Origin of the sequence: Thermohalobaculum sediminis (genome assembly GCF_023487995.1) — a bacterium.
GTDB lineage: Bacteria > Pseudomonadota > Alphaproteobacteria > Rhodobacterales > Rhodobacteraceae > Thermohalobaculum > Thermohalobaculum sediminis.
This window is the reverse complement of sequence record NZ_JAMFKN010000001.1, coordinates 500,994-555,245: the sequence shown is the minus strand read 5'-3', so window position 1 is coordinate 555,245 and position 54,252 is coordinate 500,994. Positions and strand designations below refer to the sequence as shown.

Annotated in this window: 61 protein-coding genes (2 of these 61 running past the window's edge); 35 read left to right on the top strand and 26 right to left on the bottom strand. The window is 69.8% G+C overall.

The annotated features are described in order from the left end of the window. From M1105_RS02745 to M1105_RS02725, 5 genes are all read left to right on the top strand, one after another. Positions 1-3, top strand: the final stretch of a protein-coding gene (locus M1105_RS02745) for an ABC transporter ATP-binding protein (RefSeq protein WP_249578809.1). 1,083 nt of this gene lie to the left of the window's left edge; only the last 3 of its 1,086 coding nucleotides appear in the window; its start codon lies beyond the left edge, outside the window; its stop codon occupies positions 1-3. Beyond that, a complete protein-coding gene (locus tag M1105_RS02740; protein ID WP_249578808.1) occupies positions 3-881 on the top strand; it encodes a carbohydrate ABC transporter permease in 879 nt (292 codons plus the stop codon). The genes M1105_RS02745 and M1105_RS02740 overlap by 1 nt, the downstream gene beginning before the upstream one ends. After that, on the top strand, positions 878-1,726 hold the full coding sequence (locus M1105_RS02735) for a carbohydrate ABC transporter permease (RefSeq protein WP_249578807.1): 849 nt from the start codon (positions 878-880) through the stop codon (positions 1,724-1,726). Before M1105_RS02740 ends, M1105_RS02735 begins: the two co-directional genes overlap by 4 nt. A gap of 143 nt (positions 1,727-1,869) precedes the next feature. Further along, positions 1,870-2,133 carry a DUF2160 domain-containing protein gene (locus tag M1105_RS02730; RefSeq protein WP_249579043.1) on the top strand — a complete coding sequence of 88 codons (264 nt, stop codon included), beginning with the start codon at positions 1,870-1,872 and terminating at the stop codon, positions 2,131-2,133. An 86-nt stretch (positions 2,134-2,219) separates the two neighbouring features. Then, entirely contained in the window at positions 2,220-3,935 is a 1,716-nt protein-coding gene (locus tag M1105_RS02725; protein ID WP_249578806.1) for an ABC transporter substrate-binding protein, read from the top strand. Positions 3,936-4,172: 237 nt separating this feature from the next. Here M1105_RS02725 and M1105_RS02720 read toward each other — a convergent pair whose 3' ends face one another. The 5 genes from M1105_RS02720 to M1105_RS02700 all read right to left on the bottom strand — a co-directional run bounded on the left by M1105_RS02720 (position 4,173) and on the right by M1105_RS02700 (position 9,966). Continuing rightward, complete coding sequence (locus M1105_RS02720) at positions 4,173-5,087, bottom strand: ABC transporter permease (RefSeq protein ID WP_249578805.1); 915 nt, start codon at positions 5,085-5,087, stop codon at positions 4,173-4,175. Beyond that, entirely contained in the window at positions 5,080-6,093 is a 1,014-nt protein-coding gene (locus M1105_RS02715) for an ABC transporter permease (RefSeq protein WP_249578804.1), read from the bottom strand. Before M1105_RS02715 ends, M1105_RS02720 begins: the two co-directional genes overlap by 8 nt. Before the next feature lie 52 nt (positions 6,094-6,145). Beyond that, the gene (locus M1105_RS02710; RefSeq protein WP_249578803.1) at positions 6,146-7,864 is read right to left on the bottom strand and encodes a peptide ABC transporter substrate-binding protein; all 1,719 of its coding nucleotides are present in this window, start codon (positions 7,862-7,864) and stop codon (positions 6,146-6,148) included. A gap of 115 nt (positions 7,865-7,979) precedes the next feature. Further along, on the bottom strand, positions 7,980-8,975 hold the full coding sequence (locus M1105_RS02705; RefSeq protein ID WP_249578802.1) for an ABC transporter ATP-binding protein: 996 nt from the start codon (positions 8,973-8,975) through the stop codon (positions 7,980-7,982). Continuing rightward, the gene (locus M1105_RS02700) at positions 8,965-9,966 is read right to left on the bottom strand and encodes an ABC transporter ATP-binding protein (protein WP_249578801.1); all 1,002 of its coding nucleotides are present in this window, start codon (positions 9,964-9,966) and stop codon (positions 8,965-8,967) included. The genes M1105_RS02705 and M1105_RS02700 overlap by 11 nt, the downstream gene beginning before the upstream one ends. 163 nt (positions 9,967-10,129) lie before the next feature. Here M1105_RS02700 and argE point away from each other — a divergent pair, with 163 nt between their 5' ends. Continuing rightward, complete coding sequence (gene argE, locus M1105_RS02695; protein ID WP_249578800.1) at positions 10,130-11,287, top strand: acetylornithine deacetylase; 1,158 nt, start codon at positions 10,130-10,132, stop codon at positions 11,285-11,287. Between the two features lie 12 nt (positions 11,288-11,299). Continuing rightward, positions 11,300-12,472: a M20 aminoacylase family protein gene (locus M1105_RS02690; RefSeq protein ID WP_249578799.1), complete on the top strand. Its 1,173-nt coding sequence runs from the start codon at positions 11,300-11,302 to the stop codon at positions 12,470-12,472. Positions 12,473-12,682: 210 nt separating this feature from the next. Here M1105_RS02690 and tyrS read toward each other — a convergent pair whose 3' ends face one another. Then, a complete protein-coding gene (tyrS, locus tag M1105_RS02685) occupies positions 12,683-13,936 on the bottom strand; it encodes a tyrosine--tRNA ligase (protein ID WP_249578798.1) in 1,254 nt (417 codons plus the stop codon). Positions 13,937-13,995: 59 nt separating this feature from the next. On the opposite strand from tyrS, the gene M1105_RS02680 reads away from it, so the two are divergent. Beyond that, a complete protein-coding gene (locus tag M1105_RS02680; protein ID WP_249578797.1) occupies positions 13,996-15,132 on the top strand; it encodes an anhydro-N-acetylmuramic acid kinase in 1,137 nt (378 codons plus the stop codon). Positions 15,133-15,150: 18 nt separating this feature from the next. Here M1105_RS02680 and M1105_RS02675 read toward each other — a convergent pair whose 3' ends face one another. Next, on the bottom strand, positions 15,151-15,363 hold the full coding sequence (locus M1105_RS02675; RefSeq protein WP_249578796.1) for a dodecin family protein: 213 nt from the start codon (positions 15,361-15,363) through the stop codon (positions 15,151-15,153). A 79-nt stretch (positions 15,364-15,442) separates the two neighbouring features. Next, positions 15,443-16,093: an alpha/beta hydrolase gene (locus tag M1105_RS02670; RefSeq protein ID WP_249578795.1), complete on the bottom strand. Its 651-nt coding sequence runs from the start codon at positions 16,091-16,093 to the stop codon at positions 15,443-15,445. Between the two features lie 236 nt (positions 16,094-16,329). Here M1105_RS02670 and M1105_RS02665 point away from each other — a divergent pair, with 236 nt between their 5' ends. The 12 genes from M1105_RS02665 (at position 16,330) to M1105_RS02610 (ending at position 26,103) form a co-directional block, all read left to right on the top strand. Beyond that, entirely contained in the window at positions 16,330-16,809 is a 480-nt protein-coding gene (locus tag M1105_RS02665; RefSeq protein ID WP_249578794.1) for an Rrf2 family transcriptional regulator, read from the top strand. Continuing rightward, positions 16,806-17,927 carry a cysteine desulfurase family protein gene (locus M1105_RS02660; RefSeq protein WP_319936758.1) on the top strand — a complete coding sequence of 374 codons (1,122 nt, stop codon included), beginning with the start codon at positions 16,806-16,808 and terminating at the stop codon, positions 17,925-17,927. The genes M1105_RS02665 and M1105_RS02660 overlap by 4 nt, the downstream gene beginning before the upstream one ends. Positions 17,928-18,035: 108 nt before the next feature. Next, positions 18,036-19,553, top strand: a complete 1,518-nt coding sequence (gene sufB, locus M1105_RS02655) for a Fe-S cluster assembly protein SufB (RefSeq protein ID WP_249578793.1) — start codon at positions 18,036-18,038, stop codon at positions 19,551-19,553. 115 nt (positions 19,554-19,668) lie between these two features. Further along, complete coding sequence (locus tag M1105_RS02650; protein ID WP_249578792.1) at positions 19,669-19,962, top strand: hypothetical protein; 294 nt, start codon at positions 19,669-19,671, stop codon at positions 19,960-19,962. 28 nt (positions 19,963-19,990) lie between these two features. Then, entirely contained in the window at positions 19,991-20,314 is a 324-nt protein-coding gene (locus M1105_RS02645) for a hypothetical protein (RefSeq protein ID WP_249578791.1), read from the top strand. 137 nt (positions 20,315-20,451) lie between these two features. Continuing rightward, entirely contained in the window at positions 20,452-21,204 is a 753-nt protein-coding gene (gene sufC, locus M1105_RS02640) for a Fe-S cluster assembly ATPase SufC (protein ID WP_249578790.1), read from the top strand. 11 nt (positions 21,205-21,215) lie between these two features. Further along, a complete protein-coding gene (locus M1105_RS02635) occupies positions 21,216-22,487 on the top strand; it encodes a SufB/SufD family protein (RefSeq protein ID WP_249578789.1) in 1,272 nt (423 codons plus the stop codon). Positions 22,488-22,533: 46 nt separating this feature from the next. Continuing rightward, the gene (locus M1105_RS02630; RefSeq protein WP_249578788.1) at positions 22,534-23,136 is read left to right on the top strand and encodes a hypothetical protein; all 603 of its coding nucleotides are present in this window, start codon (positions 22,534-22,536) and stop codon (positions 23,134-23,136) included. A gap of 71 nt (positions 23,137-23,207) precedes the next feature. Continuing rightward, entirely contained in the window at positions 23,208-23,909 is a 702-nt protein-coding gene (locus tag M1105_RS02625) for a YIP1 family protein (protein WP_249578787.1), read from the top strand. A gap of 18 nt (positions 23,910-23,927) precedes the next feature. Next, on the top strand, positions 23,928-24,503 hold the full coding sequence (locus M1105_RS02620; RefSeq protein WP_249578786.1) for a hypothetical protein: 576 nt from the start codon (positions 23,928-23,930) through the stop codon (positions 24,501-24,503). Between the two features lie 19 nt (positions 24,504-24,522). Then, complete coding sequence (locus M1105_RS02615; RefSeq protein ID WP_249578785.1) at positions 24,523-25,740, top strand: cysteine desulfurase; 1,218 nt, start codon at positions 24,523-24,525, stop codon at positions 25,738-25,740. A gap of 168 nt (positions 25,741-25,908) precedes the next feature. Further along, a complete protein-coding gene (locus tag M1105_RS02610; protein WP_249578784.1) occupies positions 25,909-26,103 on the top strand; it encodes a hypothetical protein in 195 nt (64 codons plus the stop codon). Between the two features lie 103 nt (positions 26,104-26,206). Here the strand turns inward: M1105_RS02610 and M1105_RS02605 are convergent, their stop codons facing one another. Then, positions 26,207-28,702 (bottom strand): penicillin acylase family protein, encoded by a 2,496-nt coding sequence (locus M1105_RS02605; RefSeq protein ID WP_249578783.1) that lies wholly within the window; start codon positions 28,700-28,702, stop codon positions 26,207-26,209. 180 nt (positions 28,703-28,882) lie between these two features. On the opposite strand from M1105_RS02605, the gene M1105_RS02600 reads away from it, so the two are divergent. From M1105_RS02600 to rpe, 3 genes are all read left to right on the top strand, one after another. Next, a complete protein-coding gene (locus M1105_RS02600) occupies positions 28,883-29,749 on the top strand; it encodes an NAD(P)-dependent oxidoreductase (RefSeq protein ID WP_249578782.1) in 867 nt (288 codons plus the stop codon). A gap of 91 nt (positions 29,750-29,840) precedes the next feature. After that, on the top strand, positions 29,841-30,509 hold the full coding sequence (locus M1105_RS02595) for a gamma-glutamyl-gamma-aminobutyrate hydrolase family protein (RefSeq protein WP_249578781.1): 669 nt from the start codon (positions 29,841-29,843) through the stop codon (positions 30,507-30,509). An 81-nt stretch (positions 30,510-30,590) separates the two neighbouring features. Next, entirely contained in the window at positions 30,591-31,289 is a 699-nt protein-coding gene (gene rpe, locus M1105_RS02590; RefSeq protein WP_249578780.1) for a ribulose-phosphate 3-epimerase, read from the top strand. A 43-nt stretch (positions 31,290-31,332) separates the two neighbouring features. Here the strand turns inward: rpe and M1105_RS02585 are convergent, their stop codons facing one another. After that, positions 31,333-31,899, bottom strand: a complete 567-nt coding sequence (locus M1105_RS02585) for a lipid-binding SYLF domain-containing protein (RefSeq protein ID WP_249578779.1) — start codon at positions 31,897-31,899, stop codon at positions 31,333-31,335. 165 nt (positions 31,900-32,064) lie between these two features. Between M1105_RS02585 and M1105_RS02580 the strand changes: the two genes are divergently transcribed. Together M1105_RS02580 and M1105_RS02575 are read left to right on the top strand one after the other, a co-directional pair. Continuing rightward, on the top strand, positions 32,065-32,451 hold the full coding sequence (locus M1105_RS02580) for a DUF2237 family protein (protein WP_249578778.1): 387 nt from the start codon (positions 32,065-32,067) through the stop codon (positions 32,449-32,451). Positions 32,452-32,641: 190 nt separating this feature from the next. After that, positions 32,642-33,469 (top strand): hypothetical protein, encoded by an 828-nt coding sequence (locus tag M1105_RS02575; protein WP_249578777.1) that lies wholly within the window; start codon positions 32,642-32,644, stop codon positions 33,467-33,469. Positions 33,470-33,532: 63 nt separating this feature from the next. On the opposite strand, the gene M1105_RS02570 is transcribed toward M1105_RS02575, so the two are convergent. Next, positions 33,533-33,730 carry a hypothetical protein gene (locus M1105_RS02570; RefSeq protein ID WP_249578776.1) on the bottom strand — a complete coding sequence of 66 codons (198 nt, stop codon included), beginning with the start codon at positions 33,728-33,730 and terminating at the stop codon, positions 33,533-33,535. Positions 33,731-34,009: 279 nt separating this feature from the next. Between M1105_RS02570 and M1105_RS02565 the strand changes: the two genes are divergently transcribed. The 4 genes from M1105_RS02565 to M1105_RS02550 all read left to right on the top strand — a co-directional run bounded on the left by M1105_RS02565 (position 34,010) and on the right by M1105_RS02550 (position 36,141). Further along, positions 34,010-34,567, top strand: coding sequence for an HD domain-containing protein (locus M1105_RS02565; protein WP_249578775.1), 558 nt, complete (start codon positions 34,010-34,012; stop codon positions 34,565-34,567). Further along, positions 34,560-34,841: a hypothetical protein gene (locus M1105_RS02560; RefSeq protein ID WP_249578774.1), complete on the top strand. Its 282-nt coding sequence runs from the start codon at positions 34,560-34,562 to the stop codon at positions 34,839-34,841. Before M1105_RS02565 ends, M1105_RS02560 begins: the two co-directional genes overlap by 8 nt. A 112-nt stretch (positions 34,842-34,953) precedes the next feature. Continuing rightward, positions 34,954-35,166 carry a hypothetical protein gene (locus M1105_RS02555; RefSeq protein WP_249578773.1) on the top strand — a complete coding sequence of 71 codons (213 nt, stop codon included), beginning with the start codon at positions 34,954-34,956 and terminating at the stop codon, positions 35,164-35,166. 267 nt (positions 35,167-35,433) lie between these two features. After that, positions 35,434-36,141 (top strand): hypothetical protein, encoded by a 708-nt coding sequence (locus M1105_RS02550; RefSeq protein ID WP_249578772.1) that lies wholly within the window; start codon positions 35,434-35,436, stop codon positions 36,139-36,141. 76 nt (positions 36,142-36,217) lie between these two features. Here M1105_RS02550 and M1105_RS02545 read toward each other — a convergent pair whose 3' ends face one another. The 8 genes from M1105_RS02545 to M1105_RS02510 all read right to left on the bottom strand — a co-directional run bounded on the left by M1105_RS02545 (position 36,218) and on the right by M1105_RS02510 (position 43,499). Then, positions 36,218-37,861, bottom strand: coding sequence for a CTP synthase (locus M1105_RS02545; RefSeq protein WP_249578771.1), 1,644 nt, complete (start codon positions 37,859-37,861; stop codon positions 36,218-36,220). A 154-nt stretch (positions 37,862-38,015) separates the two neighbouring features. Further along, positions 38,016-38,327, bottom strand: a complete 312-nt coding sequence (locus tag M1105_RS02540; RefSeq protein ID WP_249578770.1) for a lipid-A-disaccharide synthase N-terminal domain-containing protein — start codon at positions 38,325-38,327, stop codon at positions 38,016-38,018. Then, positions 38,327-39,058 carry a glycosyltransferase family 2 protein gene (locus M1105_RS02535; protein ID WP_249578769.1) on the bottom strand — a complete coding sequence of 244 codons (732 nt, stop codon included), beginning with the start codon at positions 39,056-39,058 and terminating at the stop codon, positions 38,327-38,329. Before M1105_RS02535 ends, M1105_RS02540 begins: the two co-directional genes overlap by 1 nt. Positions 39,059-39,128: 70 nt before the next feature. Then, complete coding sequence (locus tag M1105_RS02530; protein WP_249578768.1) at positions 39,129-40,892, bottom strand: ArnT family glycosyltransferase; 1,764 nt, start codon at positions 40,890-40,892, stop codon at positions 39,129-39,131. Next, a complete protein-coding gene (secG, locus tag M1105_RS02525; RefSeq protein ID WP_249578767.1) occupies positions 40,889-41,293 on the bottom strand; it encodes a preprotein translocase subunit SecG in 405 nt (134 codons plus the stop codon). Before secG ends, M1105_RS02530 begins: the two co-directional genes overlap by 4 nt. Before the next feature lie 124 nt (positions 41,294-41,417). After that, positions 41,418-42,188, bottom strand: coding sequence for an SDR family NAD(P)-dependent oxidoreductase (locus M1105_RS02520; protein WP_249578766.1), 771 nt, complete (start codon positions 42,186-42,188; stop codon positions 41,418-41,420). Positions 42,189-42,252: 64 nt separating this feature from the next. Beyond that, positions 42,253-42,843, bottom strand: coding sequence for a GNAT family N-acetyltransferase (locus tag M1105_RS02515; RefSeq protein WP_249578765.1), 591 nt, complete (start codon positions 42,841-42,843; stop codon positions 42,253-42,255). An 86-nt stretch (positions 42,844-42,929) separates the two neighbouring features. Beyond that, on the bottom strand, positions 42,930-43,499 hold the full coding sequence (locus M1105_RS02510) for a hemerythrin domain-containing protein (RefSeq protein ID WP_249578764.1): 570 nt from the start codon (positions 43,497-43,499) through the stop codon (positions 42,930-42,932). Between the two features lie 122 nt (positions 43,500-43,621). Between M1105_RS02510 and M1105_RS02505 the strand changes: the two genes are divergently transcribed. Then, entirely contained in the window at positions 43,622-44,005 is a 384-nt protein-coding gene (locus tag M1105_RS02505; protein ID WP_249578763.1) for a hypothetical protein, read from the top strand. 30 nt (positions 44,006-44,035) lie between these two features. On the opposite strand, the gene M1105_RS02500 is transcribed toward M1105_RS02505, so the two are convergent. The 6 genes from M1105_RS02500 to M1105_RS02475 form a co-directional block, all read right to left on the bottom strand. Beyond that, positions 44,036-44,692 carry a trimeric intracellular cation channel family protein gene (locus tag M1105_RS02500; protein ID WP_249578762.1) on the bottom strand — a complete coding sequence of 219 codons (657 nt, stop codon included), beginning with the start codon at positions 44,690-44,692 and terminating at the stop codon, positions 44,036-44,038. 26 nt (positions 44,693-44,718) lie between these two features. Beyond that, a complete protein-coding gene (ilvC, locus tag M1105_RS02495; protein ID WP_249578761.1) occupies positions 44,719-45,741 on the bottom strand; it encodes a ketol-acid reductoisomerase in 1,023 nt (340 codons plus the stop codon). A 106-nt stretch (positions 45,742-45,847) separates the two neighbouring features. Beyond that, positions 45,848-46,492: a hypothetical protein gene (locus tag M1105_RS02490; RefSeq protein ID WP_249578760.1), complete on the bottom strand. Its 645-nt coding sequence runs from the start codon at positions 46,490-46,492 to the stop codon at positions 45,848-45,850. After that, positions 46,489-47,061, bottom strand: a complete 573-nt coding sequence (gene ilvN, locus M1105_RS02485; RefSeq protein WP_249578759.1) for an acetolactate synthase small subunit — start codon at positions 47,059-47,061, stop codon at positions 46,489-46,491. The genes M1105_RS02490 and ilvN overlap by 4 nt, the downstream gene beginning before the upstream one ends. Before the next feature lie 88 nt (positions 47,062-47,149). Continuing rightward, on the bottom strand, positions 47,150-47,995 hold the full coding sequence (locus tag M1105_RS02480; RefSeq protein WP_249578758.1) for a sulfotransferase domain-containing protein: 846 nt from the start codon (positions 47,993-47,995) through the stop codon (positions 47,150-47,152). Positions 47,996-48,039: 44 nt separating this feature from the next. Continuing rightward, the gene (locus M1105_RS02475; protein ID WP_249578757.1) at positions 48,040-49,788 is read right to left on the bottom strand and encodes an acetolactate synthase 3 large subunit; all 1,749 of its coding nucleotides are present in this window, start codon (positions 49,786-49,788) and stop codon (positions 48,040-48,042) included. A 176-nt stretch (positions 49,789-49,964) separates the two neighbouring features. Between M1105_RS02475 and M1105_RS02470 the strand changes: the two genes are divergently transcribed. Next, on the top strand, positions 49,965-50,111 hold the full coding sequence (locus M1105_RS02470) for a hypothetical protein (protein WP_249578756.1): 147 nt from the start codon (positions 49,965-49,967) through the stop codon (positions 50,109-50,111). A 65-nt stretch (positions 50,112-50,176) separates the two neighbouring features. Further along, on the top strand, positions 50,177-50,749 hold the full coding sequence (locus M1105_RS02465) for a hypothetical protein (protein ID WP_249578755.1): 573 nt from the start codon (positions 50,177-50,179) through the stop codon (positions 50,747-50,749). 49 nt (positions 50,750-50,798) lie between these two features. On the opposite strand, the gene miaA is transcribed toward M1105_RS02465, so the two are convergent. Further along, positions 50,799-51,737: a tRNA (adenosine(37)-N6)-dimethylallyltransferase MiaA gene (gene miaA, locus M1105_RS02460; RefSeq protein ID WP_249578754.1), complete on the bottom strand. Its 939-nt coding sequence runs from the start codon at positions 51,735-51,737 to the stop codon at positions 50,799-50,801. 209 nt (positions 51,738-51,946) lie between these two features. Here miaA and rpsB point away from each other — a divergent pair, with 209 nt between their 5' ends. The 3 genes from rpsB to M1105_RS02445 all read left to right on the top strand — a co-directional run. After that, positions 51,947-52,726: a 30S ribosomal protein S2 gene (gene rpsB, locus M1105_RS02455; protein ID WP_249578753.1), complete on the top strand. Its 780-nt coding sequence runs from the start codon at positions 51,947-51,949 to the stop codon at positions 52,724-52,726. A 138-nt stretch (positions 52,727-52,864) separates the two neighbouring features. After that, positions 52,865-53,758 carry a translation elongation factor Ts gene (gene tsf / locus M1105_RS02450; RefSeq protein ID WP_249578752.1) on the top strand — a complete coding sequence of 298 codons (894 nt, stop codon included), beginning with the start codon at positions 52,865-52,867 and terminating at the stop codon, positions 53,756-53,758. A 186-nt stretch (positions 53,759-53,944) separates the two neighbouring features. Continuing rightward, positions 53,945-54,252, top strand: the 5' portion of a protein-coding gene (locus tag M1105_RS02445; RefSeq protein ID WP_249578751.1) for a mandelate racemase/muconate lactonizing enzyme family protein. 895 nt of this gene lie beyond the right edge of the window; 308 of the gene's 1,203 nt are visible here — the first part of the coding sequence; it begins with the start codon at positions 53,945-53,947; its stop codon lies beyond the right edge, outside the window.

Below are 54,252 nucleotides of genomic sequence, written 5' to 3'. Positions count from 1 at the left end.
TGATGAGCGAGAAGCCCGTCAATCACCGCGCCTGGTTCATGGTGCTGCCGGTGGTGGCGCTGGTGGCCTTCTCGGCCGTGCTGCCGCTGATGACGGTGGTCAACTACTCGGTGCAGGACACCTTCGGGAACAACCAGTTCTTCTGGGCCGGCACCGACTGGTTCGAGCAGATCCTGAGCGACCCGCGCATCCACAATGCATTCCTGCGGCAGATCCTGTTCTCGGGCATCGTGTTGATCATCCAGGTGCCGCTGGGCGTCTATATCGCGCTGCACATGCCCAAGAAGGGCGTCTGGGCGTCGGTCTGCCTGATCCTGATGGCCCTGCCGCTGCTGATCCCGTGGAACGTTGTGGGCACGATCTGGCAGATCTTCGGGCGGGTCGACATCGGGCTTCTGGGCAAGACGCTGGCGTCGCTCGGGATCGACTACAACTACACGCAGAACCCGATCGACGCCTGGGTCACGATCATCGTGATGGATGTCTGGCACTGGACCTCGCTGGTGGCGCTTTTGGCCTATGCGGGGCTGCGCTCGATCCCGGACGCCTATTACCAGGCCGCGAAGATCGATCAGGCGAGCCGCTGGGCGGTGTTCCGCTACATCGAGCTGCCCAAGATGAAGGGCGTGCTGCTGATCGCGATCCTGCTGCGCTTCATGGACAGCTTCATGATCTACACCGAGCCCTTCGTCGTGACCGGCGGCGGTCCCGGCAACTCAACCACGCTTCTGTCGATCGACCTCGTCAAGATGGCGATCGGTCAGTTCGACCTCGGGCCGGCGGCGGCGTTCTCGATCGTCTACTTCCTGATCATCCTGCTGTTGAGCTGGGTCTTCTACACGGTGATGACCGCCGAGGACGCGAAGGAGGCCAAGCAATGACCGAGGCCGTGGCCGCCCGCCCCTCGGTGGCGCTTCCGGGGCTGCGCGTCAGCCGCAGCGCGGTGGTGTGCGCGCTCTACATCCTGTTCCTGATGCTGCCGATCTACTGGCTGGTGAACATGAGCTTCAAGACGAACGAGGAGATCCTGTCCTCGTTCACGCTCTGGCCGGCCGAGCCCACGCTCAGGAACTACGCGGTGATCTTCACCGACCCCAGCTGGTACATGGGCTATGTCAATTCCATCATCTACGTGGTGATGAACACGGTGATCTCGATCACCGTGGCGCTTCCGGCTGCATATGCCTTCTCGCGCTACCGCTTCCTCGGCGACAAGCACCTGTTCTTCTGGCTGCTGACGAACCGGATGGCGCCGCCGGCGGTGTTCGCGCTGCCCTTCTTCCAGCTCTACTCGGCGATCGGCCTCTTCGACACCCACATCGCCATCGCGCTCGCGCATTGCCTGTTCAACGTGCCGCTGGCGGTGTGGATCCTCGAGGGCTTCATGCGCGGCGTGCCGCGCGAGATCGACGAGACGGCGTTCATCGACGGCTATTCCTGGCCGCGCTTCTTCGTGAAGATCTTCATGCCGCTGATCGCGTCGGGCATCGGGGTCGCGGCGTTCTTCTGCTTCATGTTCAGTTGGGTCGAACTTCTCCTGAGCCGCACGCTCGCCTCGGTCGACGCGAAGTCGATCGCGGCGACGATGACGCGCACGGTCTCGGCCTCGGGGCTCGACTGGGGCGTGCTGGCGGCGGCGGGGGTGCTGACGATCATCCCGGGCGCCCTGGTCATCTATTTCGTGCGCAACTACATCGCCAAGGGCTTCGCCCTGGGGAGGGTGTGATGAACCGGATCGCGCGCAACCCCGAGATTTCGGCCGCCCTGGTGGCGCTGGGACTTGCGCTCGGGGCGGCCTATGGCACGGGGCTGCTTGGTGCCGTGTTCGGCGGGGTCGATCTCACGCTGCCGATCGCGCCGGGGCACTGGATGGCGTGGACCCGGGCGGGAGCCACGTTCTTCGGCGTCATCGCCTGCCTCCTGGTCGCGATGACGTTATGGCAGGCATTCCGTCCGCAAGTGCCGCGGACCGGCATCCTCGGCATCGAGACGACACCGGGGGACCGCCTCTTCATCTCGCTTCTGGGCAGCGCCTTCATCAACCTCGGCTGGCTGGGCCTGATGGGGCCGCCGCTGTGGTTCGCGCTCGCCCTTTCGCTCGTCTACGCCGCGGCGGTGTTCCGCTGGGTGTGACGCCACTGCCGGGGGGCGGGATATTCGGCACGCCCCCCGTTTCGTCCACGTCAACGGGTAAGTCCGGCAAGGGAGGACATCACGACATGAGACTGAACATCCTGGGAACGGTTGCGGCCGTCGCCCTCTTCGCGGGGGGGCACGCTCTCGCGCAGGAGGCGGGGGCGATCGACCGCCTGCTTGCGGAGTTCCAGCCCGCGGCGATCTCGGAGGCCGACCAGCGCGCCGAGCTCGAATGGTTCATCAAGGCCGCCGAGCCGTTCCGCGGCATGGAGATCAAGGTGGTCTCGGAGACCATCACGACCCATGAATACGAGTCGAAGGTGCTCGCCCCCGCTTTCACCGCGCTCACCGGCATCAAGGTCACGCATGACCTGATCGGCGAGGGCGACGTGGTCGAGAAGCTGCAGACGCAGATGCAGTCGGGGCAGAACATCTACGACGCCTACATCAACGACTCGGACCTGATCGGCACCCACTGGCGCTACCAGCAGGTGCGCAACCTCACGGACTGGATGGCGAACGAGGGCAAGGACGTCACCCTGCCGACGCTCGACATCGAGGACTTCATCGGCACGAGCTTCACGACGGGGCCCGACGGCAAGCTCTACCAGCTTCCCGACCAGCAGTTCGCGAACCTCTACTGGTTCCGCTACGACTGGTTCAACGACGAGAAGAACAAGGCCGACTTCAAGGCCAAGTACGGCTATGACCTTGGCGTCCCCGACAACTGGTCGGCCTATGAGGACATCGCCGAGTTCTTCACCGGCCGGGATCTCAGCCACATGGGCGTCTCGGGTCCGGTCTATGGCCACATGGATTACGGTAAGAAGGACCCCTCGCTCGGCTGGCGCTTCACCGATGCTTGGATGTCGATGGCCGGCATGGGCGACAAGGGCGAGCCGAACGGCCTGCCGGTCGACGAGTGGGGCATCCGGGTGGACGAGAACTCGCGGCCCACGGGCTCGTGCGTCGCGCGCGGCGGTGCCACCAACTCGCCGGCGGCGGTCTACGCGGTCCAGAAGTATGTCGACTGGCTGAAGCAGTACGCGCCGCCCTCGGCGGCCGGCATGGTGTTCGGCGAGGCCGGCCCGGTCCCTGCGCAGGGCCAGATCGCCCAGCAGATGTTCTGGTACACAGCCTTCACCGCCGACATGGTCAAGGACGGCCTGCCGGTGGTGAACGAGGACGGCACGCCCAAGTGGCGCATGGCCCCCTCGCCGCACGGCGCTTACTGGGAAGAGGGCATGAAGGTCGGCTATCAGGACGCGGGTTCGTGGACCCTGATGAAGTCGACGCCCGAGGACCGCGCCAAGGCCGCGTGGCTCTACGCGCAGTTCACGGTGTCGAAGACCGTGGACCTGAAGAAGGCACACACCGGGCTCACCTTCATCCGCGAGTCGACCATCAACCACGAGAGCTTCAGCGAGCGCGCGCCGAAGCTGGGCGGCCTCGTCGAGTTCTACCGCTCGCCCGCCCGCGTGCGCTGGTCGCCGACGGGTACGAACGTGCCGGACTACCCCAAGCTCGCGCAGCTCTGGTGGCAGAACATCGGCGACGCGTCCTCGGGCGCCAAGTCGGCGCAGGAGGCGCTCGATGCCCTTTGTGCCGCGCAGGAGCAGGTGCTTTCGCGGCTCGAGCGGGCCGGCGTGCAGGGCGATATCGGGCCCAAGCTGAACCCCGAGGAGGACCCGAGCGTCTGGCTGGAACGCCCCGGCGCGCCGAAGCCCAAGCTCGCGGACGAGAAGCCGCAGGCGGTGACGGTGAACTACGACGAGCTGATCAAGAGCTGGCAGAAGTGAGATTGCCGGCGCCGGCCTTCGGGCCGGTGCCGCCACGCACGTGACCGGCAGCGGCCGCCCCTCGGGGCGGCCGTTTTCGTAGCGGCCGCAATTGGGGCCCTCGTGCGTGAGAATGATGTCAAGCACATGTAATTGTTATATTCTTTACCTGTGTTGGAAGCGGCGCCACGAGGCCCCGGGTCGAGCCCGGGGCAGCGGGTCGAAGGATGGCGGCGTGGACGGGGGCGGCGGCCCCTGTCACCGCCCGCGAATGCGCGGGTCAAGGGCGTCGCGCAGCCCGTCGCCGATGAAGTTGACGCTGAGAACGGTGAGCGAGATCGCCAGCCCCGGCCAGATCACCCGCTCGGGCGTGAGCGTCATGAAGTCCTTGCCGTCGAACAGCAGCCGCCCCCAGGTCGGGAAGTCGGGCGGAAAGCCGAGACCGAGGAACGACAGCGCGCTTTCCGTGATGATCGCGTTCGCGATGCCGATGGTGGCCGAGACCATGATCGGCGAGAGCACGTTGGGCAGCAGGTGCCGGGTGATAATGCGATGGCCGCGGGTGCCGATGCTCTTCGCGGCGAGCACGAATTCGCGCTCCTTCAGCGCCAGCACCTCGCCGCGCACGATGCGGGCGGTCTGCATCCAGGACGTGATGCCGATCACGAACACGATCAGCAGGAAGATCCCCGCCTCGGGCCCGAAGAGAGTCCGCAAGGTGTCGCGAAACAGCAGCAGGATCACCAGCAGCAGCGGCAGGATCGGCAGCGCGAGAAAGAGGTCGGTCAGCCGCATCAGCGGCCCGTCGAGCCGCCGGATATAACCCGCAAGAACGCCCACCAGCGCGCCGATCACGATCGAGACGCCCATCGCCGCGAAGCCCACGGCGAGCGACACACGCCCCCCGGCCATGACCTGCGCGAGCATGTCGCGCCCCACATTGTCGGTGCCGAAGGGGTGGTCCCAGCTGATCCCGGCATTTCTCGCCCGCATGTTCAGGTATTGCGGGTCGACCGTGTGGATGTAGGGCCCGACTGTCACGCCGAGCACGATGAACAGGAACACCGCGCTGCCGACCATGGCGCCGCGGTGGGCGCGGAACTGGCGCCACACGTCGCCCCAGAGCGAGCGGTGCGCCGTCATGCCCTGGGCTGCGAGGCTTGCGTCAGTCATAGCGGATCCTCGGGTCGAGCATGCCGTAGATGAGGTCGGCGATCAGGTTGAAGACGACGATCAGGATCGCGAAGATGAAGGTCAGCGTCTGCACCAGCGGGATGTCGGCGCCCTCGATGCCGATGATCAGAAGCTGGCCGATGCCGTTCACCCGGAAGATCTGCTCGGTGATGATGGCGCCGCCGAAGATCGTGGGCACCCCGAGCGCGATCACGGTGACGACGGGAATGAGACTGTTGCGCAGGACGTGGACCAGCACCACAACGCGCTCGCGCAGCCCCTTGGCGCGGGCGGTGCGGACATAGTCCTGGTTGAGGTTGTCGAGCATGGATGCGCGCATGAAGCGGCTGATCTGGCTGGCATTGGCCAGCGCCAGCACCATGGTCGGCATGAGCATCTGCTTGACCTGGAAGACGAAGCTGTCCCAGTCGCGCACCACATGGGTGGTGTCGTAGATCGACGGCAGCCAGCCGAGCCAGACCGAGAAGATGACGATCAGCAGGAGCCCTGTGAAGAAGGTCGGGATCGAGAAGCCCAGCATCGAGATGAAGGTGCCGATCTGGTCGAACAGCGAATACTGCCGGTAGGCCGAGATCACGCCGATCGGCACGGCGATCAGCACGGCGATCACATAGGACATGCCGACAACCCAGAGTGTCTGGGGCAGGCGCTCGACGATCAGGTCGGTCACCGGCGAGCGGGTGGCCCAGGACAGCACGCGCAGCCGGTTCTCGCTGTCGCCGATCGTCCAGCCGGTCCATTGCTCGAGCACGTTGAGCGGCTCGTTGATCATGAACTGCTCGAGCCACTTGAAATAGCGCACCACGAAGGGCTCGCCGAGGCCGAGCGAGAGGCGGATCTTCTCGCGCACCTCGGGCGGGATCGTCAGCGGCAGGTTCGCCGTCGGATCGCTGGGTGCGAGGTCGAGAAGCGCGAAGATGATGAAGCTGATCGCAAGCAGCGTCGGAATCGCGATCAGGAGACGGCGCAGCGCATAACGTGCCATCGGCGGTTCCCGGGATGAGAGTGGCGGCCCCCGCGGGGGCCGCCGGGGATGGTCACTTCGCGCGATGCCAGTCGGCGATGTTCCAGAGCTCGCTGTCCCAGTCGTTCATCTTCACGCCGGCCAGGGTGACGCTGTGCGCCGAGGTGCCCGAGCGGTGGATGAGGGGCAGCAGGACATAGTCCTGCATCAGCATGTCGTTCATCGCCTTGGCGAGTTCCGCCCGGTCCGCGAGCGCGGCCGTGGAGGCCATCTTCTTGCTGAGAGCGTCATAGTCCGGGTTGCAGTAGCGGTTGATGTTCGAGCCCTGCCACTGCGTCGCCGGCCCCGGAATGGCGTCGCAGCGCCAGTCGGCCATGTAGGCCTCGGGGTCCACGCCCGAGAAGTTGTTGGTGTACATCTCGACGTCGGCATAGAACTTCTGGAAGGTGTCGGGGCTCGCCGGATCGCCGCCGAAGAACACGCTGGCCGAGATGTTGCGCAGCTCGGTCTCGACGCCGATCTCGGCCCACCACTGCTTGATCAGCGACTGGAACGACTGGCGCACCGAGTTGGTCGAGGTCTGGTAGAGGAGCGAGAGCCGCCGCCCGTCCTTCACCCGCACGCCGTCCGATCCTGGCGCCCAGCCGGCCTCGTCGAGCAGCGCCTTCGCGGCCTCGATGTCCTGCACCAGGCAGGCGTCATTGGCGGTCGAGGCGTAGATGTCGGGCCCGGGCAGCACGTTGCAGACCGGCCGGCCGGTCTTGCCATAGCCCAGGTCGTTGAGCAGCGGCCGGTCGATGGCGAGCGACAGCGCCTTGCGCACGCGGATGTCGTTCAGGATCGGGTGCGCGTTCGAGCCGTCGTCCTTATAGACCGAGCGCGCGTCCGGCCCCAGCGCAGGGTCGGGGTTCGTGAAGTTGATCAGGATGCGCTCGACCGAGGTGGCGAAGGCGCTCACCAGCTTGCCCTTGCCCGCGCCCTCCATTCGCTCGAGCACCTCGGGCTCGATCTGCAGGTTCCAGGCATAGTCGAACTCGCCGGTCTCGAGCACCGAGCGCGCGGCCGAGGCCGCATCGCCGCCGCCTTTGAACAGCACGGTCTGGAAGCGCGGCTTGTCGGCCTCGCGGTAGTTGGGGTTCGCCTCGAGCGTGATGACGTCGTTCGCCCGGAACTCCTTGACCACGAAAGGCCCGGTGCCGATCGGGTTGAAGTTCTGCTGGGTGCATTCCGGCGCCTTGGCGCCCATGCAGTTCTCGAACTGCTTCTTCTGGATGATCGGCGACTCGGCGCCCACCAGCGCGGTGTAGGGGAAGGGCTTGGGCTCGGCGAAGGTGATCTTCAGGGTCAGCGGATCGACCGCCTCCATGTTGGCGACGCCCTCGAAATAGGACGACTGGGCGCAGCCGCCATCGGGCGCGGTGCAGTATTTCCAGGTGAAGACCGCGTCCTCGGCGGTGAAGTCGCTGCCGTCCGACCACTTCACGCCGGGCTTCAGCTTCCAGGTGATCGAGGTCAGGTCGGCCGAGACGCCACCGTTCTCGACCGTGGGCAGCTCGACCGCGAGGCGCGGCACGATGTTGCCGTCGTTGTCATAGCTCGCGAGCGGCTCGATCACCATCGATGAGGCCTCGACCTCCTTGGTGCCGCCCGAGAGGAACGGGTTCATCGTCGAGGGGGCCTGCCAGTAGATGATGTTGAGCTGGCCGTCCGCGCCGCGCTGGGCCTGGGCTGCGGTCGCAGTCATGGCGGCACAGGCGACGCTGGCCACCAGAAGGCGTCGAAGCGGTGTCATGATCTTTATTCCCTGTTGGTTGTCGTGGTCTTTTCGTGCTCGTAGCCGGCACTTGCGATGATGCTATGCGGCGGTCTTCCTCCCTGTGAAGCGGTTTCTGATGCGGGCCGGGGCGTCACGTCGCGAAATGGCAGGCGACGTGGCGCCCGTCGTCGAGCTTGCGCCAGGCAGGTTCTTCGGCCGCGCAGCGCGCCTCGGCGATGGGGCAGCGGGTGCGGAAGCGGCATCCCGAGGGCGGGTTCGCCGGGCTCGGCACGTCGCCCTTGAGGATGATGTGGCGCCGCGTGGCCTCGACCTTCGGGTTCGGGATCGGCACGGCGGACAACAGCGCCTGCGTGTAGGGGTGCTTCGGCGCGCCGTAGAGCGCCTCGCGGTCGGCCAGCTCGACGATCTTGCCCAGATACATCACCGCTACCCGGTCGGCGATGTGGCGCACCATGCTGAGGTCGTGGCTGATGAAGAGGTAAGTGAGGCCGAGGCGCTCCTGCAGCTCCTCGAGCAGGTTCACCACCTGCGCCTGAATCGAGACGTCGAGTGCCGCGATCGGCTCGTCGCAGACGATGAAGTCGGGGTCGAGCGCGAGCGCCCGGGCGATGCCGATGCGCTGGCGCTGGCCGCCCGAGAACTCGTGCGGGTACCGGTTGGCGAAGCTGGGGTTTAGGCCCACGGCGTCGAGCAGTTCCTCGACCCGGCGCTGGCGGGCGCTGCCCCTCAGCGTGCCGTGCTCGGACAGCGGCTCCGCCACGATCGAGCCCACGGTCATGCGCGGGTTGAGCGAGGCGTGGGGGTCCTGGAAGATCATCTGCATCCGCGGCCGCATCCGGCGCAGCGCCTCGGAGCCGAGGCTGGCGATGTCCGTCCCCGCCATCTCGATGCGGCCCGCGGTGGCATCGACCAGCCGCAGGACCGCGCGGCCGGTGGTGGACTTGCCGCAGCCGGATTCGCCCACCAGCCCCAGCGTCTCGCCGCGCGCGACGTCGAAGCTCACGCCGTCGACCGCCCGCACGGTGCCCACCTGCCGGCGGATCAGGCCCGCATGGATCGGGAAATGCACCTTGAGATCGGCCACGCGGACCAGCGTCTCGCCGGCTTTCGGGCTGTCAAACGCCATTCTGCACACCTTCCCCGGGGGCCGCGAGCCAGCACGCGGCGGCATGGCCGGGCGCGACCTCGATCAGCGGCGGATTTGCCATGCGGCAGCGGTCGTGGACATGGGCGCAGCGCGGCGCGAAGGGGCAGGCGGCGGGCGGCGCGGTCAGCAGCGGCGGCTGTCCCGCGATGGTCATCAGCCGGTCGCGGCGGGTGCCGTCGAGGCTGGGCAACGTCGCCATCAACGCGCGCGTGTAGGGGTGGGTCGGGTTCTCGTAGAGCGCGTCGACGCCTGCGCTCTCGACCACCTGGCCGCCATACATCACCATCACCCGGTCGGCGATGCCCGCGACCACGCCGAGGTCGTGGGTGATCCAAACCACCGCCATGCCCAGCTTGTGGCGAAGGTCCTTCACCAGCTCGAGGATCTGCGCCTGGATGGTCACGTCGAGTGCGGTGGTGGGCTCGTCCGCGATCAGCACCTTTGGGTTGCAGGCCAGCGCGATCGCGATCATCACGCGTTGGCGCATGCCACCCGAGAACTGGTGCGGATAGTCGTCGAGCCGCGCTTCGGGCGAGGGGATGCCGACCAGCGCCAGCAATTCGGCTGCCCGCCTGCGCGCCGCCTTGCGGTCGAAGCCGAGATGGGTGCGCAGGGGCTCCATCAGCTGGAAGCCCACGGTGAACACCGGGTTCAGCGAGGTCATCGGGTCCTGGAAGACGAAGCCGATACCCCGGCCGCGCACCTCGCGCAGGCTGGCGTCGTCGAGCCGCACGAGGTCTTGCCCCTCGAACATCACCCGGCCGGATTCGATCCGGGCCGGCGGGCTGGGCAACAGCCGCAGCAATGACATCATCGTGACCGATTTGCCCGAGCCGCTTTCGCCCACGACCCCGAGAAGCTCGCCCTCGCGGAGCGAGAAGCTCACGTCATTGACGGCGTGAACCGCGAAATCACGGGTGCCGAACACCGTCTTGAGGCCCTGCACCTCGAGAACCGGGGCGGAATTCATCTGCTCGGCCGCTCCTGTCGCCGCTGTCGTCCCGGTGAGAGTTGAGCCGTCGATTCGCCCAAGTGCAACAGTTTCGTTGCGGCAGTCCGCAACCCGCATCTTGACGCGCGCCGCCGCGCCCGCAGGAATAGGCGGCGCATCGGGCATGGCGGCGGGGAGCGGAATGGGCGAGCGGATGACACCGAAGAAGATGCTGGCGCGGCTGGTCGCCTTTCCCACCGTCTCGCGCGACAGCAACCTGCCGCTGATCGACTTCGTGCGCGACTACCTCGCGGGCCACGGGGTCGAGAGCCACATCGTGCCGAGCCCGGACGGCACCAAGGCGAACCTCTACGCGCTGGTCGGCCCCTCGGTGGCCGGGGGCGTCGTGCTGTCAGGGCACACCGATGTCGTTCCCGTCGACGGGCAGGCCTGGTCGACCGACCCCTTTACGCTGACCGAGGCGGATGGCCGGCTTTACGGGCGAGGCGCCGTCGACATGAAGGGGTTCGACGCGCTGGCGCTTGCGCTGGTGCCCGACATGCTGGCGGCGGGGCTGAAGCGCCCCATCCAGATCGCGCTGTCCTATGACGAGGAGGTGGGGTGCCTCGGCGCGCCCCTGATGGTCGAGAGCATGGCGCGCGTGATGCCGCCCGCCGCGGCCGTCCTGGTGGGCGAGCCCACCGAGATGCAGGTCGTGACCCAGCACAAGGGCAGCGTCGGGCTCGACACCACGGTGCATGGCTTCGAGGTGCACTCGAGCCTCGCGCATACCGGCGTCTCGGCGGTGATGTTCGCGGCCCGCCTGATCGCCTGGCATGCCGAGCAGAGCGCCGCCAACGCCGCCGCCGCGGACCCCGAAAGCCTGTTCGTGCCGAACTTCACGACGCTGCATGTCGGCATGGTCGCGGGCGGGACCGCGCGCAACATTACGGCGCGGGAATGCCGCTTCGTCAGCGACTTCCGCGTGCTGCCGGGCGAGAGCGCGGAAGACTGGATGGCGCGCTACGAGGCGTTGGCCGCCGAGGTCTCGGCCGAGATGCGGGCGATCCGCCCGGGTACCGGCGTCGAGATCGTCCGCAAGCACCATGTTCCCGGCTGCCGGCGCGAGGATGGCGGAGCGGCCGAGGCGCTGGCGCGTGCGCTGACCGGTGACAATGCCGAGCATGTCGTCTCCTACGGGACCGAGGCCGGGCAGTTCCAGGAGGGCGGCTATTCGGCCTGCATCGTCGGGCCCGGCTCGATCGCGCAGGCCCACCAGCCGGACGAATACATCACGCTTCAGCAGTTCCACGCCGGCGAGGCCTTCATGCGTCGCCTGATCGACCGCCTCGCCGCCTGACAGGAGAGACCCATGCCCACCATCAACCGCTTCGCCGACCTGCACCCCGAGATCACTGCGTGGCGGCGCGACATCCACGCGCATCCCGAACTGATGTTCGACGTGCAGCGCACGGCCGGAATCGTGGCGGCGAAGCTGCGCGAGTTCGGTTGCGACGAGGTGGTCGAAGGCATCGGGCGTACCGGCGTCGTCGGCCTGATCCGCGGGCGCGAGACCGGCTCGGGCCGTGTCGTGGGCCTGCGCGCCGACATGGACGCGCTGCCGATCCTCGAGGCGACCGGGCTGCCGCATGCCTCGACCGTGCCGGGCAGGATGCATGCCTGCGGCCATGACGGGCACACCGCGATGCTGCTGGGCGCCGCGAAATACCTGGCCGAGACGCGCAATTTCGACGGCGCGGTGGCGGTGATCTTCCAGCCGGCCGAGGAGGGCGGCGGCGGCGGGCGCGAGATGGTCAATGACGGCATGATGGACCGCTTCGGCGTGCAGCAGGTATTCGGAATGCACAACATGCCCGGCCTGCCCGTGGGCCAGTTCGCCATCCGCCCCGGTCCGATGATGGCCGCGGCCGATCATGTCGAGATCGAGATCGAGGGCTTGGGCGGTCATGCCGCGCGGCCGCATTGCTGCATCGACACGACGCTGGTGGCCGCGCACATGATGACGGCGCTGCAGTCGGTGGTGGCGCGGACGGTCGATCCGATCGAGTCGGCGGTGGTCTCGATCTGCTCGCTGCACACCGCGGGCGACGCGTTCAACGTGATCCCGCAGACGGTGACGCTGAAGGGGACGGTGCGCACGCTGTCGCGGCAGGTCCAGGACCTGGTCGAGGGGCGGATCGCCGCCATCGTCGAGCACACCGCGCAGGCCTTCGGGGCCAAGGCGGTGCTGAAGTATCGCCGGAACTACCCTGTCACGGTGAACACCGGCGCCGAGGCGGCCTTCGCCGCCGACGTGGCCGAGAGCATCGCGGGCGCCGGCCGGGTGGACCGCGACGTGGCGCCGCTGATGGGGGCCGAGGATTTCTCGTTCATGCTGGAATCAAGGCCCGGGGCGATGATCTTCACCGGCAATGGCGACACGGCGGGGGTGCATCATCCGGCCTACGACTTCAACGACGAGGTGATTCCGGTGGGGTGCTCCTACTGGGCGAAGCTGGTCGAGACCGCGATGCCGGTCCGCTGAGGCGGCGTGGCGGGGCGCCCGAGGAGGCCGCGGGTCAAGCCCGGGGCAGCGTTTTCAGGCAAAGCGCGCGCGTGATCCGATTGCCGCTGCCCCGGCCAGCGCGCCAGAGTTGAAGGGTTGCGCTGCCCCGGGCTTGACCCGGGGGCTCGCGGGGCTGGGCGCGGGTGGCGGGAGGCCCCCGCCTGCCGGCCGGGGCAGCGGGCGTCCCGCTCAGCCCATCCGGGCGACGGCGTGGCGCTTCTTGCCGGCGCTGAGCTTGACGGGGGCGGCGAAGGCGCCCGGGTCCAGCATCAGGGTCGCGTCGGTCACCGGCCGGTCGTCGATGCGCGCGCCGCCCTCGGCGATCAGGCGCTTGGCGTCCTTGCCCGATTTCGCGAGACCTGCCCGCAGGAAGAGCTGCACGACTGAGAGGCCGCCGTCCGCGAAGTCGGCGGGCGACAGCGCGACTTCGGGCAGATCGGCGCCGAGGCCTCCCGCCTCGAAGGTCTCGCGCGCGGTGCGCTCGGCCGCCTCGGCGGCCTCGCGGCCGTGGCAGAGCGCGGTCACCTCGGTCGCGAGGATCTTCTTCGCGTCGTTGATCTCCTGATCGCGCAGGGCCTCGAGCCGGGCGATCTCGTCGATCGGCAGTTCCGTGAAGCGGCGCAGCAGCTTGCCGACATCGGCGTCCGCGACGTTGCGCCAGTATTGCCAGAAATCCCAGGGGCTGAGCTGGTCGGCGTTGAGCCAGACCGCGCCACCGGCGGTCTTGCCCATCTTCTTGCCGTCGGCGGTGGTCAGGAGCGGCGCGGTCAGGCCGAAAACCTCGACCCCCTCGACGCGGCGGGTGAGGTCGACGCCGTTGACGATGTTGCCCCACTGGTCCGAGCCGCCCATCTGCAGCCGGCAGCCGGTGCGCTTGAAAAGCTCGAGGAAGTCGTAGGCCTGCAGCAGCATGTAGTTGAACTCGAGGAAGGTCAGCGGCTGCTCGCGCTCGAGCCTCAGCTTCACCGAATCAAAGGTCAGCATCCGGTTGATGGTGAAGTGCCGGCCGAAGTCGCGCAGGAAGGGGATGTAGCGCAGCTCGTCGAGCCAGTCGGCATTGTCGATCATCACAGCGCTGCCGCCGGCCTCCCGGAAGTCGAGGTAGCTTGTGAAGACGCGCCGGATCGAGGCCATGTTGGCGCCGATCGCCTCGGCGGTGAGAAGCTGGCGCGCCTCGTCCTTGCCGGAGGGGTCGCCGATCTTGGTGGTGCCGCCACCCATCAGCACGATGGGGTTGTGGCCGGTCCGCTGGAACCAGCGCAGCATCATGATGCCGGTCAGGTGCCCGACATGGAGCGAGGGCGCCGTGCAGTCGAAGCCGATATAGGCGGTGAGCGGCCCCGCCGTCAGCGCCTCGTCGAGGCCCTGGAGGTCGGTCACGTCCTGGATGAACCCGCGTTCGGTCATCGCGCGCAGGAACTCGGATTTCGGCTGGTAGGTCATCGCGGCCACTCCTATTCTCGGCCGCTGTCTATAGCCCAAGGGGCGGGAAAGGGAAGGGGATGGCGCGCGCGGGGGCGGTCTGGGTGCTGGGGCTGATGAGCGGCACCTCGATGGACGGGGTGGACGCGGCCATGGTGCTGACCGACGGCGAGGGGATCGAGGCCTTCGGCCCGTCGCAGGCGCTGCCCTATGGCCCTGGCGAGACGGAGGCCACGGTGGCGGTGTTCCGCGACTGGCGCGCCTTTCGCCCGCCGCGCGATCCGGCGCACGCCGCGCGGCTGGCCGAGGCGGGGGCCGAGGTGGTGGCGAACCACGCGGCCGCCGTGGTGCGGCTTCTGGCGCGCGCCCACGAGGTGCCGGAAGTCATAGGCTTTCACGGGCAGACCGTGGCGCATGCGCCCGCCGAGGGTTGGACATGGCAGCTTGGCGACGGCGAGCGGCTGGCGCGGGTGCTGAACCGCACCGTGGTGTGGGATTTCCGTTCGGACGACATGGCCGCGGGAGGCGAGGGGGCGCCGCTGGCGCCGTTTTTCCACTTCGCGCTGGCGCGCCACATCGGGGCGGAGCGGCCCATCGCCTTCCTCAACATCGGGGGCGTCGCGAACGTGACCTGGGTGAACCCCGCCGCCCCCGCGCCCGAGGCGCCGGGGGCGCTGGTGGCCTTCGACACCGGGCCCGGCAACGCGCTGCTCAACGACTGGATGGAGCGGCGAACGGGCCGGGCGCTGGACGAGGGCGGCAGGGCGGCGGCGACTGGCCGGGTGGATCGCGGCCTCGTGGCAAGCAACGCGGCAGGCGCCTATCTCGCGCGCCGCCCGCCCAAGTCTCTCGACCGCAACGAGTTCGCGCTGGCGCTGGAGCGGCTTGGCGGGGCCTCGGTCGAGGACGGGGCGGCGACGCTGACGGCGCTGACGGTCGAGACGGTGGCTGCGGGGCTCGGGCACATGCCCGCGCCGCCCGCGCGCTGGCTGGTCTGCGGCGGCGGGCGGAAGAACGCGACAATGATGGCATGGCTGGCCGAGCGGCTGGACGCGCCGGTCGACCCCGTGGAGGCCGCGGGGCTCGACGGCGACCTGCTCGAGGCGCAGGCCTTCGCGTGGCTCGCGGTGCGGGTGCTGCGGGGGCTGCCGACCTCGGCGCCCTCGACCACGGGGTGCCGGGCGCCGGTGTCGGGCGGGCGGATCGCGCGGCCCTGAGCGGGGCCGCGCCGGCCGTCAGCTTCCCTCGAACTTGAACGAGACCTTCACCTTGCAGCGATAGGCCTCGACCTTGCCGTCCTTGATGACGAGGTCCTGCTCGCTCACCTCGGCCACGCGCAGGTCGCGCAGGGTGTTGGCGGCGCGTTCGACCGCCGCGCGGGCGGCCTTCTCCCAGGATTCGGTGCTGGTGCCGACGAGTTCGATGATCTTGTAGACGCTCTCGCCCATGGTGGAGCCCTTTCGCGGCGCCACCCTCGCTGCCCCGCGTCAGGCTAACATGGTCGTCGCGGGATGCGAACCGCCGTCCTCAGCGGCCGCCCTCGACGAGGCGGGCGTGGACATAGCCCTTCACGATGTCGATCATCTCCTCCATCCCCTTCTCGAAGAAGTGGTTGGCCTCGGGCACCGTGGTGTGGGTGATGGTGATCCCCTTCTGCGCCTTGAGCTTGGCCGAGAGCTTCTCGACCTCGGGCATCGGCACGATGCGGTCGGCCTCGCCGTTGATGATGAGGCCCGAGGACGGGCAGGGGGCGAGGAAGGAGAAGTCGTACATGTTGGCGGGCGGCGCGACCGACACGAAGCCCGAGATCTCGGGCCGCCGCATCAGGAGCTGCATCCCGATCCATGCGCCGAACGAGAAGCCCGCGACCCAGCAGCCCTTGGAGTTCGGGTTCAGCGCCTGCAGGTAGTCGAGCGCCGAGGCCGCGTCGGAAAGCTCACCCACGCCCTGGTCGAACTCGCCCTGGCTGCGGCCGACGCCCCGGAAGTTGAAGCGCAGGACGGTGAAGCCCAGATCCTTGAAGGCATAATGCAGGTGATAGGTCACCTGGTTGTTCATCGTGCCCCCATACTGCGGGTGGGGGTGAAGGATCAGCGCGATCGGCGCGTCCTTCGCCGCCTGCGGATGGTAGCGTCCCTCGAGACGGCCTTCCGGCCCCGGGAAGATCACCTCTGGCATGCCTGCTCTCAACCTCGCGAGCGAAGTTCCCGATTGCTTGACTTCTTCTGTCGGGAAACCTAGAAACATTCTAAAGACGCCGTGGCACGATGCTCACGGGCGCCACATCGAGTTAGGGATTGGAACGCCCGCGGTCAACCGCCGGATGCATCCGGCGGGCGGTGCGCGGGCATGTCAGCACCGGCCATGCGCCTTGCGGCGTCTCTGGCCGCCGAAGGATCGGGGCGGACGGAAGGATGAAGCTCAGCACCAAGGGGCGCTACGCGGTGACGGCGATGGCGGATATTGCGCTGAATGGCGGCCCGTCTCCGGTGACGCTGGCCGAGATCTCGGAGCGCCAGGACATCAGCCTCGCTTATCTCGAGCAGCTCTTCGTGCGGCTGCGGCGCGCGGGGCTGGTCGAATCGGTTCGCGGTCCCGGCGGGGGCTACCTGCTGGCAAGGGCCCCGAACGAGACGCGGATCTCGGACATCATGGTCGCGGTGGACGAGCGGCTCAACGCCATGGGCTGTGGCGGCAAGTTCGAGGAGGGCATGGGCTGCGGCAAGTCGCGCGAGGCCTGCCTGACCCACAATCTGTGGGAGCAGCTATCGGCGCATGTGCATGTGTTCCTCTCGAAGGTCACGATCGCCGACGTGATCAAGGATCGGCTGACGCCCTGCCCGGCGGTGCCTGATTTCTCGGCGTTCCTGGTGGACGAGGAGGCGCCGGCGTGACAGCGACGGACCACCGCGTCTATCTCGACTGGAACGCCACGGCGCCCCTGAGGCCGGAGGCGAAGGCGGCGATGCTGGCCGCGATGGACGCCGTGGGGAACCCCTCGAGCGTCCATGCCGAAGGGCGGGCGGCGCGGGCGGTGGTCGAGAAGGCGCGGGGGCAGGTGGCGGCCCTGGTCGGCTGCGAACCGGGCGAGGTCGTCTTCACCAGCGGCGCGACCGAGGCGGCTGCGACCGCCGTGGCCGCGCATCGGGGCGACCTGCATGTCGCGCCGACGGCGCATGAATGCCTCGTGGCGCTGATCGATGGCGGGCGGGCGGCGGCGCTGCCGGTGGGCGGCGATGGCCGGGTGGCGCGCGAGCGCCTCGAGACCGTGGTCGAGCCCGGATCGCTGGTCTGCGTGTCCTGGGCGTGTGGCGAGACGGGCGCGGTCGAGAGCGGGATGCTGTGGCGCCAGTGCCTCGACCACCGCGCGATCCTGCTGCGGGATGCCGCGCAGGCCGCCGGGAAGCTGCCCGTCGATGCCGCCGCGCCCTGGTCTGACATGGTGATCCTGTCCTCGGGCAAGCTGGGCGGGCCGACGGGATGCGGCGCGCTGATCCTGCGGGACCGCTGCTCGTTCAGCCCGTTGATGCAGGGCGGCGGGCAGGAGCGCGGCCGCCGGGCGGGCACCGAGAACGTGATCGGGATCGCGGGCTTCGGCGCGGCCGCCGAGGCGGCGCGGCGCGAGCTCGAGGCCGGGGTCTGGGAGCGGATTGCGCGGATGCGCGACGCGCTGGAGGCGCGCCTGGAGGCGGCGGCGTCCGACCTCGTCATCCCCGGCCGCGCCGGGCCTCGGCTGCCGAACACCACCTGCCTCGCCGTGCCCGGCTGGGCGGGCGAGACGCAGGTGATGGGGCTGGATCTTGCCGGATTTGCCGTGAGCGCGGGCTCGGCCTGCAGCTCGGGCAAGGTGAAGCGGGCGAGCCGGGTGCTGCTGGCCATGGGCTTCGACGAGACGACGGCATCGAGCGCGATCCGCGTCTCGATGGGCCCTGCGACGACCGAGGCCGAGGTGATGGCCTTCGCCGATGCCTGGGAAGGGCTGTACCGGCGGCGGGTCAGCCGGGCCGCGTGAGACTGGCCGAGGCCCCGGGCTTGACCCGGGGCAGCTGATGCCCCCGGCGGGGGGCTTGAGAGACTGATCGCGGCCATGTGCCGCGTGGAAGATGGGAACGGAGGCGAGATGACCGCGCTGGACACGAACGTGAAGGATGGCGTCGATCGCGAGACGATCGAGACGGTCCACTCGATGGGCAAGTACAAGTACGGCTGGGCCTCCGACATCGAGATGGACTATGCGCCGAAGGGGCTGAACGAAGACATCGTGCGGCTCATCTCGGCCAAGAAGGAGGAGCCGGAGTGGCTGCTGGAATGGCGCCTCGACAGCTTCCGCCGCTGGACGCAGATGCGCGAGCCCGACTGGGCGATGCTCAACATCGCGCCGATCGACTATCAGGAGCAGTACTACTACGCCCAGCCCCGCAGCTTCCGCGAGAAGCCCAAATCGCTGAACGAGGTCGATCCGGAACTGCTGCGCACCTATGAGAAGCTTGGCATTCCGCTGAAGGAGCAGATGATCCTCGCGGGCGTCGAGGGCGCCGAGGCGGCCCCGGCCGAGGGGCGCAAGGTGGCGGTCGATGCGGTGTTCGACTCCGTCTCGGTGGTCACGACCTTCAAGGAGGAACTGGGCCGGGCGGGCGTCATCTTCTGCTCGATCTCGGAGGCAGTGCGCGAGCATCCCGAGCTGGTGAAGAAGTATCTCGGCTCGGTCGTGCCGAACACGGACAACTACTTCGCGACGCTGAATTCTGCGGTGTTCTCGGACGGCTCGTTCGTCTACGTGCCGGAAGGGGTGCGCTGCCCGATGGAGCTGAGCACCTATTTCCGCATCAATGCCGAGAACACGGGCCAGTTCGAGCGCACGCTGATCATCGCCGACAAGGGGGCGTATGTGAGCTACCTCGAGGGCTGCACGGCGCCGCAGCGCGACGAGAACCAGCTTCACGCCGCGGTGGTCGAACTGGTGGCGCTGGAGGATGCCGAGATCAAGTACTCGACCGTGCAGAACTGGTATCCGGGCGACGAGGAAGGCAAGGGCGGCATTTACAACTTCGTGACCAAGCGGGCGGATTGCCGCGGCGCGCGCTCGAAGGTGATGTGGACGCAGGTCGAGACGGGCTCGGCGATCACGTGGAAGTATCCGTCCTGCATCCTGCGGGGCGACGACAGCCAGGGCGAGTTCTACTCGATCGCCATCACCAACAACGCCCAGCAGGCCGACACCGGCACCAAGATGGTGCATCTGGGGCGCAACACGAAAAGCCGGATCGTGTCGAAGGGCATCTCGGCGGGGCGCGCGCAGAACACCTATCGCGGGCTCGTCTCGATGCATCCGCGCGCGGCCAATGCACGCAACTACACGCAATGCGACAGCCTGCTGATCGGATCGGACTGCGGCGCGCACACGGTGCCCTATATCGAGGTCAGGAACCCGACGGCGCGCTGCGAGCACGAGGCCACCACCTCGAAGATCGCCGAGGACCAGCTCTTCTACTGCCGCTCGCGCGGCATGGACGAGGAGGAGGCGGTCGCGCTGGTGGTGAACGGCTTCTGCAAGGAGGTTTTGCAGGCGCTCCCCATGGAGTTCGCGGTCGAGGCGCAGAAGCTCGTCGCGATCTCGCTGGAGGGCTCGGTCGGCTGATCCGACACCCGCGCGCGGTCACCGCGTGCGATTACCGGCGCGGGCGTCATGTCCGCGGCCGAACGGGGTTTGCGGGCGTCCCCGATCCGGCCCGCGGAACGAAAGGAAGAACAACATGCTGACGAATGTGAAAGAGGGCGCCGTGCTGCTGAGCCTGGCCGAGGCCGCCGAGAAGCACCTGCGCGAGCACGGCCACGCGGTGAGCGTGGCGGCGAACGAGGACATGACCGCCTTCGACGTGTTCCCCGCCGAGGACGGCGCGCGCATCGTGCGCGTGCAGGCGCTGGGGCGCGAGAGCTGGGAGATGGTGCGCTCGAACGGCGAGACGCTGACCGGCATCGGCAGCGAGGACATGTTCCTCAAGATGATCGAGCGCGTGGTCGCGCATTCGACCAGGGCGCCGCGCTGAAGGCGGCGCAGGGCAGGGGGAGACGGCGATGGTGATCCCAGGGCATGAGCCGCAAGGCCCGGCTCGGCGGGGCCTCTCGCTCGGGATCGGCCATTCCGGCCGCCTGCGCAGCGATGCCGGGGTGCGCTGGCTGGTGCTGGGGCATCTCCTCGTCTTTGCGCTGGCGCTCAACGACGAGGAATTCGTGGGCATGGCGCTGGCGGCGGCGAACCTGCCCGAGCGGCTGCTGTTCCCCATGGAGATCGCGTTCAGCTTCCTGCTGTTCGTGGCCTGGGGCTGCCTCACGGTGGGCTGGGTCAGGCTGGTCGAGAGGCTGCGGCGCGAGCGCATCGAGACGCCAGGCGACAGGTGACGGACGGCGCGCGGGCGTCGCGCGCGCAGCCGCAAGGCACGGAGTTCCCCGCGCATGGCGCGGGCGATGGCACGGAATGAGGCGCGATCGCGCCACGGAAGATGGCGGCCGGGGCCGCAGGCGAGAAGGGTGACGGAATGCTGGAGATAAAGGGCCTGAGGGTGACCCTCGAGGAAGAGGGCAAGGAGATCCTCAAGGGTGTCGACCTGACGGTCGAGGCGGGCAAGGTGCATGCGATCATGGGTCCGAACGGTTCGGGCAAGTCGACGCTGTCCTATGTGCTAGCCGGGCGCGAGGGCTACGAGGTGACGGCGGGCAGCGTGACGCTGGAAGGCCGCGACGTGCTGGCCATGGAGGCCGAGGAGCGGGCGGCGGCTGGCATGTTCCTCGCCTTCCAGTACCCGGTCGAGCTGCCTGGCGTCGGCAACATGACCTTCCTGCGCACGGCGATGAACGCCCAGCGCAAGGCGCGCGGCGAGGACGAGATCTCGGCGCCCGAGTTCCTCAAGCTGGTGCGCGAGAAGGCGAAGACGCTCAACATCGACAACGAGATGCTGAAGCGCGCGGTCAATGTCGGCTTCTCGGGCGGCGAGAAGAAGCGCAACGAGATCCTGCAGATGGCGATGCTCGAGCCGAAGATGTGCATCCTCGACGAGACCGACTCGGGGCTCGACGTCGATGCGATGCGGCTGGTGGCGGACGGCGTGAACGCGCTGCGTAGCCCCGACCGCGGCTTCTTGGTGATCACGCATTACCAGCGCCTGCTCGACCACATCAAACCGGATGTCGTGCACATCATGTCGGGTGGTCGGATCGTCGAGACCGGCGGCCCCGAGCTTGCCCTGCGGGTCGAGACCGAGGGCTACGCCGATCTCGCGAAGTCGGCGTGAGGATGGCGACCATGGCAACCGACGCGACGAGGAAGGCGGCCGAGGCGCTGTTGCACGCGCTGGCGCTGCCCGAGGGCGAGGCCGGCTGGGTGCGCGAGCGCCGCGCCGCCGCGCGGACGCGGCTGTTCGAGGCAGGCGCGCCCATGCGCCGCGACGAATACTGGCGCTTCACCGACCCCGCACGGCTGACCGCGCCGCTGGCGCTGGCGGGGGCTGGCGACGCTCCGGCGCAGGCGGCGGCCGCCTTTGCCGGCATCGACGCGGTGCGCGTGCGGATGGTCAACGGGCGGCTGCGGCCGGACCTGTCGGACCCGATGGAGCAGGCGGGTCTTGCGATCGCGCCGCTCGGCGCCGTGCTGCGGCAGGACATCAGCATCGCGCGCGAGATTTTCGGGCGCCTCGAGGCGGCCGGGCAGGAGAAGGTGAGCCGCCCGCTCGCCATCCTAAACACCGCAGCCGCGACCGAGGGGCTGGCGATGCAGGCCCATGGCGCGGTGGCGCTGCCGGTGCTGATCGCGCATGATCGGATCGGCGAGGGCGCGAGCCTCGTGCGCCATGTGGTCCGGGTCGAGGCGGGCGCCTCGCTCACCGTGCTCGAGGCCGGCGTGCCGACGAACAGCGTGATGGAGGTCGATGTCGCCCCTGGCGGGCGCTTCCACCACGTGCGCGTCCAGACCGGCGAGCGCGCCCCGGCGGCGACCCACCTGTTCGCCCGGATCGGCGAGGGGGCCGAGTTCAAGACCTTCACCCTGACTGCGGATGGCGCACTCACCCGCAACGAGGTGGTGATCGACCTTGCGGGCGACCACGCCTCGGGCCATGTCGCGGGCGCCGTGCTGGGGCAGGGCGAGGCACATGCCGACAACACGGTGTTCGTGACCCATTCGGCCGAGCATGGCGAGAGCCGGCAGGTGTTCAAGAACGTCCTGGCCGGGCGGTCCCGCGGCATCTTCCAGGGAAAGATCTTCGTGCGGAAGGGCGCGCAGAAGACCGACGGCTACCAGATCAGCCAGTCGGTGCTGCTGGACGAGGGCGCGCAGTTCCTCGCCAAGCCCGAACTCGAGATCTATGCCGACGACGTGAAGTGCAGTCATGGCTCGACCACCGGGGCGCTGGATGCGACTGCCCTTTTCTACCTGCGCTCGCGCGGGGTACCGAAGCGGGTGGCCGAGGCGATGCTGGTCGAGGCTTTCGTGGACGAGGCGGTGGCCGAGATCGCGGACCAGGGGCTTCAGGATCGGGTTCGCGCTCTGGTTGCGGACTGGATGGCCGGCCGGGCCTGAGCGGACCCCGGCGGGCCATGGCGGAAGGGAGGATCGTCGGCGGGTCATGGCGGACGCGGCGGCCATCGGCGGACAGGCGCTCGCGCTGCGGGTTCTCACCTTCTGGGCCGACATGCGCGGCTCGATGCGGGGGCTCCTGGCCGAGGCGCCGAGCGAGGGGCGGCTCCTGTTCCTCGCCATGCTCTCGGGGCTCGTGGCGTTCCTCTCCGGCGTCGCGGGCCTCTGGCTCGACCCGGCCGCGGCGCGCATCCCGCCGGACGAGTTGACGGCGCGGGTGGCCGCGAACTTCGTCGGCGCGGTGTTCTTTCGCACTCTCGCGCTCTATGGACTTGCGGGGATCGCGGGGCTTGCGGCGCGGGCCGCGGGCGGGCACGGCGACTGGCGGGCGAGTCGCGCGGCGGTGTTCTGGTCGGCCCTTGCGGCCGCACCGGTCGGCTTCGCGGCCACACTGGCGGATGGATTCGGCCCGAATGGCGAGGGATGGGCCGCAATCTTCATCCAAAGTCTTGCGCCGGTGGCCCTTGCGGTCGCACTTTCATGGTGTCTGGCTGAGGCGCACGGGTTCCGGCGCGCCGGCCTCGTGTTCCTTGGCGTGAGCCTCGCAGCCATCGGGGCGGTGGCGGCGATCGGCGTCGCGGGCAGTGTCTGAGATGCCCGCGTTGTTCATGCGTGCGTTACCGCGTCGGGCACTCCGCTGGGGAGCGAGGGAGGTTGCTTGCGATGGCGATCGGAGAACGCAGACTGGACGGCACATTCGTGTCGGATCTGCCGGATGTGCGGCTTTCGGACATCCGGGGCGACGAGGACAGCTTCCAGGGCATGTCGCTCTGGGCGCGGATGAAGCTCAGTTACATCGACATGCGCGCGGCGACGCGCCAGCTGATTGGCGAGAATCCCAGCGAGGCGCGGCTGCTGTTCTTCGTGCTGCTCTCGGACGTGATCTTCTTTCTCAACCGGGGCGTGTCCCTGGTGATCTCGCCGGGATCGGGCGCGTCGGAGAAGCTGCCGCTCGAGATCGGGTTGTGGCTGGTCGCGGCGCTGTTCCTGCGGACGCTCACGCTCTATCTCTTTTCGGGGGCCATCGCCTTCGCTTGCCGCATGTGCGGCGGCGAGGGCTCGTGGCGCGACACGCGGACCGGGGTGTTCTGGGCCTCGCTTGTGGCGGCGCCGATCGGGGTGATCGGGGCGCTGATCGTGGCCCTGTTCGCGCATCTCGAGCCATATGCGCCGATCTTGGCCGAGCCCGCGATCACGCTGCCCGCGCATCTGATCGGGATGGTCTTCTTCGTCTTCTTCGTCTCGGCGTCGGTGGCGGAGGCGCACCGCTTCCGGAACACCTCGCCCGTATTCATCGCGTTCTCGCTGCTGACGGTGGCGCTGCTCGTGCTTGGTATCTATGTCTACGCCAACTACGGACGCTGAGCAGCAGCGGGAGGCCGAGTGATCCGCGATCTTCTGGCCCGGCTTGTCGAGGGCCTGTTCCAGCCGCGCCGCTCGGCGCACTGGGTCCTTTCGGCCAATCACGGGATCGACACGGCGCTGCTGTTCATCGTGCTGGCCTATTCGCTGCAGGCGGTCATCCAGATCCTGCTGCCCGGCGCGCGGACACTGCCCGAAGGGTTCGAGGGCCTGCCACTTGCCATGCACCTGCTCAACCTGCTCCTGCAGGTCCTGCTGGCGGGCATGATGTCGTTTATGATCTTCGCCGTCGGGAGGTTGTTCGGCGGGACCGGATCGCGGCTGCAGGCCTTCGTGATCGTCGGCTGGCACACGCTGGTGACGACGCTTCTGGCGCCGCCCTTCCTGCTGGGAATGGCGCAGATCGCAGCCGGGAGCGGGGTCTCGCCGGCGATGCTGGGGCTGATGGTGGCGGCGGGGATCGTCTGGCTCTGGGTGCTGGCGGTCTACACCGCGGTGCTGCACGGCTTTGGCAGTGTCTGGGCGGTGATGGGCGTGATCACGGGCGCGCTTCTCCTCGTCTCGGCGCTCTTCATGAACATGATGCCGGCCCCCTGAGGCTGGCGGAGGCATCCTGATGTACGACGTCGCACGGGTCCGCGAGGACTTCCCGATCCTGTCGCGCAAGGTGAACGGGGTCGATCTGGTCTATCTCGACAACGGCGCCTCGGCGCAGAAGCCGCGCGCGGTGATCGACGCGGTGACCCGCGCCTACGAACAGGAATACGCCAACGTCCACCGGGGCCTGCATTACCTCTCGAACCTCGCGACCGAGAACTACGAGGCGGTGCGCGGCAAGATCGCCCGCTTCATCGGCGCGGGCGAGGACGAGATCATCTTCACCACCGGCTCGACCATGGGCCTCAACCTCGTGTCCTATGGCTGGGCCGAGCCGAGGATCGAGCCGGGCGACGAGATCGTGCTCTCGGTCATGGAGCACCACGCCAACATCGTGCCGTGGCATTTCCTGCGCGAGCGCCACGGCGCGGTGCTGAAATGGGTCGAGACGGACGCGAACGGCGATCTCGACCCCCAGGCCGTGATCGACGCCTTCGGGCCGCGCACCAGGATCGTCGCGGTCACGCACATGTCGAACGTGCTGGGCACGATCGTCGATGTCGCCACGATCTGCCGCGCCGCGCGCGAGCGGGGGATCGCGAGCGTGATCGACGGCAGCCAGGCCGCGGTACACATGCCGGTCAACATGGCCGAGATCGGCTGCGATTTCTATGCGATCACCGGGCACAAGCTCTATGGCCCATCGGCCTCGGGGGCGCTCTTCGCGCGGCGCGAGCGGCAGGCCGAGATGCGCCCCTTCATGGGCGGCGGCGACATGATCCGCGAGGTGACGCGCGAGCATGTCTCCTATGCCGACGGACCGATGAAGTTCGAGGCGGGCACGCCGGGGATCGTGCAGCAGATCGGGTTGGGCGCGGCGATCGACTATCTCACCGGGCTGGGGATGGAGAACATCGCGGCCCACGAGCGCATCCTGCGCGACCATGCGCGCGAGCGGCTGGGGGGGCTCAACTGGCTCGACCTGCAGGGGCGCTCGGCGGGCAAGGGGGCGATCTTCTCGTTCACCATGCGCGGGGGCGCGCATCCGCACGACATCTCGACGGTGGTGGACCGCAAGGGCGTCGCCGTGCGCGCCGGGCATCACTGCGCGCAGCCGCTGATGGCGCATCTGGGCGTCACGGCGACCTGCCGGGCCTCCTTCGCGCTCTACAACACCCCCGAGGAGGTGGACCGGCTAGTCGAGGCGCTCGAGCTGTGCCACGAACTCTTCGGCTGACCCGAGGGCGGTCGCACGCAAGAAACTGTCGTTTCGCGGCCGCACAAATCAGTGAAATTTCGAAACCCTGTTTCACAATGCTCGACGCCGCCCCAGTGTGACATTACCTTGACTTCCGGCGGGCAGAATCTTCCCGCGCGTGATGGATAACCGGGGCAGGACAAGAAAATGCCGTGTGGACCTACGACACCGGGGGTCAAGACCCCGGCCGACGACATGGGGATCGACCCGTTCAGCTTCAGCCAGGCTCAGGCCTTCATGCAGGGCTTCGCCATGATGGCGACCATGATGTCGGCCCCCATGCGTGCCGCGATGATCGTGGCTGGCGAAGCGATGGGCGGCCGCGGCTCGGAGCGCGACTGACCCAGGACGCGACGATCCTGCGGGCTGCGTCGCTGGCCCGATCGGGCTTGAGGCCTGGCGTCCGGCCCTTGTGATCGGACGGCGAGCCGCGAGAGGGCGGCCGTCAACGCCCCGATACGTTCGCCGGCACCAGCGTCATGGTGCCTATTCCCCCGGCCCGCGCCTCGTCGTCCTGCATCGACATCGGGATCATGTCGCCGCGCGCCCATAGGTCGCCCAGATCGTCGTAGTGGCGCGAGAAGGGATGCCCGCTCTGGCCGGTCGAGACGATCATCACCGAGCGGTCGAGATCGGCGAAATCGTAGACAGCGCGCAGGCCCGAGGCATGGATGTTGGCGAAGGGCTCGGGTCCCTTGCCGGCCGTCTGCCCGCGAAGGATCGTGTAGTCGCCACCCGACGTTTCGTGCGTGACCGAGAACAGGAGCCCAAGCGGCCCCAGGAAGCCCAGCGGCGTGTGCTTCTGCTCGGCGACATGCGCCGCACCCCAGCGCCAGCCGTCGATGTTGGTGCCGTAATCCCGGGTCAGGCTCGCCATCGCGTCGTCGAAGGCCAGCGCCGCAATCTCGGCGCAGGTCTCGGTCTGCGGGGTCTTGTCGACGTCGCACCAGGCGCCGGCGCCGTCGATGTCGAGAAACACGCGCTCGACGAAGAGCGGCCGCGGCCCCTCGATCTCGCCGAACAGGGGGCCCAGCTCGTCCGCCGCAAGCCGCCGGGTGAGCTGGCGCATCCATTCCGAGAAGATCAGCGGCTCGGGCGCGTGGCGGTCCATGTCGCCGCTCCAGGCGGCAAGGAGCCGCAGCGCCCGCGCTCGCCGGGCCGGCTCGCCCGCGGGGGTGTCGGGCTCGGTCTGGCCGCGCCACCACAAGTCGCGCGCGATCAGGGGCAGCACCGCGCGCGCCATTTCCGACACCGCGTCGTTCTGGAGCGCGACGAAGCTGTCGCGCGAGTGGAAGTCGCGCGCCGACAGCTCCTTCTCGATCCGCCGGATGCGGTAGGGGGCGTCCCAGTCGAAGCCGACATGGTCGGGGAAGGGCGCGTCGGTGATGCGGTTGTTGGCATTTGCCACCGCCCCCGTGGCGGGGGAGAGGGCGCGCGGGTTCTCCGCCGCCGGCCGGATGCCCTGCCAGGCGGTTTCGGCAAGCCAGCCGGGCGAGGGGACGCGGCCCTGGCTGGGGCTGTCGGCGCGGCGCACCGGCAGGGCGCCTGCCACCACCATGCCGATGTCGCGCCCGTCCGAGAAGACGACGTTCTGCGCGGGCGCGAGCGCCATCGCCGCGGCCGCCGCCACGTCGTCGGCGCTGGCCGCGCGCATCAGCGCCAGCATCGCGCTCATCGTGTGGTCGGGCGCGTCGAGCGCGGTCCAGCGCAGCGCGGCCGCGTGCCCCTCGGGCGTGATCGCGTCCACGCCCAGCATGTCATGCGCCAGCACCGGCCCGTTGCGGGTGGCGCGCACCGTCTCGATGATCGGCTCGCCGCCGCGCACGTCGATGCGGATGCGCCGCGTCTCGAAGGGCTGCCAGCCATCGGGTGTCAGGTAGAGGTCGGGGTTGTCGGGGTTCATCCGCTCGATGAACAGGTCCTGGTCGTCCGCGGTGGTGGTCGCAAGCCCCCAGCCCAGCGTGCGGTTGCGCCCGATCAGCACCAGCGGCGTGCCGGGCAGGGTGCCGCCGATCACCGCCAGATCGCCGCCCTGCACGTCCGCCAGATACCAGAGCGACGGCGCCGACAGCCACAGATGCGGGTCGGTCGCCAACAGCGGCTTGCCGGTGGCCGACCGGCTGCCGTCCACCGCCCAGGCATTCGAGGCACCGGCGCTTTCCGGCCGCTGCACGGGGCCTAGCAGGGCGAGCAGCGGGTCGGCCGCCGCCGCCTCGGACGGACCCGCGAAGCGTGCGCCGGGGAACAGACCGGCAAAGCGCGGCGGCGTCGTGACCGCGGGCCCGGGATAGTCGGGCAGGATGTCGCGCACCCGCTCGGGCGGCAGGCTGAGGAGGAAGCGGCCGCGCCGCACCTCGGATCGCGCCGCCGCCGACAGCCGAAGGGCCATCATCTTGAGGATCGCGAGCGAATCGGCCTCGGTCCAGGGCGCCAGGCCCTCGTCGCCGAACAGGAAGAACTCGGGCGCGCCGCGGCCCAGCGCCTCGCGGTCGACATGGCGGATCCAGGCGTTGACGCCCTCGGCATAGGCGCCGAGCGCGGCTTGCGTCTGCGGCGTCTGCTCCTCGACCGAGCGCCGGGCATGGCCGTAGATGTCGAGCGTCTTGACCAGCCGGTCGAGCGCGACCGTGCGCTCGCCCAGGATCGCGGAGAGCCGTCCCTGTGCCGCCCGGCGCGCCACTTCCATCTGCCACAGCCGGTCCTGCGCGTGCACGACGCCCAGCGCGAATGCCGCGTCGCGCGCGCTGGCGGCGCGGATATGGGGCACGGCGTTGGCGTCGCGGATCACGCGGACCGGGGCGTCGAGGCCCGCCAGCGTCACGGTGGCGTTCGGATCCGGCAGCGATCGCGTGACCAGATAGGATGCGAGCGTGGCCCCGAGCGCGACGAGCGCGGCAAGGAGCGCGAGCCCGCGCAGCAGCCATCGCAGGATCGCATTCATCTCGCCTGCCCGTCCTTCCGCCTGACCACCTGCCGAAATCCCCCGGGCGGTTGCCCTTGACGGGGGCCCGGCCTCGGACCAACCTGCGCCCCGCGCGCGCGATCCTTCTTTCAGATGCATCGCGCAGGTTCAACAGCAAGGCGGCGACAGCACGGTCTGCGAGGCCGGGGGAGAAAGACAGTGGCGAAGGTGAGTTTCCTGGGACTGGGCGTGATGGGCTTCCCGATGGCCGGGCACCTGGCCGCGAAGGGGCACGCGGTGACGGTCTACAACCGCACCGCGGCGAAGGCGCAGGCCTGGGCCGGCAAGCATGGCGGGTCCTGGGCCGCAACCCCGCGCGAGGCGGTCGAGGGGGCCGAATTCGTGATGGTCTGCGTCGGCAACGACGACGACCTGCGCTCGGTCGTGCTCGGCCCCGATGGCGCGCTTGCCGGGATGGCGAAGGGCGCGGTGCTGGTGGACCACACGACGGCGAGCGCGAATGTCGCGCGCGAACTCCACGCCGAGGCCGCGAAATCGGGGATCGCGTTCGTAGACGCCCCCGTCTCGGGCGGGCAGGCCGGCGCCGAGAACGGCGTGCTGACCGTGATGTGCGGCGGCGAGGAGGCGCCCTATGCCCGGGCCGAGCCGGTGATCATGGCCTATGCCCGCGCCTGCCGCCTGCTGGGCGGACCGGGGGCGGGGCAGCTCACCAAGATGGTCAACCAGATCTGCATCGCGGGGCTGGTGCAGGGGTTGGCCGAGGGGCTGAACTTCGCGCAGAAGGCGGGGCTCGACGGGCGCGCGGTAGTCGACGTGATCTCGAAGGGCGCGGCCGGGTCGTGGCAGATGTCGAACCGCTATGAGACGATGCTGGACGACAAGTTCGACTTCGGCTTCGCGGTCGACTGGATGCGCAAGGACCTTGGCATCTGCCTCGACGAAGCCAAGCGCAATGGCGCGCGCCTGCCGGTGACCGCGCTGGTCGACCAGTTCTATGGCGAGGTGCAGGACATGGGCGGTGGCCGGTGGGACACCTCGTCGCTGCTGCGTCGGCTCAAGCACTGAGAGCGCATCCGCACGGCGCGGCACGCATCCCGTCGCGGGGGCATCCGCGGCGGGATTCCATCGGGCCGCGCCATGACCGGGTGGTCGGGCGATGAGCCGCCATCCCCATATCGGCGTCTCGGTCTCGACGCGCACCGGCTGGCGCGTCTTTCCGTTCTTCCGCTGGGGGCTGCACCGCGCCGGCGCGGTGGCGGTGCGGATCGAGACGGGGCGCGCGCGCGGCAACCTCAAGGGGCTCGACGGGCTCATCATCGGCGGCGGCGACGATGTGGGCATCGAGCTCTATGGCGGCGAGCTCATGCCGCATTCGCGTTTCGACGTGGCGCGCGACCGGCTCGAGCTTGGCCTGATCGAGGAGGCCGAGAACCTCCGCTTGCCGATCCTCGGCGTCTGCCGCGGCGCGCAGCTCATCAATGTCGCGCGCGGCGGCACGCTGCACGAGGACATCTATGACAGCTATCCCGGCGCGCGCCGGCTCAACACGCCGCTGCCGCGCAAGCTGGTGCGCATCGCGCCCGGCTCGCGGCTCGCGCATATCCTGGGAGCGGAGCCGAGCCGCGTGAACGCCCTGCACCGCCAGTCCGTGGACCGGCTGGGCGCGGGGCTCGCGCCCGTCGCCTGGGACGAGGCCGGAGTGGTGCAGGCGATCGAGGGCGAGGAGGGGCCGCGCCTCGTCATCGGCGTGCAGTGGCACCCGGAATACCTGCTGCTCTCGCGCCGCGACGCGCGGCTGTTCCGGGCGCTGGCCGAGCACGCCTGAGCGCGCCGGAACGGGGCTTTCGCCCCGCGCGGCCATCCGTTAATCAGGCGCCGACGCCCCGAGCCGCAGGAGCAGCACCCCATGGCCTACGAGTCCTTCGACCGCCGCATCAAGATCGCGCCCTCGATCCTGTCGGCGGACTTCGCCAATCTCGGCGCCGAATGCCGCGCCATCGAGGCCGAGGGGGCCGACTGGGTGCATGTCGACGTGATGGACGGCCATTTCGTGCCCAACATCACCATCGGTCCGAATGTCTGCGCGGCGCTGCGCCCGCATATCCGGGGGGTGATGGATGTCCACCTGATGATCGCGCCCTGCGACGCCTATCTCGAGGCCTTCGCCAGGGCCGGCGCGGACATCCTGACGGTCCATGCCGAGGCCGGGCCGCACCTGCACCGCAGCCTCCAGGCGATCCGGGCGCTGGGCTGCAAGGCGGGCGTGGCGCTCAACCCCGCGACGCCGGCCGAGGCGATCGAGCATGTGCTCGACCAGATCGACCTGATCTGCGTCATGACGGTCAACCCCGGCTTCGGCGGGCAGGCCTTCATCGAGGCGGTGCTGCCCAAGATTGCGCGCCTCTCGGAGATGACGGCCGAGCGAGACATCCATATCGAGATCGACGGCGGCGTCGTCCCCGCCAACGCGGGGAACTGCGCGGCGCTGGGTGCCGACGTGCTGGTCGCGGGCTCGGGCGTCTTCAAGGGCGGATCGGTCGCCGACCCATCGGTCTACGGCCGCAACATCCATGCGATCCGCGAGGCGGCCGAGGCGGCGCTCTGACCCCGCGCCCGGGGGCGGCGAGGCCCGCCGCCGCGCGCGCGGTTCAGCGGACGATGCGCGAGTACTTGGCGCCCTCGAGGCTCGCGCCGAGCAGGAGCCCGTCCTGCGCGAACACGAAGGCCACGATCGGCTTCTGGGCGGTCGTCGTGTCGGCGCCGACATTCATGCCCTTCTCGGGGAAGGTGACCTCGGCGTCGACGCCGGCCTCCCAGCCATCGGCGCGGCGGAATTTCCGGAGCGCGCTGTCTGTCAGAAAGAACAGCGCGTGGCTGCTCGACTGGATCCCGGCCTGCAGCCCCAGCGAGGCTGCGCCGACCGAGTAGTACTCGGCCGTGTTGCGGAAGCCCGACCCGTCGTTGAGCCGCAGCGCACCCTCGCCATACGAGCCGCCGAGGATGAAGCCGCCCTTGACGACGTCCGGCATTACCAGGATGCCCACCGCGCGCTGCGACAGCTCGCGGGTGCCGGGTACGTCGGCGAACAGCTTCTCGAGCGCGATGTTGACCCGTGCGTCGATCACCGCCGCGTCCTCGGCTTGGGCGGGCAGGGCGGTCGCGGCCATCGTCAGGGCGCCGAGCATGGCAAGGACGGGGCGTCGGGTGAGGTGCATGGCTGTCGCTCCCTTCATCTGCAAGCATGCGTCGGGCAAATATGCGTCCGCATGGGGTCGCGAACAAGACGCGGGCTTGCGCGCGGCGGGCTGAGCGATACCTTTGCGGCGGCACGAAGGAGCGAGGGCGGTCGCAAAAAGCGGCGCGGCGCGGAGGGCAGAACGATGGCGGTCTTGGACATCGACGCATCGGTCAACATCCTCGGCGAACCGCTCGAGCCCTGCTCGACGCGGCCGATGACGGGTTTCTTCCGCAATGGCTGCTGCGACACGTCGGACGCCGACCGGGGCTCGCACACCGTCTGCGCGGTGATGACGGCCGAATTCCTCGCCTTCTCGAAGGCGCAGGGCAACGACCTCTCGACGCCGCGTCCGGAATACGGCTTTCCCGGCCTCAGGCCGGGGGATCGGTGGTGCCTGTGCGCGGCGCGGTTTCTCGAAGCCCATGCCGCGGGCCACGCGCCGCGGGTCTCGCTACGGGCGACGCACCGGCGCGCGCTCGAGATCGTGCCGCTCGACGCCTTGCGGGAAATGGCGCTCGAGCGCACCTGAGCGGCACGCCTCGCCCGCGTGCGTGCGCGCCCGGGAACCTTTCCCACCCTGCGCGGTTATCCCGCGACGGCACCTGCTTGCTGCCGTGCCGCGAGCTCCCCGACCCCTCGGGGGGCGTGGCTTTCCCTGCCGCCCGACATTGCGTTCATCGGCGACGAAGATGCAAATCCGGGAGAGAGGGATGTCAGTCATGACCCGCACCAAGAAGCTCGTCGCGACCGCAAGCGCCGTGGCGCTCGCGGCCGCGCTGCTGCCGCTCGAGATCGCGCCGAGCGAGAATGGCCCGTCGATCTCGGCCGCCACGGCGCATGCCGCCGCGGGCGGCAATGGTGGCGGGAACGGCGGCGGCAACGGCGGCGGGAACGGCGGCGGGAACGGCAACGGCAATGCCGGTGGCGCAGATGCGAGCGGGGCTGACGCCGCGGATTCGGACGGCGGCCCCGGCAGGGGGCACGGCCGGGGGAAGAGCGGCGAGAAGTCGACAAACGGACGCGGCGCGACGGCCTCGGGCCTTGGTCGAGGCAACGCGGCGCACGCGGCCCAGCCGGCGCGCGAGAATGCAGCGCCTCACTCGGCCGTCGGCACGGCCGTGGCCTATGGCGCCGCACGCGAGGCCGCAGCACAGGCCGAGGCCGACCTCGCGGCCGCCGAAGCAGAACTCGCGGACGCCGAGGCGGCGGCGGTCGCGGACGCCGAGGCCGACCTCGCGGCCGCCGAAGCCGATCTTGCGGCCATCTCGTCCGACCCCGCCGCGGACGAGGCCGACATCGCCGAGGCGGAGGCCGCCGTGGCCGATGCCGCCGCGGCCCTCGGCGCCGCCGAGGCCGACCTTGCCGACGCGGTGAGCTCGGCCCTCGACGCCAGCACGGATGTGGCCGAGGCCCAGGCCGCCGTCGCTGCGGCCGAGGACGAGGCCGCGGTCGCTGTCGCCAGCGAGCAGACGGCGCTGGAAAGCGCGGTGAAGGATGCGACACCCTCGATCGCGGACGCGCTCGCGGACCTGCTGGGCATCGACTGATCCACGCGTGAACGGCTCGCCAGCCTGGGGCCCGGCGGGAAACCGCCGGGCCTTTGCGTGCGGTCAGCCGTCGGCTTCGGCCATGTCGGGATGCGGGTTGCGCCGGTCGCCGCGGGCGTTGGCCTTGCGGACATAGGTGATCATCGCGCCGGGGTGCTCGTGCTTGACCTTGAGCGCGGCGATGAGCGCGTCCTCGGCCTCGACGGTGACGCTGAGGCTGCGATTGGCCTCGCTGGTGCCGACCATGTAGCGGGTGGTCATCGGTCGTCTCCTCCCTTGGCCCGGGGGCACGGACATGTGCAGTATAGCCCAGAATGGCCCCGGGGCGTAGCGCCCGGCCGGCGGCGCCTTCGCGCGTGAAAGCATGGCCAGGCGTCTGTTATCCGGCGGAAATCCGAACTCCGCTGCGGCGCGTCCACGCAAGGGGTTGCGGCCGGCGGCCCGCATGCCCATACTGGAGGTGTTCCCGAACATCGCGAACCTGCAACGGCCCCCGGCCCGGCGCAGGGCTTGGGGCCACGAGGAAGGAGACCCTCTCCCGTGACCACGATCCTGCTCGTCACCCGCGCCTGTCACCGCGCGGCGCAATGGCACGCCGGACAGCGCCGCAAGGGCGTGGCGGCCGAGCCCTATGTCAACCACCTGGCGGAAGTCGCGGCTCTGGTGGCCGAGGCGACCGGGGGCAGCGACCCCAACCTGATCGCGGCGGCGATGCTGCACGACGCGATCGAGGATGCCGGGGTCACGCATGCCGAGATCGCGGACCACTTCAACCCCGACGTGGCCGACCTGGTGGCCGAGGTGACCGACGACAAGGCGCTGGACAAGCATGTCCGCAAGGCGCTTCAGGTCGAGATGGCGCCGAAGAAGTCGGACCGCGCCAAGGCGATCAAGCTGGCGGACAAGACCTCGAACCTGCGGGCGCTGGCGGCCTCGCCACCGGCGGACTGGGACCTTGCGACGAAGGCCGCCTATCTCGACTGGGCGCGCCGCGTGGTGGCGGGGCTGCGCGGCACGAATGCTTGGCTCGAGGCCGAGTTCGACGCGGCGGCGGCGGAGGTGGAGAGGGTGCTGGAGGCGGAGTTGCGCGATGACTGAGCAGTGGACGGTCCATGTCGACGACAACTTCCACTACATGGACGAGGACGAGCGCTACACCCATGGCCGCTTCGACAGCTACGAGGCCGCGGTTGCGGCGTGCAAGCAGATCGTCGATCGCTGCCTCGACCCCGAGGCCGCGAAGACGGCGGCGGAGCTTTTCGAGAGCTACGTGCTGTTCGGCGACGACCCCTGGATCAGCGGGCCCGAGCGCGCGCCGGAGTTCTCGGCATGGGACTACGCGAAACAGCGGTGCCACGACCTGCTCCCGTGAGAGGGCGCATCGCGGTCCGAACCCCGCGCCCCACGGGCGGCGCCGATATGCTATGCTGCCGACCGGGAGTCGCTCGCCGCCACGACGAATTGGCCGTCAATGGGAGGCGAAGATGGCCAAGACCCTCACCGGACATTTCGGGTCCGCCGACACAGCGCGCAACGCGCTGGACGACCTGATCAACGCAGGCTTCGCGCGCGAGACGATGTTCCTCGGCAACGACGATACCGCGCTCAAGGTGATCACCCCGAACGACATCGAGCACGAGGTGCGGGAGATCCTCGGGCGGCATGGGCCGAAGGAAGTGACCAAGCGGGAGGTTTGACGGGGGCGCGGCGGGAGGCCCGGGAGCTGGCGGCGGCGCCGCGCCGTGGGGTGGGTGGTATCGCCGAAGGTGGGTTGCCATGGCGGGGCAGCCCGGTCGAGCGGCAAGAGGGGTGCATCATTGTAGATCAACCCGCAGGCGCGCGCGGCACGACACACCCCGCGGGCGTTGAACCACACGCGGCACCGGCGTTCACTGGCTTGACTTCCGCTCTACACGGCGGCTTCATCAAGGGGGATGAACGGAGTTCGGAAATCCAGGCTTTAAATGATTTTTGTCACGCGACAGTCGAGCAGGATCTCGATCATCGCAGTATTCATCGTGGCGATGGCATTGTCCGCGACGGCGATGGGCGGCCATGCAAATTCGACGGAGGGTGCGGCTGCCGAGGGGCCACGTCACATCGGGATCGACCTTCCTTCCGGCTTCGTCCTTCAACGCGACCCAGCGCTCGGACGTGGAGAACGCGCGGCACGCTTTCTCAAGACGTTGTCATCCGGTCACACGATACAGATCGAGGTCTACGAGAAGGACCACCATTTCCCGCGCGCGGACGACAAGCCGGATAGCTTTGCCGCCGAGTGGCATGCGCAGGAGATTCTCCGTTCGCATATGTGGTCTCTGAACCGACAACGGCGCGCGGAAGAATCTCTGAGCGTGAAGCTCTTCAACTGGAATCGCCATGAGCTTCCATTGCCAACTCCCAAGGACGATCAAATGATCTTTTGTACTGACTCACATTTCGTCTATGAGGAACATCTCGCGGCAGGGCTAAATCTGCACGCCCAGAGCCGCGCGCTTCATTGCGCCGTCTGGTTCAGAAAGCGCGAGGTCGATCCAAAGGCGGCGATTGTAATTGTGCTCGTACAGGTAAGTCTCATTGATGGGTGGATTCCGGAGAGAGGCGGATCGGCACTCTCCTCGTTCGAGAAACTTGTCAGGACTGTGATCGCCTCCGTCACTATCCATTCCTGACGGCGTGCAGCCGAACACGCATCCCGCGTAAAATTCACCGCGCTATTGCGAGATAGCTCATCAAATTTATCTCCACTCAAACCAGCCTCGACTGCTCCACCGCTGCCCGCACGAAATCCGCAAACAGCGGGTGCGGCTGGAAGGGTTTCGACTTCAGCTCCGGGTGGAACTGGACCCCAATAAACCACGGATGCCCCTCGAACTCCACGATCTCGGGCAGCCTCCCATCGGGCGACATGCCGCAGAACTTCAGCCCCGCTTCCTCCAGCTTCTCGCGGTACTTGATGTCGACCTCGTAGCGGTGGCGGTGGCGTTCCGAGATGGCGCGGGAGCCGTAGATCTCCGCGACCTTCGAGCCCTCGGACAGCGTGGCGTTGTAGGCGCCGAGGCGCATGGTGCCGCCCTTCTGGTCGCTCACCTCGCGCTTGATGGTGCGGTTGCCCTCGACCCATTCCTTGAGGTGGTAGACCACCGGCTCGAAGCGGCGCGCGCCGGCTTCGTGGTCGAACTCCTCGGAGCCCGCGGTCTTGAGCCCCGCGAGGTTTCGCGCCGCCTCGATCACCGCCATCTGCATGCCGAGGCAGATGCCGAGGTATGGCACGCTGCGCTCGCGCGCGAATTGGGCCGCGCGGATCTTGCCCTCGGTCCCGCGCTCGCCGAAGCCGCCGGGGACGAGGATGCCGTGGAAGCCTTCGAGCCAGGGGGTGGGGTCCTCGCGCTCGAAGATCTCGCTGTCGATCCACTCGGCGCGGACCTTGACGCGGTTGGCGATGCCGCCATGGGTCAGCGCCTCGGCGATCGACTTGTAGGCGTCCTCGAGCCGGGTGTACTTGCCCACCACCGCGATGCGCACCTCGCCGTCGGGGTGGTGGATGCGCTCGACCACGTCCTGCCAGACGGCAAGGTTGGGGCGCGGCGCGGGTTGGATCGCGAAGGCGTCGAGCACCGCCTGGTCGAGGCCCACGGCGTGGTAGGCCAGTGGTGCTTCGTAGATCGAGGCGAGGTCCATGGCGGGGATCACCGCCTCGGGCCGCACGTTGCAGAACAGCGCGATCTTGGCGCGCTCGGTCTCGGGGATCGGGTGCTCGGTGCGGCAGACCAGCACGTCGGGCGCGATGCCGATGGCGCGCAGTTCCTTGACCGAGTGCTGGGTGGGTTTCGTTTTCAGCTCGCCCGAGGCGGCGAGGTAGGGCAGCAGCGTCAGGTGCATGAAGATGCACTGGCCGCGGGGTTTTTCCTGCGCGAACTGGCGGATGGCCTCGAAGAAGGGCAGCCCCTCGATGTCGCCCACCGTGCCGCCGATCTCGCACAGCATGAAATCGGTCCCATCCTCGCCGATGCGGAGGAAGTCCTTGATCTCGTTCGTGACGTGGGGGATCACCTGGATGGTCTTGCCGAGGTAGTCGCCGCGACGCTCCTTGTCGAGCACGTTCTGGTAGATCCGGCCCGACGAGATGGAATCGGTGCGCCGGGCGGCCACGCCGGTGAAGCGCTCGTAATGGCCGAGGTCGAGGTCGGTCTCGGCCCCGTCATCGGTGACGAAGACCTCGCCATGCTCGAAGGGCGACATCGTGCCGGGGTCGACGTTCAGATAGGGGTCGAGCTTGCGCAGCCGCACCGTGTAGCCACGCGCCTGCAACAGCGCCCCGAGCGCCGCCGACGCGAGGCCCTTGCCGAGCGACGAAACCACGCCGCCGGTGATGAAGATGAATCGCGCCATGCCCGGAACCCCGTAGATGTTGTATGGGGCGCGTGCCGCGGCCCCTTATGTCGTATTACGGGATTTGACGTATACGGGATTCCGGCCGGGGCGGCAAGGTGCGGAAGGCCGTGGCGGGGGCGATTTCATGTGGATGAATTCGCCGCCCGGCCCGTCACGGCAGCCGGTCGCGGCGGCGCTCGGCGTGGATCAACCAGAGGTTTCGCGTGTAGATGAAGAACCCCAGCGACTGGCCGAGGATGAACACCGGGTCGGCGCGATAGATCGCGTAGGCGAGCAGGATCGCCGCCCCCCCGATCGAGAACCACCAGAACGCGACCGGCACGACCGAGCGGCGCGCCTTCTCGGAGGCGATCCACTGGATCAGGAAGCGCATCATGAACAGCGCCTGCCCGCCCAGGCCCACGAGGATCCAGATCAGCTCGGCCCGCGTCTGCGCGCCCAGCGCCGACATGAGGATCTGCATCAGGGGTCCTCGTGGGTGACGACCGGCAGGCGGCGGCGGTGGATCAGCCACCAGACGCCGACGAGGTCCATGACGCTGACCATGAGCCGCCCGAGATTGGTGTATTTCGAGCGGCCCGCGGCGCGGGCGCGGTGGCTCACGTCGATGCGCTCGATCTCCCAGCCCTCGCGCTTGACCAGCGCGGGCAGGTAGCGGTGCATGTGGTCGAAGAAGGGCAGGCTCAGGAACACCTCGCGCGGGAAGGCCTTGAGCCCGCAGCCGGTGTCGCGGGTGTCGTCCCTCAGCACGCGAGCGCGCAGGCGGTTCGCGAGGATCGAGCCGAAGCGCTTGCGCTTCGAATCCTGGCGCGCGACCCGCTCGCCCGCCACCAGTCCGAGGCGGGGGCGGCCGGCGAGGAGCGGCGCGACAAGGCGCGGGATTTCCGACGGCGGGTTCTGGCCGTCGCCGTCGATGGTGCAGACGATCGGCGCGCGCGCGGCGATGACGCCCGAGCGCACCGCCGCCGACTGGCCGCAGGGCGCGGCGTGGCGCACCTCGCGCAGCCAGGGGAACTCGGCGCGCAGGGCCGCGATGCGCGCAGGCGTAGCGTCGGTCGAGCCGTCATTGACGAAGATCGCCTCGAAGGGGGCGAGGGGCGCGCAGGCCTCGGCGATCTCGCGCGCCATCTGCGCGACGTTTTCGGCCTCGTTGAGCATCGGGGCGACGACGGTGAAGCGTGGCGTTCCGGTCATCCCCCCTCCCTCGCGTCTCTCCCCCGGGCGGGCGCGACCATAGTGGATGCGCGCGGGCGGGCCAAGCGGGCTATTGCGGCGGCGTGCATGCGGCCCAGCGCGGATCGTCGCGGGTCAGGAGATGCGCGGTCTCGGACTTGCCGCGGTTGTAGTTGAAGTAGCTCAGAGCCGCGCGCTCGATCAGCGGCGGGGCCTCGGGGCCGAGGAGGTCGTCGAGGATGGGCCGCCAGCGGCTCTCGACCAGCGCCATCGCGCCGGGATCGGCCACCAGCCGCGCCGCGATCGCGTCGGGCGGGCCTAGGACGGTGGCGGTCTCGGTCAGGAAGACGAGGCTCGGCTCGCGGTAGCCGAGCGACATCAGCGGCCCCGAGGCGCAGGGCGCGAACTGCTCGGCCAGCGCCGCCATGCGGGGCGAGGGGAAGGCGGTGGCCATGGCCGGCAGGGCGAAATGGAGCGCGGCCGGATAGAGCGCAAGCGCCGCCAGCACGCCGCTCGCCGCCTGAGCGAGCCGCAGGCCGCGCCGCGCGGCCCGGGCCGCCACAAGCCCGAGGCCCGCGCCCGCGATGCCCAGAAGCGCCGCCTGCCAGACCAGCACGCCCTCGACCGCGAGCGGCAGCGCGATTACGGCGAGCCCCAGGCCGACGGCGGGCAGCGCCATCAGGACCGCCGCGAGCCGCCCCGGCCAGCGCCCGGGCGGGGCGGCGGGCGGACCGGCGAGCGCCGCGCCCACGGCGATGGCGAGCGCCGGGTAGAGCGGCAGGACGTAGTGCGGCAGCTTGGTCGGCACGGCCTCGAGCAGCAGCCAGAACGGCACCACCCAGGCGAGCACCAGCACCGCCCCGACCTCGCGCCGCCCCGCCCAGAGCCGCCGCGCCGCCAGCGGCAGGAACGCCGCCCAGGGCCAGAAGGTGAGCCAGACCAGCGCGAGATAGACCCCCGGCGGCGCGCCATGCGATTCCTGCCCCTCGCGCACCTTGGCGATCAGGTCCTCGCCCACCGACTCGGCGAAGAAGCGGCCCTCCGAGATCACCCAGATCGCGACCAGCCAGGGCGCGACGATGAGCGCGGTCAGCAGGAGGCCCGCAAGCGGCCGCAGGGCGCCGAGGCGCGGCAGCCGCAGGAGGCCGAGCCAGACCCCCACGCCGGCCAGCGCCACGATTGTCGGGACAACCGGCCCCTTGACGAGGATCGAGACCGCGAGCGCGAGCCAGAAGGCGAGCCAGGTGTGCCGCCCCGACCGCCCCGCCAGCGCGCGCCCGAGCGCGCCGAGCGCGACGACGGCGCAGAGCATCAGCGTCGCGTCGGTCTTGGCGATGTGTGCCTCGACGGTTGCGAGGATGGCGGTGGGAAGGGCGATGCCGGCGATCAGGGCCGCGCGCGGGCCAGCGAGCGGCCATGCCGCCCAGAGCGTCGCAAGCGCGCCGAGCACCACCGCCAGCGCCGAGGGGATGCGGTAGGCCCAGACCGGCGCCTCGGTGCCGCCGAAGGCCGAGGTCGCAGCCGCCTGGAGCCAGTAGATGCCGACGGGCTTCTTCCAGCGCGGCTCGTCCTGGAAGCGGATGTCGACGAGTTCGCCGGTCTCCAGCATCTGCTTCGTGGCCTGCACGAAGCGCGCCTCGTCGCGGTCGGTGACGGGCAGCGCCGCGAGCCCCGGCAGCGTGACCGCAAGCGCGACCAGCGCCACGATCAGCGCGGCACGAAAGGGCGAGACCGCGGCGCGGTCGAGCAGGCGCGCGAGCGCGCGGTCGAGCCGGTCGAGGAAGGTCGCGGGCGGCGGCGTCCCGCCCGCCTCCGCGCGCCCGGCGCTGGGACCGGACGGCGGAGCTTCCGTCACTGAGCCGCCGGCGGCGTCTGCGGCGCGCCTTCGGCCGGCGCGCCCTCGGCAGGCGCCGCTGTCCCGGCGGCGGGCGGCAGCAGGGCGGCGCCGTCGTCGGCCGGCGCGGGCAGGTCGGGCAGCGGGATCTGGCCCTCGCCCTCCTGGATGAACTGGTCGAGCACCGATCCGGTGTCGCGCCCGCCGCCCGAGAGCACGGTGAGCGAGATCGAGGTCGTGATGAACCCGATGGCGAGGAACCAGGTGATCTTCGAGAGCGCCGTGGTCGCGCCGCGCGCCGACACCAGCCCGCCCCCGCCGCCGCCGATGCCCAGCGCGCCCCCTTCGGAGCGCTGCAGCAGCACCACCGCGATCAGGCAGATCGCGAGGATCAGGTGGATGACGAGAACGACATTCTCCATGGCGGCGCAGTCTCCGTCCAAATCTTCAGGGGGCGTGCCGTCGCGGGCCGCCCTCGATCGGGCGCGGTTCTAGCCCCTCGGACGCGCGGTGTCGATTGGAAAAGCGATCCACGGCGGGCAGGGTTCAGGCCGCGCTGATGCCGCCATTGACCGATATCGCCTGCCCGGTGATGCGCGCAGCCCCCGGTCCCGCGAGGAACAGAGCCAGCGCCGCGAGGTCCTCGGGCGTGGTGGGGCCCAGATGCGCGAGCTGGCGCGCCTTGGCGAACAGCTTCGCGGGGAAGGTGCCCTCGACCATCAGCCGGTCGGTCAGGGGCGTGCCCTCGACCAGCGAGGGCGTGATGACGTTGGCGCGGATGCCGTTGCGCTTGCCCTCGATGGCGAGGCCGCGGGTGAACTGGATGATCGCCGCCATGCCGGCGCCGATGACGCTCTCGCCCGGCGTGGCGATCTTGCCCGCGTCGGAGGCCACGTTGATGATGCAGCCCGCGCCCTGGGCCATCATCACCGGCAGCACCGCGCGGCAGGCGAGCAGCACCGGGGCGAGGTCGCGCGTCAAGCTGGTCCGGATATCCTCGAGGCTCTGGCGGAACAGCAGTTCCGGCAGCCGCGTCGTGCCGGGCGAGACCATCAGCGTGTCGATCCGGCCGCGGGCGGCGAGCGTGTCGGCGACCAGCAGCTCGAGATCGGCGGGTTCCGAGGCGTCGCAGCGCCGGAACACGGCGTCGGTGCCGAGGCCGGCACAGGCGGCGACACCCCGCTCGGCCGAGCGGCCGGCGATCGTGACCCTGGCGCCTGCCGCGTCGAAGGCGCGCGCCGCCGCAAGGCCGATGCCCGAGGTGCCGCCGATCACCAGGACCGACTGCCCCGCGATCTCGCCGATGCCTGTCGCCATGCCCGTGTCCTCGCCTCTGCCGCGCCGCGCCGGATGTGCAGGTGAGCAGGGCGGGGCGGGCGCGTCAATCGCGGCTGCGCAGGTTGGCGGTGCTGCGCTCGGTCTCGAGGCCCAGCGCCACGCGCACGCTGCGCACCGCCTTGCCGAACAGGTCGGTCGGCGGCATGTGCTCGAGGTCGAAGATGAGCCAGGTGAGCAGCGAATGCGGTGCGCCCGGCATGATCAGCGACTCGCCGCGCTTGTAGGCGGTATAGCCCTCGTGACGAACGGCGAGGTCGATCATCGGCCGGTCGCCGCGCGAGACCAGCACCGCCGCGCGCAGCGCGCCGCGCTCGATGGCGCGGGCGCAGGCGCGCTCGAACAGCCGGGTGCCGATGCCGCGCCCGCGCCGGTCGGGGTCGACGCTCAGCGCGATCTCGCATTCGGCCTCGTCATAGGCGATCTCGGCGAGGCCGACGAGGCGGCCATGCTCGAAGCAGCCGACGAGGTCGTGGCCCAGCGCACGCTCGGCCCAGTCGTCGAAATCGTCCGCCTCCATGAACTGGTGGAAGTGCTGGAAGAGGTCCTCGGTGTCGAAGGCCTCGAGATGCGCGCGCGCGGCCGAAATGTCCTCCGGCGCGAGCAGCCGGTAGGTGTGCTCTCCGAATCCCAGCATCCGTGGCCCTCCCGATCTCCCTTGTATCCACGATAGCACGCCGCGCGCCGCGCGGGGGTTGATCGGTGTCAACCGCGCGGGCGGGCTCAGACGCCCAGCGCCGCCTCGCCGCGGTCGAGCATGAGGGGGATGACGATCTCCTCCTCGTCGTCGAGGTGGCGGGCGATGAGCGGCGCCAGCGCCTCGATCCCGGCGAGCATGGCGCGCGCCGCGCGCTGGTCGCCGGGAGGAGCCGCGGCAAGGGCGCGCACGTCAGCGGCGAATCCGTGGAGCCGCGCGTCCAGTGCCGCGTGGTCGCGCTCGAGGATCGCGAAGCCGCGGCCGAGCCGGGCCTCGAGCCGCATCAGCGCCGGGAAATAATGGTGGTCCTCGACCATGTGGTGCGTGTGAAGCTCGCGCAGGAAGAGCCCGGCGAGGCTGAGGAAGCGGCCGTGATGCCGCCCTCGCCCGTCCGCGCCGTCGAGGCGCGCGCGAAGATCCGCCGCCATGAGGTCCGAAAGCTCGCGAAACATGGCGTGCCGGTCGAGATAGAAGCGGGTGAGCGGCCCGAAATTCGGATGCGCGTGCCAGTCCGGCCGCGGGATGCTGCCGAGCAGGAAGCGCAGGTCCTCGGGCAGGCCGGACCGCGAGGCGAGGGCGAGCGGGTCGGGCGTCATGCCGCGTGCATAGCAGGGCGGGGGCGCCGGGCCAATATGGGCCGAGATGGGCCGTGCGGTGCTCGCGGCGGCGTGAGCGGGCGGCACTGGCGCGGCCGCGGGGCCTAGGCTATCAGACGGGCATGTATCGCGGCGATCCTTTCTTCCAGCTCGATTTCCTGACAGCGGCGGGACTTCTGGCGGTGCTGGCGGTGTTCACGCTGGCGGCGCTCGTGGCCGTGCGGCGCGTCGGGCGCGGGCGTGGCATCGCGGGACGCGCGGCGGTTGCCATCCTCGGCTTCTGGCTTTTCGCCTGGGTCGCGCCTCAGGCGGTGGCGCTCTGGTTCGAGGTGCTGGCCGGCGGACCGCCCTGGGTGCTCGAGATCGGCCTGCCCCCGGGGCCCGAACGGCTGCTGGCGCTGGTCACCTTCCGCGGCCCCGCGACGCTGGCGGCGCATGGGCAGGGGGCGCTGTTCTGGGGCATGCTGGTGATGGCGCTGAGGCTGGGGCGGGCTGCGCGGTTCTGAGCGGGCGCCGCCGCGGGGGGCCGCCCGGGCTCAGCCGTCGGAGCTCGCGTGCGTCACGAGCATCCGGGGCATCACCAGCTTCCACCGGATCGCGGCCGCCCGGATCGCGAAGATGAGGCAGGCGGCGACCACCGCCGCTTCGCTCCCGTGCCGGGGCCACAGCGCCAGCGCCGCGGCATAGAGCGTGCAGCCGGTCAGAACCGGCACGGCATAGAGCTCGCGCGTCATCAGGAGCGTGGGCCGCCCGGCCAGCACGTCGCGCAGGATGCCGCCGCCGACGGCGGTCACCACTCCCAGCAGGATCGGCGCGAGCGGCCGACCGATGTCGAGCGCCCAGACCTTGGTGACCGCCTGGATGCCGAACACCGCCGCGCCCAGCCCGTCGAGGTAGAGAAGCGCCACGACCAGCGCGCGGCGCTGGAACAGCGGCTGGGCGGCGAAGGCCGCGAGGCTTGCGCCAAGCGCCACCCACAGGAGCGTCTGGTCGAGGGTCCAAAACACCGGCACGCCGATGATGAGGTCGCGAATCGTGCCGCCGCCGACCGCGGTGATGACCCCCAGAACGACGACGCCGAAGAGGTCGACCCCCTTCGGCGCGACTGCAATGACCGCCGTGACGGCGAAGGCGACGGTGCCGGCGACGCCGAGCCAGAGGCGCAGGCCGTCGAGTGCGGCGGCTCCCTCCATGCCCGGCCGTCCCCGGCGCCGCCGGCTCAGTTCTTCGACTTGTCCACCATGCGGTTCGCGGCGATCCACGGCATCATGCCGCGCAGCTTCTCGCCGATCTGCTCGATCTGGTGGGCGTCGTTGTTGCGGCGGATCGCCTTGAACGAGGGCTGGCCGGCCTTGCACTCGAGCATCCAGTCGCGCACGAAGCGGCCCTGCTGGATGTCGTCGAGCACGGCCTTCATGCGGGCCTTGGTCTCGGCATAGGGCAGGATGCGCGGGCCCGAGACATACTCGCCATATTCGGCGGTGTTCGAGATCGAGTAGTTCATGTTGGCGATGCCGCCCTCGTAGATCAGGTCGACGATCAGCTTCACCTCGTGCAGGCACTCGAAGTAGGCCATCTCGGGGGCGTAGCCGGCCTCGACCAGGGTCTCGAAGCCCATGCGGATGAGTTCCACGAGGCCGCCGCAGAGCACGGCCTGCTCACCGAACAGGTCGGTCTCGCATTCTTCCTTGAAGTTCGTCTCGATGATGCCCGAGCGGCCGCCGCCGATCGCCGAGCAGTAGCTGAGGCCCAACTCCAGCGCGCGGCCCGAGGCGTCGTTGTCGACCGCCACGAGGCAGGGCACCCCGCCGCCTTTGACGAACTCGCCGCGCACGGTGTGGCCGGGGCCCTTCGGCGCCATCATCAGCACGTCGACGCCCTTCTTCGGCTCGATCAGCCGGAAGTGGATGTTGAGGCCGTGGGCGAAGGCGATCGCCGCGCCCTCGCGCAGGTTGTCGTGGATATGGGCGTAGTAGGTCTCGGCCTGCAGCTCGTCGGGCATGCACATCATGATCAGGTCGGCCCACTTCGCGGCGTCGGCGATCGACATCACCGTGAGACCCTCGGCCTCGGCCTTGCGCGCCGAGGCCGAGCCCGGGCGCAGCGCGACGGCGAGATGCTTCGCGCCCGAGTCGCGCAGGTTCAGCGCGTGGGCGTGGCCCTGGCTGCCATAGCCGACGATGGCCACCTTCTTGTCCTTGATCAGGTTGATGTCGCAATCGCGATCGTAATAGACGCGCATGTCCGTCTCGTCCTTTCCTCGTGGTCTCGGTCTGACTGGCCCGTGGCGCCATTGCCGGCTGGGGCCGCCGCCGGTTTCCGTCCCGGCGGCTGGTTAGTGGATGGGTCTAGAGTTGTCCAGCGGCCTGAGCGCGCGCACGCTGGTTGGCGACCAGCACCTCCCAAAGCTTGCGGGTGCAGACGTTCTGGGGAAGCGTCTCCTCGCGCTGGGCGGCGAGGCCGTCGCGCAGCATCGCCTCGGTCACGGCGGCGGCGAGGAAACGGGGCAGGGTGTCGGGCGTCACGCCGCGCCGGGCCTCGTCGATGCTGAAGACGCGCGAGGCGCCCTCGCGGAAGCGGTAGGCGGAAAGCTCCTGCGGGTTGCAGGCGCCGTTCTCGGGGCTGAGGCGCAGCGCGGGCTCGTCCGAGGGGTTGGCGTTCGCGTTCGCGTCGATGGCGAAGATGACCGACATGACCCCGCCCGGCTTTCCTTCGAAGGCGAGGTAGATGTCGCGGATGTCGGCGGGATCGACCTCGCGCAGGCCTGCGCCCTCGCCTGCCGGGGCGCCCGGCTGGGGGTCGGGCAGGGCGCCGCCGGGACGCGGCAGCGCGGCGCCGGGGGACGCGGGGGCTGCCGCGGCGTCGCCCGGCTCGGCTGTCGCGGGCGCGGCGGCATCGGCTCCGGCCGCGGTGCCGGCGTCCTGCCCGTCGCCCGCCGCGCAGCCCGCGAGGGCGGCGAGGGCGAGCGCGAGGAGCGCCGCGCGGGGGATCATTCCATCGGCTCCCTGCCGCGCATCACGGCGGCGACGCCAGTGCGCGCCACCTCGACGAGGCCGAGCGGGCGCATCAATTCGATGAAGGCGTCGATCTGGTCCGAGGTCTGGGCGATCTCGAAGACGAAGCTCTCGAGCGTGACATCGACGCAGCGCGCCTGCATCAGGTCGGCCATGCGCAGCGCCTCGACCCGCTTCTCGCCGGTCGAGGCGACCTTCACCAGCGCCAGCTCGCGCTCGATATGGGCGCCCAGCACGGTGAGGTCGGTGACGGCATGGACCGGCACCATGCGCTCGAGCTGGGCGTGGATCTGGTCGATCACCTGCGGCGTGCCGCTGGTGACTATGGTGATGCGCGAGAGGTGCGAGGCGTGGTCGGTCTCGGCCACCGTCAGGCTCTCGATGTTGTAGCCGCGGCCGGAAAAGAGGCCGATCACGCGGGCGAGGACGCCCGGCTCGTTGTCCACCAGCACGCTCAGCGTGTGGCGCTCGTGGCTCTCGGGCAGGGTCGAGCGCAGGTTGTAGGCGCTCTGCGCGCTCGATCCGGGCTTCAGGGTCATCGGGCTCATGTGCCGTTCGCTCCGTCCTTGGCCGCCCCGCGGGCGGCGTGTGCCTTTGGTCCGGCCGGTCTCGCGTGCCGCGGCCGGCGGCGCCCGGTCATGCCGGGGCTTCGAGATGATCGCGGGCCGCGGCCGCGAGCGCCCGCCGCCAGTCCTGATAGCGGGCGGGCTGGCCCGCGAAGCGCGGTACGCGGGCGTCGATCGAGATGCTGGTCAGCGGCGCGAAGGCGGCGGCGATGCGCGCGCTGTCCTGCGGCGCGAGCTCGGTCTCGTGCCGCGCGCGCACCGCCTTGTTGCGCTGGGTGAAGCGCTCGCGCTCGATCGTCTCGAGCACATGGGCGGGCTCGGCCGGCACGCCGATCTGGCGCGCGAGCCGCCGGATCGTCCGCACCGGGTCAAAGGCCACGTCGTCGTAGCACAGCGGCGCGACCATCGGGCGCCGCAGCCAGGTGCAGAGTGTCCGGTGCTGGCGGCGCATCGCCACGAGCGCGTCGTCGAGCGTCGCGATCTCGGAAAAGGCGGGGCGCCCGTTCTCGCGCGCCCGCGCGCCCGCATCCATGAGCGAGAGCGCCATGTCGCGGGGGTCGCGGTAGACTGCGTGCGCCTGCGCCACGCCCTCGCGCAGCAGTTCGGCCGCGGCACGGGTGCAGCCGCCATGCAGCTTGACGACGACCGGGTGGCCGAGAGCCTCCGCCTCGCGGCGCAGGGCGGCAACACGTTCGGGGGCGAGCCCTTCGGCGAAGTTGATCGCGGACCAGTCTGCGACCGCCTCGGCGCTGAGCCGGGGCTGCGCGAAGCCCGCCTGCGCGAGGATGGTGCGCACCATCTCGAAGGCCAGCGTCGACCCGCACTTGGTCATGCCGTAGCTGAAATAGAGCACCGGCAGCGCCCGCTTGCGAAGCGCGGGCGCGGCAAGCCCGGTTGTCAGCGTCTCGTCGGCCATCGCTCGCCACTGCTCTCCGTCGAAATCGGCCGCGCGGGCGGCCCTCAGACCAGGACCGCGCCGCCTGCCTCGATGGCGCCCTCGGTCGAGGCGTCGCCCAGCAGCATCTCGTTGTGCGCCTTGCCCGAGGGGATCATCGGGAAGCAGTTCTCGTGCTTCTCGACCAGGCAGTCGAAGATCACCGGGCCGTCATAGGCCAGCATCTCGGCGATCGCGTCGTCCAGCTCGGCCGGGTCGTCGCACTTGATGCCCTTGCAGCCGAAGGCCTCGGCCAGCTTCACGAAGTCGGGCAGGGCCTCGGACCAGGAATGCGAGTAGCGCTCGCCATGCAAGAGCTGCTGCCACTGGCGCACCATGCCCAGGCGCTCGTTGTTGAGGATGAACTGCTTGACCGGCAGGCGATACTGCACCGCCGTGCCCATCTCCTGCATGTTCATCAGCCAGGACGCCTCGCCCGCGACGTTGATCACCAGCGCGCCGGGGTGGGCGATCTGCACGCCGATGGATGCCGGGGTGCCGTAGCCCATGGTGCCGAGGCCGCCGGAGGTCATCCACCGGTTCGGCTCGTCGAAGCCCATGAACTGGGCGGCCCACATCTGGTGCTGGCCGACCTCGGTGCAGATGTAGCGGTCGTATCCCTTGGTCAGCGCCTCGAGCCGCTCGAGCGCGTATTGCGGCTTGATCGAGGTCTTCGAGGGCTTGTAGGTCAGGCACTTGACCGCGCGCCAGGCCTCGATCTGCTTCCACCACGCGGCGGTGTCGCGTCTCGCGGAGCCGCGGGCGCGCCAGATCTCCAGCATCTCCTCCAGCACCTCGGCGATGTCGCCGACGATGGGGACCTCGACCCGGATGTTCTTGTTGATCGACGAGGGGTCGATGTCGATGTGCACCTTGCGCGAGCCGGGCGAGAAGGCGTCGAGCTTGCCGGTGATGCGGTCGTCGAAGCGTGCGCCGATGCAGAACATGGCGTCGCAGCCATGCATCGCCATGTTGGCCTCGTAAGTGCCGTGCATGCCCAGCATGCCGATCCAGGCGGGGCCCGAGGCCGGGTAGGCACCGAGCCCCATCAGCGTCGAGGTGAGCGGGAAGCCGGTCTCGGCCGCCAGTTCGCGCAGCAGCTTCGAGGCGCGCGGGCCCGAGTTGATGACACCGCCGCCGGTGTAGAGGATCGGCCGCTCGGCCTGCTCCAGCAGGTCCACCGCGGCCTCGATCGCGGCGCGGTCGCCGCGCGTGCGGGGGGCGTAGGTGTGGGTCTGGGCGGCCTCCGGCGGCACATAGGTGCCGGTGGCGAACTGCACGTCCTTGGGGATGTCGACCAGGACCGGGCCAGGGCGGCCGCGGGTGGCGACATGGAAGGCTCGGTGGATCGTGTCGGCCAGCCGGTCGGTGTCCTTCACCAGCCAGTTGTGCTTGGTGCAGGGCCGGGTGATGCCGACCGTGTCGGCCTCCTGGAAGGCGTCGTTGCCGATCATGAAGGTGGGGACCTGCCCGGTCAGGACGACCAGCGGAATCGAGTCCATCAGCGCGTCGGTCATGCCGGTGACGGCGTTCGTGGCACCGGGGCCCGAGGTCACGAGGACGACGCCGGGCTTGCCGGTCGAGCGGGCATAGCCTTCGGCCGCATGCGCCGCGCCCTGCTCGTGGCGAACCAGGATGTGGCGGATCTCGTTCTGCTTGAAGATCTCGTCGTAGATCGGAAGCACCGCGCCGCCGGGATAGCCGAACACCACCTCGACGCCCTGGTCCTTGAGCGCCTGAACGACGATTTCCGCGCCGGTCATCTCGGTCGTCATCGATCTTCTCCTCGCCGTGATCCCGGGTTTCTGCCTGACATCCGGGCATAAAAAAAGCCCCGTCGAGGGGCCAGATGCGCGCAAAGGTCGGCTTGGGCTCAGCCCATCCGTTCCCCGCGCGCCGCGATTACAAGAATCCGCCCCATGGGCATCTCTCCTGAGTGTCGGACGGACACATGAACCGATTTCGCGGCCGCGTCAAGCGCGACGGGAGCAAAAAAGGAACGATCCGCGGACGGTGCAGCGGAACGAAGCGGCACGAGGTGGCGTTTTGTGGCAAGATCGCGTCGTGGCGGCGGGAACTGCCGGTCATCCAGGCCTGAGGACCCGCGACGGCACGGCATCCGCACCCGGGTCTTGTGCGGCGTACAGTGCGGGGGAATTCCTAATGTCGAAATTCGGAACCAAAGGCCAGGTTGCGTCGGTCGCCGCAGCGATCGCGCTCGGCCTTGCATTCGCTGCCGCGCCGGTCGGCGGCCCGACCGGCGGCGCGCCGATCGCCCATGCCAAGGGCGGCGGTGGCGGCGGAGGCGGCGGCGGAGGAAATGGCGGCGGCAACGGCGGTGGCCGTGGCGGCGCGGACTCCGCCGGCGCCGAGGGCGGTGGGGGCCACGGGCGCGGGCATGGTGCCGCCTCTAGCGATCACGGCGACACCGGCCGCGGCTTCGGCCGAGGGCGCGGCTACGGCCACGATCCGGACCACGCGCATGGCGCGCACGGGGCGACGGCGTCGCAGCTTGGCGCGCTGAATGCCGCGCATGCCAACGAGAACGCGCTGGCGAATGCCGCGCCGACCTCGCGCGTCGGCAAGATCGCCGCCTACCGCGAGAGCGTGGTGAACGAGGAAGACCCCGAGGTGAGCTTCGGCCTGCTCGAGGACGCGGCGAACAAGGCGGTCACCGCCGCAGTGCAGGATGTCGTGGACGGCATGCTGGGCCTGTTCGGCGACGACGATGAGTGATCGCGCCCGGTGACGGGTCGCACCGCCGGAACGATCCCCGGCCCGCGCCTCAGCCGGTGACGCGGGCCTGCGCGTCCGCTTCAGCGACGCGCGCGAGCGCCCGATAGGGCTCGGGCGTTTCCAGCACGGTCCAGCCTTCCATCTGGCCGCGGATCCAGGTGAGTTGGCGCTTGGCGTAGCGCCGGGTCGCGAGCTTCGCGGCAGCGAGCGCGGTATCGAGCGTGGTCTCGCCGCGCAGATGCGCCATGAACTCTGGCGCGCCCACGGCCTTCATCCCCGGCGCGTCCGGCGCGAGGCCAAGCGCCATCACCGCGCGCACCTCGTCGAGCACCCCTTCTGCCAGCATAGCGTCGAGCCGCGCGTCGCAGCGCGCCGCGAGCACCTCGCGCGGCGGCAGGAGCGCGAGGGGAACGGTCCCGGCCAGCGGCAGGAGCGGCGCGGGCGTGTCGTCCTGCCACGCGGCGAGCGGCCGGCCGGTGGCTTCCAGCACCTCCCACGCGCGCAGGACGCGGGCGGGGTTGGCGAGGTCGATGCGCGCAGCGGTGGCCGCATCGCGCGCCGCCAGCGCGGCGGCGAAGGCGCCAAGCCCGTCGCGCTCGAGCGCCGCCTCGCCGCGCGCCCGCACCGCCGCGGGAATCGGGGGGATCACCGCGAGCCCTGCGGTCAGCGCGCGGAAGTAGAGCCCGGTGCCGCCGACGATGATCGGTCGCAGCCCCGCCGCCCGCGCCTCGGCCAGCACCGGGCCGAGATCGCGCAGCCACTCGCCGACCGAATAGGGCGCCCCCAGCGGCACATGCCCGTAGAGGCGGTGCGGCGCGCGCGCCTCCTCGGGCTGCGAGGGGCGGGCGGTCAGGATCCGCCAGCCGCCATAGACCTGCTGGCTGTCGGCGTTGATCACAACGCCGCCCAGCGCCCCGGCCAGCGCGAGCGCGAGGGAGGACTTGCCCGAGGCTGTGGGCCCGGCGACGAGGACGGGGGCGGCGGTCATGGCGCTGCCATAGCATGGCGCCGGGCTGCCGTCAGGTCCGCCGGCTCCCGAACCCGCCCGGTCTTGCGCCGGTTCGCGATCCCGGCTATACGCGCGCCACGAAATCCACAGGCAGGGTTCGGGCCGATGGGGGAGACATCCCCGGAGGTCCACCGGTTGGGCTCACGCTCTCACCCCTGCCGCGGCGAAACCGGAAAGGAAAAACGCAGATGGCTCTGCCTGATTTTTCGTTGCGTCAGCTTCTCGAGGCGGGTGTCCACTTCGGCCACCAGACGCATCGCTGGAACCCCCGCATGGCGCCCTACATCTATGGCGACCGCAACGGGATCCACATCCTCGACCTCACCCAGACCGTGCCGATGCTCGATGCCGCGCTCAAGGCGATGCGCGACTGCGTGTCGAAGGGCGGGCGGATCCTGTTCGTCGGCACCAAGCGCCAGGCGCAGCAGCCGCTGGCCGACGCCGCGCGGCGCTCGGCGCAGTATTTCATGAACCACCGCTGGCTGGGCGGCACGCTGACCAACTGGAAGACCGTGTCGAACTCGATCAACCGGCTGCGGGCGCTCGACGAGATGCTGGACGGCGGCGCGCAGGGCTTCACCAAGAAGGAGCGCCTGAACCTCGAGCGCGAGCGCGCGAAGCTCACCGCCTCGCTGGGCGGCATCCGAGAGCTGGGCGGGCTGCCGGACATGCTGTTCGTGATCGACACGAACAAGGAGGCGCTGGCGATCCTCGAGGCCAAGAAGCTTGGCATTCCGGTGGTCGCGATCCTCGACTCGAACTGCGACCCCGAGGGCGTAACCTACCCGATCCCCGGCAATGACGACGCGAGCCGTGCGATCTCGCTCTACTGCGACCTCGCGGCGCGCGCGGTGATCGACGGCATGGCGAGCCAGCTCGACGCTGCCGGCTTCGACCTCGGCGAGCTCGAGGACCTGCCGGTCGAGGACCTCGACGCCGCGGCCGCCGAGGGTGCGACCGCCGAGTGACGCGCCGATGGCGGGGCAGGGCGGCGGCGCCACGCGCGCCGTCGCGGCGCCGTCACGAAGCTGCGATATGCGACGCGGCCGCGGCCGCGCCCGGCGAGGCGCGGAGGCCGCGCCGGCAACGAGAATGGAGACAGTGAGATGACGATCACCGCGAGCATGGTGAAGGCGCTGCGCGACAAGACCGGCGCCGGCATGATGGATGCCAAGAAGGCGCTGACCGAGACCGGGGGTGACATGGAGGCCGCGGTCGACTGGCTGCGCGCCAAGGGCATCGCCAAGGCCGACAAGAAGGCCGGGCGCACCGCGGCCGAGGGCCTCGTCGCCGTCGCCGTCAAGGGTGGCCGCGGCGTCGTGGTCGAGGTGAACTCGGAGACCGACTTCGTCGGCCGCAATGCCGACTTCCAGCAGATGGTTGGCGAGATCGCCACTGTCGCGCTGGGCGTGGCCGACGTCGATGCGCTGCGCGCGGCCCCGATGGGCGGCAAGACCGTGGGCGAGATCGTGACCGACAAGATCGCGACCATCGGCGAGAACCTGTCGCTGCGCAGGATGGCGTCGGTCGAGGGCTCGACGGTGGCGGCCTATGTGCACAACGCGACCGCCGAGGGCATGGGCAAGATCGGCGTGCTGGTCGCCATCGAGGGCGGCGATGCCGACAAGGCCGCGGCCGTGGGCAAGCAGGTGGCGATGCATGTCGCCGCGACCTCGCCCGCCTCGCTCGACGTGGCCGACCTCGACCCCGCGCTGGTCGAGCGCGAGAAGGCCGTCCTGACCGAGCAGGCCCGCGAGTCGGGCAAGCCGGACAACGTCATCGAGAAGATGATCGTGGGCCGGATGAACAAGTTCTACCAGGAGGTCTGCCTCCTGAAGCAGAGCTTCGTCATCAACCCGGACCTCACCGTCGAGAAGGCAGTGGCCGAGGCTGCGCCCGGCGCGAAGGTCAAGGCCTTCGTCCGCCTCGCCGTGGGCGAGGGGATCGAGAAGGAAGAGGAAGACTTCGCGGCCGAGGTCGCCAAGACCATGAAGGGCTGAGGCCCTCTCGACCGATTGCTGGGGCGCCGCGGCCGCAGGGCTGCGGCGCCCTTCGCATTTTCCGGGTGCGTCCGTCATGCGCCCGATTTCCGACCCGGCCTGTCGTTTTTCGCGGCGCGCATCGGGGCTCGCGCCGTCACTCTCAGCCCATATGCGCGAACGTGCGAGAGCGAAGGGCAGGGCGACATGAAACTCAGCGACTGCGAGGTTTTCATCATCGGCAACCCGCCGCCGCGCAAGGGCGGGCGGTATTTCATCGTCGTCAAGCTCACCACCGCCTGCGGGGTCACGGGCATCGGCGAGGTCTATGCCCATGCCTTCGGGCCGAAGGTCGTGAAGGCGATGGTCGAGGACGTGTTCGCCCGCCATTTCGAGGGCGCCGATCCGCACCGGATCGAGCATCTGTGGCGGCTCACATATGGCTCGGGCTACAGCCTGCGGCCGGACCCCACGCTGACCGGGGTGCTGTCGGGGCTCGAGGTCGCGTGCTGGGA

Coding starts and splice junctions, on each gene's coding strand:
- M1105_RS02715 (WP_249578804.1), bottom strand. CDS start 6,093: ATGGCACGTTATGCGCTGCGCCGTCTCCTGATCGCGATTCCGACGCTG.
- M1105_RS02635 (WP_249578789.1), top strand. CDS start 21,216: ATGGCAACCGACGCGACGAGGAAGGCGGCCGAGGCGCTGTTGCACGCG.
- M1105_RS02670 (WP_249578795.1), bottom strand. CDS start 16,093: ATGCCAGAGGTGATCTTCCCGGGGCCGGAAGGCCGTCTCGAGGGACGC.
- M1105_RS02705 (WP_249578802.1), bottom strand. CDS start 8,975: ATGGCGTTTGACAGCCCGAAAGCCGGCGAGACGCTGGTCCGCGTGGCC.
- M1105_RS02605 (WP_249578783.1), bottom strand. CDS start 28,702: ATGAATGCGATCCTGCGATGGCTGCTGCGCGGGCTCGCGCTCCTTGCC.
- M1105_RS02475 (WP_249578757.1), bottom strand. CDS start 49,788: ATGACGACCGAGATGACCGGCGCGGAAATCGTCGTTCAGGCGCTCAAG.
- M1105_RS02735 (WP_249578807.1), top strand. CDS start 878: ATGACCGAGGCCGTGGCCGCCCGCCCCTCGGTGGCGCTTCCGGGGCTG.
- M1105_RS02725 (WP_249578806.1), top strand. CDS start 2,220: ATGAGACTGAACATCCTGGGAACGGTTGCGGCCGTCGCCCTCTTCGCG.
- secG (WP_249578767.1), bottom strand. CDS start 41,293: ATGGAGAATGTCGTTCTCGTCATCCACCTGATCCTCGCGATCTGCCTG.
- M1105_RS02480 (WP_249578758.1), bottom strand. CDS start 47,995: ATGGCCGACGAGACGCTGACAACCGGGCTTGCCGCGCCCGCGCTTCGC.
- M1105_RS02470 (WP_249578756.1), top strand. CDS start 49,965: ATGAACCGATTTCGCGGCCGCGTCAAGCGCGACGGGAGCAAAAAAGGA.
- sufC (WP_249578790.1), top strand. CDS start 20,452: ATGCTGGAGATAAAGGGCCTGAGGGTGACCCTCGAGGAAGAGGGCAAG.
- tsf (WP_249578752.1), top strand. CDS start 52,865: ATGACGATCACCGCGAGCATGGTGAAGGCGCTGCGCGACAAGACCGGC.
- M1105_RS02515 (WP_249578765.1), bottom strand. CDS start 42,843: ATGCTGGGATTCGGAGAGCACACCTACCGGCTGCTCGCGCCGGAGGAC.
- M1105_RS02510 (WP_249578764.1), bottom strand. CDS start 43,499: ATGACGCCCGACCCGCTCGCCCTCGCCTCGCGGTCCGGCCTGCCCGAG.
- M1105_RS02500 (WP_249578762.1), bottom strand. CDS start 44,692: ATGGAGGGAGCCGCCGCACTCGACGGCCTGCGCCTCTGGCTCGGCGTC.
- M1105_RS02505 (WP_249578763.1), top strand. CDS start 43,622: ATGTATCGCGGCGATCCTTTCTTCCAGCTCGATTTCCTGACAGCGGCG.
- argE (WP_249578800.1), top strand. CDS start 10,130: ATGGGCGAGCGGATGACACCGAAGAAGATGCTGGCGCGGCTGGTCGCC.
- rpsB (WP_249578753.1), top strand. CDS start 51,947: ATGGCTCTGCCTGATTTTTCGTTGCGTCAGCTTCTCGAGGCGGGTGTC.
- M1105_RS02680 (WP_249578797.1), top strand. CDS start 13,996: ATGGCGCGCGCGGGGGCGGTCTGGGTGCTGGGGCTGATGAGCGGCACC.
- M1105_RS02570 (WP_249578776.1), bottom strand. CDS start 33,730: ATGACCACCCGCTACATGGTCGGCACCAGCGAGGCCAATCGCAGCCTC.
- M1105_RS02730 (WP_249579043.1), top strand. CDS start 1,870: ATGGCGTGGACCCGGGCGGGAGCCACGTTCTTCGGCGTCATCGCCTGC.
- M1105_RS02555 (WP_249578773.1), top strand. CDS start 34,954: ATGGCCAAGACCCTCACCGGACATTTCGGGTCCGCCGACACAGCGCGC.
- ilvC (WP_249578761.1), bottom strand. CDS start 45,741: ATGCGCGTCTATTACGATCGCGATTGCGACATCAACCTGATCAAGGAC.
- M1105_RS02645 (WP_249578791.1), top strand. CDS start 19,991: ATGGTGATCCCAGGGCATGAGCCGCAAGGCCCGGCTCGGCGGGGCCTC.
- M1105_RS02615 (WP_249578785.1), top strand. CDS start 24,523: ATGTACGACGTCGCACGGGTCCGCGAGGACTTCCCGATCCTGTCGCGC.
- M1105_RS02560 (WP_249578774.1), top strand. CDS start 34,560: ATGACTGAGCAGTGGACGGTCCATGTCGACGACAACTTCCACTACATG.
- M1105_RS02675 (WP_249578796.1), bottom strand. CDS start 15,363: ATGGGCGAGAGCGTCTACAAGATCATCGAACTCGTCGGCACCAGCACC.
- tyrS (WP_249578798.1), bottom strand. CDS start 13,936: ATGACCTACCAGCCGAAATCCGAGTTCCTGCGCGCGATGACCGAACGC.
- M1105_RS02665 (WP_249578794.1), top strand. CDS start 16,330: ATGAAGCTCAGCACCAAGGGGCGCTACGCGGTGACGGCGATGGCGGAT.
- M1105_RS02540 (WP_249578770.1), bottom strand. CDS start 38,327: ATGCAGATCCTCATGTCGGCGCTGGGCGCGCAGACGCGGGCCGAGCTG.
- M1105_RS02700 (WP_249578801.1), bottom strand. CDS start 9,966: ATGAATTCCGCCCCGGTTCTCGAGGTGCAGGGCCTCAAGACGGTGTTC.
- M1105_RS02610 (WP_249578784.1), top strand. CDS start 25,909: ATGCCGTGTGGACCTACGACACCGGGGGTCAAGACCCCGGCCGACGAC.
- M1105_RS02550 (WP_249578772.1), top strand. CDS start 35,434: ATGATTTTTGTCACGCGACAGTCGAGCAGGATCTCGATCATCGCAGTA.
- M1105_RS02580 (WP_249578778.1), top strand. CDS start 32,065: ATGGCGGTCTTGGACATCGACGCATCGGTCAACATCCTCGGCGAACCG.
- M1105_RS02630 (WP_249578788.1), top strand. CDS start 22,534: ATGGCGGACGCGGCGGCCATCGGCGGACAGGCGCTCGCGCTGCGGGTT.
- ilvN (WP_249578759.1), bottom strand. CDS start 47,061: ATGAGCCCGATGACCCTGAAGCCCGGATCGAGCGCGCAGAGCGCCTAC.
- M1105_RS02690 (WP_249578799.1), top strand. CDS start 11,300: ATGCCCACCATCAACCGCTTCGCCGACCTGCACCCCGAGATCACTGCG.
- M1105_RS02535 (WP_249578769.1), bottom strand. CDS start 39,058: ATGACCGGAACGCCACGCTTCACCGTCGTCGCCCCGATGCTCAACGAG.
- sufB (WP_249578793.1), top strand. CDS start 18,036: ATGACCGCGCTGGACACGAACGTGAAGGATGGCGTCGATCGCGAGACG.
- M1105_RS02520 (WP_249578766.1), bottom strand. CDS start 42,188: ATGGCGACAGGCATCGGCGAGATCGCGGGGCAGTCGGTCCTGGTGATC.
- M1105_RS02575 (WP_249578777.1), top strand. CDS start 32,642: ATGACCCGCACCAAGAAGCTCGTCGCGACCGCAAGCGCCGTGGCGCTC.
- M1105_RS02465 (WP_249578755.1), top strand. CDS start 50,177: ATGTCGAAATTCGGAACCAAAGGCCAGGTTGCGTCGGTCGCCGCAGCG.
- M1105_RS02545 (WP_249578771.1), bottom strand. CDS start 37,861: ATGGCGCGATTCATCTTCATCACCGGCGGCGTGGTTTCGTCGCTCGGC.
- rpe (WP_249578780.1), top strand. CDS start 30,591: ATGGCCTACGAGTCCTTCGACCGCCGCATCAAGATCGCGCCCTCGATC.
- M1105_RS02595 (WP_249578781.1), top strand. CDS start 29,841: ATGAGCCGCCATCCCCATATCGGCGTCTCGGTCTCGACGCGCACCGGC.
- M1105_RS02625 (WP_249578787.1), top strand. CDS start 23,208: ATGGCGATCGGAGAACGCAGACTGGACGGCACATTCGTGTCGGATCTG.
- M1105_RS02585 (WP_249578779.1), bottom strand. CDS start 31,899: ATGCACCTCACCCGACGCCCCGTCCTTGCCATGCTCGGCGCCCTGACG.
- M1105_RS02740 (WP_249578808.1), top strand. CDS start 3: ATGAGCGAGAAGCCCGTCAATCACCGCGCCTGGTTCATGGTGCTGCCG.
- M1105_RS02720 (WP_249578805.1), bottom strand. CDS start 5,087: ATGACTGACGCAAGCCTCGCAGCCCAGGGCATGACGGCGCACCGCTCG.
- M1105_RS02650 (WP_249578792.1), top strand. CDS start 19,669: ATGCTGACGAATGTGAAAGAGGGCGCCGTGCTGCTGAGCCTGGCCGAG.
- M1105_RS02710 (WP_249578803.1), bottom strand. CDS start 7,864: ATGACACCGCTTCGACGCCTTCTGGTGGCCAGCGTCGCCTGTGCCGCC.
- M1105_RS02490 (WP_249578760.1), bottom strand. CDS start 46,492: ATGATCCCCCGCGCGGCGCTCCTCGCGCTCGCCCTCGCCGCCCTCGCG.
- miaA (WP_249578754.1), bottom strand. CDS start 51,737: ATGACCGCCGCCCCCGTCCTCGTCGCCGGGCCCACAGCCTCGGGCAAG.